The organism is Methyloversatilis sp. (genome assembly GCF_030698125.1).
Taxonomy (GTDB): Bacteria; Pseudomonadota; Gammaproteobacteria; order Burkholderiales; family Rhodocyclaceae; genus Methyloversatilis.
This window is the reverse complement of record NZ_JAUYNV010000038.1, coordinates 1-54999: the sequence shown is the minus strand read 5'-3', so window position 1 is coordinate 54999 and position 54999 is coordinate 1. Positions and strand designations below refer to the sequence as shown.

Here is a 54999-nt window from a genome sequence, read left to right as displayed (position 1 = left end):
CTGTTCCGCACCCATTTTGTCATGGCGATGACCGCCTACAGCCTGTTTACCCTGGCCGCGCTGCACGCGATGCTGATGTCGGCGGTCGAGCGCAGCCTGCACAAGGGCCGCCTGACCCGACTGCTCGACAACATGCCGCCGCTGCTGGTGATGGAAGGCCTGCTGTTCAGGCTCATTACCGTGGCCTTCGTATTGCTCAGTGCAACGCTGGTCAGCGGCATCGTGTTTTCGGAACAGGTATTCGGCAAGCCGCTCACCTTCAACCACAAGACCTTCTTCGCGATCCTGTCCTGGGTGCTGTTCGGCATCCTGCTGGCCGGGCGGCACTTCCGCGGCTGGCGCGGCCGGCTCGCGCTGCGCTGGACGCTGGGCGGCTTCTTCGTGCTGCTTCTCGCCTACATCGGTACACGCTTCGTGATCGAGGTCGTGCTCGGCCGTACCTGAGCGATGGATTCGATCCCCCTGTCCAGCCAGTTCGTGGCGCTGGCCGTGCTGCTGGTGCTGTCGGGTTTCTTCTCGATGGCCGAGACCGCCATGATGGCGTCCAACCGCTACCGGCTGAAGGCGGCAGCGCAAGGTGGTTCGCGTGGCGCACAACACGCGCTCGACCTGCTGGCACAGACCGACAAGCTGCTCGGCGTCATCCTGCTGTTCAACAATCTGGTCAATGCGGCCGCCGCCACGCTGACCGGCGTCATCGTGATAGGACTGTTCGGCGAGGGCGAACTGACACTCGCATTCGGCACGCTGCTGATCACTTTCCTCATCCTGGTGTTTTCCGAGATCACACCCAAGGTGGTCGGCGCGGGCTACGCCAACGCGATCGCCCCGGTGGTCGCGTTCGTGCTCAAACCGCTGTTGAAGGTGTTCTATCCGGTCATCTGGTCGGTCAACCTGCTTGTCTCGGGCATCCTTCGCATCACCCGCCTGAATCCGGGCAACCAGGAAGACGGCCATGCATTGTCTGCAGACGAGTTGCGCGCACTGATGACCGAGTCCGGCCACTTCATTCCCGCCGCGCACCGGCGTCTCCTCATCAACCTGTTCGAGCTGGAAGACGTCACGGTCGAAGACGTCATGACGCCGCGCAACCAGATCGAGGCGATCGACCTCGAACAGCCGCTGCCGGACATCCAGCACCAGATCGCCACCAGCCACCACGGTCGGGTACCGGTCTATGTCGGCGAGCTGGACCGGGTACTGGGCGTGTTGCCGCAGCGGCGGGTGGTCAGCGCGCTGTCGGCGGGCGAACTCGACAAGGACGAAATCCGTGCGCTGCTGACCAAGCCCTACTTCGTGCCGTCGGCGACACCGCTGTACAGCCAGCTGCAGTTCTTCCAGGAGAACCGGCAGCGCCTGGCGCTGGTGGTGAACGAATACGGCGAGGTCGAAGGACTGGTCACCCTGGAGGACATCATCGAGGAGATCGTGGGCAAATTCACCACCGGCCAGCCGGGCAGCACGCTCGCGCTCGCCTGGGCAGACAGCAGCGTCATCGTCGATGGCAGCCGCAGCCTGCGCGAACTGAATGGCAAGCTTGGGCTCAACCTCCCGCTTCAGGGGCCGAAAACACTGAACGGGCTGTTGCTTGACCATCTGCAGGACATCCCTGAATCCGGCCTTTCGGTGCGGATCGACAATGTGACGATGGAAATCCTGCATACCGAAGACCGAATGGTGCGCAGCGTGCGCCTGTTCAAACCGGTCGACGAAACGAAACGCTGAACCGGCGTTGAAGCACCAGAAACCGTTTACAGATCAAGCCTGAATCGTCATCATCAAAGGCGATTTATCAACTTTGGCAAACACGTCTCAGACTCCGATCATGGCCGCTACAGCAAAAAGCTCCCTGTCAGGTCTGGCGCGCGCGCTGGCCCAGCACGGCCGCCTGACCGAGACCGAGGCCAGCACGCTGACCCGTGAAGGAGATCAGTCAGGAGCGGGTTTCGTCGCGCAACTGGTGGCGAGCGGCAAGATGAGCGCGCGTGACGCCGCCGTTTTCGCATCGGAAACCTTCGGCTATCCGCTGCTCGACCTGACGCAGTACGACCCTGACCAGTTCGCGACCGACTCGATCGACAAGAAGCTGATGCGCACGCATCGCGTGCTGGCGTTGAAAAAGCGCGCCAATCGGCTGGCCGTGGCAATTGCCGATCCTTCCAATCTGCGCGCCATCGACGAAGTGCGTTTCCAGACCGGACTGGCGGTCGACCCGGTCGTGGTGGAAACCGACAAGCTGTTCGCGCTGGTCGACAAGTTGTCGGAATCGGTCGAGCGGACGCTCGAATCGCTGTCGTCAGCCGACTTCGACTTCGACGGCGAAATGGCGCCCGACGAGGACGCCGCCAGTAACGACACCGGCACGGTCGAGATCGACGACGCACCGGTGGTGCGCTTCATCCAGAAAATCCTGCTCGACGCGATCAATGAAGGCGCGTCCGACGTCCACTTCGAACCGTACGAAAAGTATTACCGGATCCGCTATCGAACCGACGGCGTGCTGCGAGAAATCACCCAGCCGCCGCTGGTACTGCGCGAGAAGATCGCGTCACGCATCAAGGTCATTTCCCGGCTCGACATTTCGGAAAAGCGCGTGCCGCAGGACGGCCGGATGAAATTCGTGCTGTCCAAGACGCGCGCCATCGACTTCCGGGTCAGCACGCTGCCGACGCTGCACGGCGAAAAGATCGTCATGCGGATTCTCGACCCGAGTTCGGCCATGCTGGGCATCGACGCGCTCGGTTACGAGCCGCCGCAACGCGCGGCGCTGATGCAAGCGATCGGGCGTCCGTACGGCATGATTCTGGTCACCGGCCCGACCGGTTCGGGCAAGACGGTGTCGCTCTACACCTGCCTCAATATCCTGAACCAGGCCGGCGTAAACATTTCGACCGCCGAAGATCCGGCCGAAATCAACCTGCCGGGCGTCAATCAGGTCAATGTGAATGACAAGGCCGGCCTGACCTTCGCTGCGGCGCTCAAATCCTTCCTGCGGCAGGATCCTGACGTGATCATGGTCGGCGAAATCCGCGACCTCGAAACGGCCGAAATATCGATCAAGGCTGCCCAGACCGGTCACCTCGTGCTGTCGACGCTGCACACCAACGACGCACCGACCACCCTCGACCGCATGCGCAACATGGGCATCGCCGCATTCAATATTGCATCGAGTGTCATATTGATCACTGCACAGCGTCTGGCACGGCGCCTATGCTCCTGCAAGCAACCCATGGACATTCCGGTCGAAGCGCTGCTCGAAGCCGGCTTCACCGAGGAAGAGCTCGACGGCAGCTGGCAACCCTACGGCCCGGTCGGCTGCGAGCGGTGCAAGGACAGCGGCTACAAGGGTCGGGTCGGCATCTACCAGGTGATGCCGATCTCGGATGAGATTGCGCATATCATCATGACCAATGGCAACTCGATCGACATTGCGCAGCAGGCCCGGCGTGACGGCGTGAGGGATTTGCGACAGTCGGGTCTGCTGAAGGTCAAGCAGGGTGTGACCTCGCTGGCGGAAGTGCTTGCCTGCACCAATGAATGAACGGTCGCGGCACCTCCGCCGCGCCAGCATGAGCGGTCATACCGCGCTAGGAGCTTGATTTGGCCACCGCAACCCGCCCCGCACGCAAGGACAGCGGTTCCAAGGACCAGGTATTCAACTGGGAAGGCAAGGACAAGAGTGGCAAGCAGGTGCGCGGAGAAATGCGCGCCGGCGGCGAAGCCATGGTCCAGGCCACACTCCGTCGTCAGGGCATTCTGGTCACCAAGGTCAAGAAGCGCAGCTTCGGTCGTGGCGGCAAGGTGACCGAGAAGGACATCACGCTATTTACCCGCCAGCTCGCCACGATGATGAAAGCAGGCGTGCCGCTGCTGCAGGCTTTCGACATCGTCGGCAAGGGCGCCGCGAATGGCGCCGTGTCGCGCCTGCTGGGCGACATCAAGCTCGAAGTGGAATCCGGCTCCAGCCTGAATCAGGCCTTCCGCAAATACCCGCAGCACTTCGATCCGCTGTTCTGCAATCTGGTGTCTGCCGGTGAGCAGGCCGGTATCCTCGATAGCCTGCTCGACCGGCTCGCGACCTATCGTGAAAAGATCCTGGCCATCAAGGGCAAGATCAAGTCGGCCATGTTCTATCCGGCATCGGTGCTCGGCATCGCAATCATCATCACCGCGGTGATCATGATTTTCGTCATTCCGGAGTTCAAGAAGGTGTTTTCGAGCTTCGGTGCCGACCTGCCGGCACCAACGCTCGTCGTCATTGCAATCTCGGATGCCTTCGTCGCCTATTCCTGGCTCATTGCGCTCGTCGCCGCCGGTGCCTTCATCAGCTTTGCATACATGCTCAAGCGATCGCTGCCGTTGCAGATTGCCGTAGACCGGCTGCTGCTCCGCTTGCCGGTGATGGGCGACATCGTGCGCAAGGCAACCATCGCGCGCTGGGCGCGCACGCTGTCGACGATGTTCGCGGCCGGCGTGCCGCTGGTCGAAGCGCTCGATTCGGTCGGCGGTGCTGCCGGCAATCACATCTATCGCATGGCGACCAAGCAGATCCAGTCCGAAGTGAGTACCGGTACCAGCCTCACGGTAGCGATGCAGAACACGAATGTGTTCCCGGTGATGGTGGTCCAGATGGCGTCGATCGGCGAGGAATCCGGTCAGCTCGACGCCATGCTGTCCAAGGTGGCCGACTTCTTCGAGCAGGAAGTGGATGACTCGGTAGAGGCGCTGTCCAGCCTGCTGGAGCCGATCATCATGGTGGTACTCGGTACGCTGATCGGCGGCCTGGTGGTGGCCATGTATCTGCCGATCTTCAAGGTCGCGCAGTCGGTCTGAGCACAGGCAGGTCACATCATGAACATCGACCTGCTGGCCCAGTCCGGGCCGCTGGCGCTGCTGTGCGGCCTGATCGGTCTGGCCGTCGGCAGCTTCCTCAACGTGGTGATCCATCGCCTGCCGCTGATGATGGAACGCGAATGGGCGGCCCAGTGTGCCGAACTGGCCGGCCAGACGCCTGTACCGGCTGATCCACTGACCCTCTCGGCACCGCGTTCCCGCTGCCCGTCCTGCGGCCATGCGATCAGCGCGCTGCAGAACATCCCGCTGCTTTCGTGGGCGCTGCTGCGAGGTCGCTGCAGCGCCTGCCGGGCCCCGATCAGCGTGCGCTATCCACTGGTCGAACTGTTGACCGGCCTGCTCAGCGCCGCCTGCGCCCTCAGTTTCGGCCCGACGCTGCTGCTGGCTGGCGCACTGGTGTTCGTGTGGGCACTGATCGCCCTGACCTTCATCGATCTCGACACGCAGCTTCTGCCCGACAGCATTACCCTGCCTCTGGTCTGGGCCGGACTGCTGCTCAACCTGGTGGGCGGTTTCACCGACCTTCCGTCCGCGGTGGCGGGCGCCATCGTCGGCTATCTGGTGTTGTGGTCGGTTTACTGGGCCTTCAAACTCATCACCGGCAAGGAAGGCATGGGTTACGGCGACTTCAAGCTGCTCGCCGCGATCGGCGCCTTCCTTGGCTGGCAGATGCTGCCGGTGGTCATCCTGCTGTCGTCGCTGGTCGGCGCGAGCGTCGGCATCGCGCTGATTGTCTTCCGCTCGCACGGCCGCAACGTGCCCATCCCGTTCGGCCCTTATCTGGCGGCAGCCGGTGTTCTGGCCCTGTTTTTCGGGCAGTCCATCAACCAGACCTATCTCGGTGCTTTCTGAGCAGGCGCCCGGGGCCTTGAATCCGGCGCCCCGACCCTCATCTGCTTCGCGCATGGACTGAAATGTGCATGTGCAACAATGCCTTAATTTATACTTCTGCGATTTCCGGAGCCTGACATGCCGATATACGGTTACCGCTGCTCGTCCTGCGGTCATGAAAAAGATGTAATGCAGAAGATCAGCGAGGCAAAACTGACGGTCTGCCCGGCCTGCGGCGCATCGACCTTCACCAAGCAGCTTTCCGCGGCCGGCTTCCAGCTCAAGGGCAGCGGCTGGTATGCGACCGATTTCAAGGGCGGTGGCGCAAAGCCGGCCAGTCCTGCAGCCGGCGCCGATGCGTCGAAGGAGGCGTCATCCGGATCCTCTGCCGAACCGGCGTCGACCGACAGCAGTCCGGCCGCGCCGAAGGCTTGTGGCGGCCCGTGCGCCTGCCATTGATGAAACGCTATTTCATCACCGGTTTGCTGATGTGGATTCCGCTCGCGATCACCCTCTGGGTGCTCGCGTGGATCCTCGGCACGCTTGATTCAACCATGCTGCTGGTGCCCTACCAGTGGCGGCCGGAGCAGCTTTTCGGGTTCGACATTCCCGGTCTGGGCGTCATCCTGACCGTGCTGATCATCCTGATCAGTGGCGTAGTCGGTCACAACATCATCGGCCAGCGCCTGCTGCGCTACTGGGAAGGCCTGCTGTCGCGCATTCCGGTGGTCAAGTCGATCTACAACGGCGTGAAGCAGGTGTCGGACACGCTGTTTTCCAGCTCGGGCGAGGCCTTCCGCAAGGCGATGCTGATCCAGTACCCGCGCCAGGGCAGCTGGACCATCGCCTTCATGACCGGCCAGCCGGGCGGCGACGTGGCCAACCATCTGACCGACCACATCAGCGTGTATGTGCCGACCACCCCCAACCCGACCTCAGGCTTCTTCCTGATGGTGCCGCGCAGCGAGACGATAGAACTCGACATGACGGTGGACGAAGCGTTGAAATACATCGTGTCGATGGGCGTTGTGCCGCCCGCCCGCAAACCCAGGGTGCACAAGACGGTCGCGCCCGCACTCGATAACTGAAACCGGGGCGCGGCAGCGCCCCTACTCTCTTCCGGAAACACACCATGCGTACGCAATACTGCGGCCTGCTCGATGCGGGCTATCTTGATCAGACCGTCACACTGTTCGGCTGGGCGCACCGCCGGCGTGATCACGGCGGCGTCATCTTCATCGACCTGCGCGACCGTGAAGGCCTGGTGCAGATCGTGTGCGACCCCGATCGCGCGCAAACCTTTGCCGTGGCCGAATCGGTCCGCAACGAGTTCTGCCTGAAGGTGACCGGCCGCGTGCGTCGCCGTCCGGAAGGCACCACCAACGCCAATCTGGTGTCGGGCCAGATCGAAGTGCTGGCGCACGAAGTCGAAGTGCTGAACCCGTCGGTCACCCCGCCCTTCCCGCTCGACGACGAGAACCTGTCGGAAACCGTGCGCCTGACGCACCGCGTGATCGACCTGCGTCGCCCGGCGATGCAGAAGAACATGATGCTGCGCTACAAGACGGCGATGGCCTTCCGTCGCTTCCTCGACGAGAAGGGCTTCATCGACATCGAAACGCCGATGCTCACCAAGAGCACGCCGGAAGGCGCGCGCGACTATCTGGTGCCCAGCCGCGTGCACGATGGGCATTTCTTCGCGCTGCCGCAGTCGCCGCAGCTGTTCAAGCAGTTGCTGATGGTGGCCGGCTACGACCGCTACTATCAGCTGACCAAGTGCTTCCGCGATGAAGACCTGCGCGCCGACCGTCAGCCGGAATTCACCCAGGTCGATATCGAAACCAGCTTCCTCGACGAGCACGAAATCACCGCGTTGATGGAGGAGATGATCCGCTACGTGTTCAGGGAGGCGCTCGCGGTCGAGCTGCCGTCGCCGTTCCCGCGCATGACCTACGCCGAAGCGATGGACCGCTTCGGTTCCGACAAGCCGGACCTGCGCGTCACGCTCGAACTGGTCGACGTCGCCGATGCGGTCAAGGACGTTGCGTTCAAGGTGTTTTCGGGCCCGGCCAACGACCAGGCGTGCCGCGTCACCGCGCTGCGCGTGCCGGGCGGCGCGTCGCTGTCGCGCGGCGAGATCGACAGCTACACCGAATTCGTCAAGATCTACGGCGCACGCGGTCTGGCCTACATCAAGGTCAACGACGTCACGAAACTGAACGAGGAAGGCCTGCAGTCGCCCATCGTCAAGAACCTGAGCCCTGAATCGCTGGCCGCCATCATGGCGCGCACCGGCGCGCAGAGCGGCGACGTGATTTTCTTCGGCGCCGACAAGAGCAAGGTGGTGTCGGACGCACTCGGCGCGTTGCGCCTGAAGATCGGCCACGAGAAGAAGTACGTCACCGGCGACGCCTGGCGTCCGCTGTGGGTGATCGACTTCCCGATGTTCGAATACGACGAGGACGAAAAGCGCTGGAACGCCTGCCACCATCCCTTCACCAGCCCGAAGGACGATCATATCGGCCTGCTGAAGACCGATCCTGGCAAGTGTCTGGCCAAGGCCTACGACCTCGCGCTCAACGGCTGGGAAATCGGTGGCGGCTCGGTGCGTATCCATCGCGCCGAGGTGCAGGAAACCGTTTTCGAGGCGCTCAACATCGGTCCAGAGGAACAACAGCTCAAGTTCGGCTTCCTGCTCGACGCGCTGAAGTACGGCGCGCCGCCGCATGGTGGCCTCGCCTTCGGCCTGGACCGCATCGTCACGATGATGACCGGCGCCGAATCGATCCGCGACGTGATCGCCTTCCCGAAGACCCAGCGCGCGCAGTGTCTGCTGACGCAGGCGCCGAGCCCGGTGGACGAACGCCAGTTGCGCGACCTGCACATCCGCCTGCGCAACACCGCGAAGGCGGACGCGGCGCAGTAGGCAGGCTCGATGACCTCGGGGCTGTTTCGCCGGACCGGCCGCAGCGCAGTGCTTGCACTGCTGTGGCTGCTGCTCAGTGGCTTCGCGCCGCCGGATGGCCTGCCCGAGGTCGAACTCGACCGACTACCGCCCGAGGCCGCACGCACGCTGGTGCTCATCCAGCAGGGCGGGCCGTTTCCTTACTCGCGTGACGGCGTGGTGTTCCAGAACCGCGAACGGCTGCTGCCTGCGCGCCAGCGCGGCTATTACCGCGAATACACGGTGCGCACACCCGGTTTGAACCACCGCGGCGCGCGGCGCATCGTCGCCGGCGAGGGCGCAGCACGCGACGTGCGCAGGTCGGGCGAGTATTACTACACCGGCGACCACTACCGCAGTTTCCGCCGCATCAAGGAGTAACCATGTCTTCCCTGCCCCAACCGACGTCGATGGAGGCGCGACTGCGCGATGCATCGCGCAGCGGCGTGTTTTTCGCGCAGCCCACCGCGGCCGCCCGCGCAGCACGCATGGCCGATCAGGCCGGGCTGCTGCTGATCGGCCTCGATCTCAAGGACGCGCGCGACCGCGCTGCACTGTTCCAGGCCTTCGCCGACACCTTCGGCTTTCCAGCCACCTTCGGCCACAACCTCGACGCGCTGGGCGACTGCCTCGGCGACCTGTCATGGGTGCCGGCCGGCGGATATCTGGTGCACCTGAGCGGCTGCGCGAAGCCGGTCGAACACTGCAAGGACGACTTCAACGCCATCGTCGCCGTACTCGACGAGGCTGCCGCCGAATGGCGGGCGCGCGGCACGCCTTTCTGGGTGCTGATCGACCAGCCGAATACGCTGGCGCGTCCTTTCATGGCCAGCGCATGAAGCGACCGCAGTCCGTCCTGGTGCTGATCCACAGTGCCTGTGGTGACATCCTGCTGATCGAACGGGCGAAGCACCCGGGGTTCTGGCAATCGGTCACTGGCAGCGTCGAAGCCGGCGAATCGCTGGTCGGGGCGGCGCAACGTGAAGTGGCTGAAGAAACCGGCATCGTTGCCCCGGCCGCGCTGTTCGAGCGCTGGCATCACAGCAGCCGCTTCGAAATCTTCCCGATGTGGCGCCAGCGCTACCCGCCCGGCGTCACTCACAATACCGAACACCTGTTCAGCCTGTGCGTGCCGCGCGACACCCCGATCACGCTGGCACCCGACGAGCACCGCGACTGGCGCTGGCTGCCCTGGCGCGAGGCGCTTGACACGGTGTTTTCATGGACCAATCGCGATGCGATACGGATGTTGACCCAGCGCAAGCGACTGAACGCCGGCAGGCCTTGAAATGGTTTTTCGCCACCCCTAATTTCAGGGCATGCGGGACAGTTCCCGCGTCAGACACGAAAGGATGAGCGATGAATCAAGTCACCCGTTGGGACCCGTTCGAAAACCTGTTCAAGGACTTCCGCGGCCTCGTGCTGCAGCCAGTCGACATGGCCGGCAACCCGGACGTCCCGGCGCTGAAGGTCGATGTGAAGGAAGACAAGGACGCTTACACCGTGCACGCCGATCTGCCGGGCGTGGCGAAGGACGACATCCACGTCAACATCGAAGGCGCGGTGGTGTCGATCAGCGCGGAAAAGAAGCGCACGGTCGAGAACAGGGAGGGCGAGCGCGTGCTGCGCTCGGAACGCCACTACGGCAAGGTGTCGCGCAGCTTCCAGCTTGGTCAGGACATCGATGAAGCGCACGCCCAGGCCCGCTTCAGCGACGGCGTACTGGAACTGACGCTGCCGAAAAAGGTGGTTGCTGCGTCGCGCAAGCTGACCATCCAGTAAGTCACATCTGCGACATGCGAGAAGCGGACACCCCGGGTGTCCGCTTTTTGTTTGTGCAGTGCACGGCTAGAATCCGGCACCATCATCTCCAGCTGCCGGACACCCGAAATGCCCCACTCTTCCGACCTGACTTCCGGACTGTCACCCCACGCCAAGGCTGCCGTGCTCTCGGAGGCGCTGCCCTATATCCGGCGCTTCCAGGACCGCACCATCGTCATCAAGTACGGCGGCAACGCGATGACGGACCCTGCGCTGAAGCTCGGTTTCGCGCGCGACGTGACGCTGCTCAAGCTGGTCGGCATGAATCCGGTGGTGGTGCATGGCGGCGGACCGCAGATCGACGACCTGCTGAAGCGGGTCGGCAAGCAGGGCACCTTCGTGCAGGGCATGCGCGTGACCGACGATGAAACGATGGACATCGTCGAAATGGTGCTCGGCGGCCACGTGAACAAGGACATCGTGAACCTGATCAACCAGGCCGGCGGCAAGGCGGTCGGACTGACCGGGCAGGATGCGTCCTTCATCCGCGCCACCAAGCTGATGATGCCGAACAAGGACAAGCCGGACGAAATGCTCGATATCGGACTGGTCGGCGACATCGTGTCGATCGACCCGACCATCATCAATTTCCTCGACAGCGGCGACTTCATCCCGGTGATCGCGCCGATCGGCGTCGGCCCGGACGGCGAAAGCTACAACATCAACGCCGACGTGGTGGCCGGCAAGCTGGCGGAAATCCTGAAGGCGGAAAAACTGGTGCTGCTGACCAATACGCCGGGCGTGCTGGACAAGGAAGGCAATCTGCTGACCGGCATCACGCCGCGTGACGTCGATGCCATGATCGCCGACGGCACGCTGTCCGGCGGCATGCTGCCCAAGATCGGTTCTGCGCTCGACGCGGCGCGCAGCGGCGTCAAGAGCGTGCACATCATCGATGGACGCGTGCCCAATGCGCTGCTGCTCGAAGTGCTGACCAATGACGGCGTCGGCACGCTGATCAAGAGCAAATGACGTCCCCCTGGGCCCGGCGCCGCCCGGCCCGTCCCCCGGAGGGGGTAAGACATCAGCCCTGACCCGATTCACGCGCGACGCCCGGACGCCGGCAGACGTCCGGTCTGGATCTTCGATCTGGACAACACACTGCACGACGCCAATCCGCACATTTTTCCGCATCTGAACCGGGCGATGACCGCCTGGCTGATGACGGAACTCAAGCTCGAACAGGCGGAAGCGGATCGGCTGCGCATGCATTACTGGCACCGCTACGGTGCCACGCTGCTCGGCCTGATGCGCCACCATGGCACGCGACCGGCGCACTTCCTGCGCGGCACGCACGACGTCGAGGCACTGCGACCCGGCGTGGTGTTCGACCGCGCGCTGCGCCACATGCTGACCCGACTGCCGGGCCGAAAGATCGTATTCACGAACGGACCGGCGCATTACGCCGAAGCGGTACTGGCGGTGATGGGCATGCGCCACCTGTTCGACGCGGTACATGCCATCGAACATTCGCGCTACGTGCCGAAGCCGCGGCTCGCCGGCTTCCTGCACCTGTTGCGCGACCAGCGCGTGACGGCGGCGGACTGCATCATGGTGGAGGACACTGCGGCCAATCTGCGCACCGCGAAACAGCTCGGCATGCGCACCGTGTGGATCAACCGCAGCGCGGGCCACCACAATTACGTCGACCTGCGGCTGACTTCGGTGCTGAAGCTGCCGCACGCCACACGACTGCTCAGCGTCAGGCGTCCCTGAGCCAGCGCGCCGCGTCCAGCGCGTAATAGGTCAGGATCCCGTCGGCGCCAGCGCGCTTGAAGGCGAGCAGCGCTTCCATCGCGGTGGCGCGCTCGTCCAGCCAGCCGTTGGCGACCGCGGCCTTCAACATCGCGTACTCGCCGCTGACCTGATAGGCATAGGTCGGCACACCCAGTTCCGATTTCACCCGGCGCACGATGTCCAGATATGGCATGCCGGGCTTCACCATGACCATGTCCGCGCCTTCGGCGATGTCGAGCGACACTTCGCGGATCGCCTCATCGCTGTTCGCCGGGTCCATCTGATACGTGTACTTGTTGCTCTTGCCGAGATTGCCGGCAGAACCCACCGCATCGCGGAACGGGCCATAGAAGGCCGATGCGTACTTGGCCGAATAGGCGAGGATGCGCGTGTGGATCATGCGGTGCGCGTCGAGTTCGAAGCGGATGCGGCCGATGCGCCCGTCCATCATGTCCGATGGCGCGACGACGTCGGCGCCGGCACGCGCATGGCACAGCGCCTGTCTGGCCAGCGCCTCCAGCGTTTCGTCGTTCATCACATAGCCGGTCGCGTCGATCAGGCCGTCCTGACCGTGGCTGGTGTAGGGATCGAGCGCAACGTCGGTGATCACGCCGAGTTCCGGAAAGCGCGCCTTGATCGCCTGTACCGTGCGCGGCACCAGCCCGTCCGGATTCCACGCTTCGGCCGCATCGTCGGTCTTCAGCGGGGCGTCGATCACCGGAAACAGCGCCAGCGCGGGCACGCCGAGCGACACCGCCTGTTCGGCCACCCCCATCAGCACATCGACGCTGACCCGGCTCACGCCGGGCATCGAAGCCACGGCCTCGCTGCGCGTCGGGCCATCGAGCACGAATACCGGATAGATCAGATCGTTGGTGGTGAGCGTGTTTTCGCGCATGAGCCGGCGCGAGAAATCATCGCGGCGCATGCGGCGCAGGCGGGTGGACGGGAAATGGCTGGCGGGAGGAAAGGACATCGCGGTGGCCCGGTTCGCAAAGCCGCGATGATAGTACGTGCGCCCCCGGCTCCGCGTGCCGGCACCGGCCACGGAGCGCTGCGGCGACGCAACAATTCCGGAACTCGCGCCGACGCGACCCGGTCAGAGCAGGCGACGGTGCGAGCCGTCACCCGCTTCACCTCCCTGAGCGGGTGCTTCTTCAAGAGGCGTTTCGAGCCCACGGCTTCCATCCCCTTTGGCCGTGGGCTTTTTTCTTTCCGGCTCCGGCGTTCTGTGCGCCGTGGGCCGCTTCGCTGCAGCAGGTCTCAGACCGGTGTCGACGATGCCTGTTCGGGCAGATGCGCGGCCAGCCAGGGCGAAACGGCCGCCTCGGCTTCTTCGACACCGGTCTTCTTCAGGCTGGAGAACAGTTGCACGCTGACCTGCTCGCCCATGCCCGACAACTGACGGCGTACGTCAGCCAGCGTCGCCGCCTGCGCGCTGCGCGTCAGCTTGTCGGCCTTGGTCAGCAGAACGTGCATCGGTTTCCCGCTGACCGAAAACCACTCGATCATGTTCCAGTCCAGAGGCGTGAGCGGGTGGCGCGCATCCATGATGAGCACAAGGCCGGCCAGGCTTTCGCGCTCCTTCAGGTATCGCTCGATCAGTCCCGCCCAGGCCTTGCGGACTTCGATCGGCACCTGGGCATAGCCGTAGCCGGGCAGGTCGACCAGAAAGCCGCCGCGCACCAGCGTGAAGTAGTTGATCAACTGGGTACGCCCTGGCGTCTTGCTGACGAAAGCCAGACGCGTGTGGCCGACCAGGGTGTTGATGGCACTCGATTTACCGGCATTGGAACGCCCGGCAAAGGCGATTTCCGGGCCGGCAGGCGCCGGCAGGCCGGACGGCTTGGCGACCGAAAGATGGAATGCAGCACCGCGGAACAGAGAGGACAAATCGATTACGCGCCACGCGCGCCCAGGAAAACACGGTAAAATGAGGAGTTTACCGTATCACCCTATTCAATCGACCACAGATCCATCCGGCCATCGACCGGATTCATCGTTCAAGGATAGTCATGCGCATGCTCAAGTGTTTCGGTTTTGCCCTGTCTCTGACCCTGGTTTCCGCCAGCGCGCTGGCGTCTGAAGAAAAAGCCGCCCCGAAAGCGGACATTGCGGCCGGCAAGACTGTCGCGACGCAGGTGTGTGCGGCCTGTCATGGTGCAGACGGCAACAGTGTCATCGCGGTCAACCCCAAACTGGCCGGCCAGCATCCGGAGTATCTGTACAAGCAATTGATGAATTTCCGCAGCAAGGACGGCCAGCCGCCCGAGCGCCCCAACGCCATCATGGGCGCACTGGCCTCCGGCCTGTCGGAAGCCGACATGCGCAATGTTTCGGCTTACTACGCGAGTCAGACCCAGACGCCGGAAAAGGCCAAGGGCAACCGCGAAAGCATCGAACTGGGCCAGCGCCTGTGGCGCGGCGGCGACCTCGAAAAGGGCCTGCCCGCCTGTGCCGGCTGTCACGGCCCGACCGGTGCCGGCATGCCCGCCCAGTACCCCAGAATTGCGGGCCAGCACGCCGATTACACCGAAACGCAGCTGAAGTATTTCCGCGTTGCCGAACGCGCGAATGACCCGGCCAAGATGATGCGCATGGTTGCGGTCAAGATGACCGACGCTGAAATCAAGGCGGTGTCCGACTACGTCGCCGGCCTTCGCTGAGCGCTCAGACCAGCGATCTCGCTGGCCGAAAAGCCCGCCGCCAGGCGGGCTTTTTCGTTGACCGGCGGCTGCAGACGCGGCGCATTGAAGGCGTTGAACAGCTGGAGGAAGGTGGCTTCGGGCGCCAGTCCGCGCTGCGCGCACACATGACGGAACCAGCGATCGCCGATCGCAACATGGGTGATTTCGTCACTCAGGATGAGGTCGAGAATGGCCAGCGCCGGCGCGTCGCCAATGTTGCGCAGCTTGTCCATGATGGGCGGTGTGGCATCCAGCCCGCGCGCTTCGAGCACGCGCGGTACCAGCGCCATTCGGGTCAGCGCGTCATCGGCGGTGCGCCGCGCCATGTCCCACAGGCCGGCGTGCGCCGGAAAGTCTCCGTAATCATGGCCCAGTGTCTGCAGGTGGGCGCGCAGCAACCCGAAGTGGCGTGCTTCGTCGGCCGCCACGCGTAACCAGTCGCCAAGGTAGGCGTCCGGCAGGTCGCGGAAGCGCCAGGCGGCGTCGAGTGCAAGATTGATGGCGGTGAATTCGATGTGACAGATCGCATGGATCATCGCCGCATGGCCTTCGCGCGTACCGACGCCGCGGGGGCGCAGCGCCGAAGGCTCGACCAGTTCGGGCCGCGCCGGGCGCCCGGGTTCGTTGATGCCGTGCGGGGGAGGCGCGGTGCGATCAAACCCGGTGCCGTCCTGCCAGTCAGCCCACAGGGCGGCCACCGCAGCGCATTTGATCTCGGGCACTTCGCACATCAACAGCGCCAGCAGTTCGGGAAAAATCTTTCGGTTCATCTGCCGTCATAGAAGTAAGGTCGCGTCGATGCGGCCGGTCAGCACTTGTCTGACACCCTGCAGCGTACACGAGGAACTTCACCATGCTGATCAAACGCCCGGCCGACATCGTGCCGTCCGACATCACGCCGCGCGCACTGTTCGATACCCGCCGGGATTTCATCCGCGCGGCCGGACTGGGTGCCGGTGCGGCGCTGCTCGGTGGCCTGCAGGGGATCGCCGGCGCACAGGGCAAGCGTGGCGAAAAGCTCGGGCCGCTGGCGAAAAGCCCCTTCTCGACCGACGAGAAGCTGAACGACTACGAGGACATCACCCGCTACTGCAATTTCTATGAATTCGGCACCGACAAGGGCGATCCCTCGAAGAACGCGCACCGCATGTCCACCCGGCCGTGGACGGTGAGCATCGAGGGTCTGGTGCAGAAGCCCAGGACGCTGGGCATCGAGGAGGTGCTGACGCTGGCGCCGCTGGAGGAACGCATCTACCGGCTGCGCTGCGTCGAAGCGTGGTCGATGGTCGTGCCCTGGGTCGGCGTTCCGCTGTCAGTGCTGCTCAGGCAGGTCGAGCCGCTGGGCAGCGCGAAGTACGTCGAATTCACCACGCTGGCCGATCCGAAAACAATGCCCGGCGTGCGCAGCGCAGTGCTCGAATGGCCATATGTCGAAGGCCTGCGGCTCGACGAAGCCATGCATCCGCTCACCATCATGGCCGTGGGGCTGTATGGCGAAGTGCTGCCGAACCAGAACGGCGCCCCGATGCGGCTGATCGTGCCATGGAAGTACGGTTTCAAGAGCGCGAAGTCGATCGTGAAGATCCGCTTCACCAACAAGGAGCCGCTGAGCGCCTGGTCGCGCGCCGCCGGTCGCGAGTACGGCTTCTATTCGAATGTGAATCCGGACGTCGACCACCCGCGCTGGAGTCAGGGGCGCGAACGGCGCATCGGCGAATTTTCGAAGCGCAAGACGCTCATGTTCAATGGATACGGCGATCAGGTTGCGTCGCTCTACACGGGCATGGACCTGAGGAAGTATTACTGAGGTGCAGGCACGTGCCTCGACCGCAGCGCCCCTGGGCCGCAACGCGCGCGCGTGGACACCGGGGCCCACCGTGTTCCGCTGGCTGTGGCGTACCGTCTGGCTCGCCTGTCTGGTGCCGCTGATATGGCTGGCATTCGGCGCGTATGCCGACCGGCTGGGCGCCAACCCGATCGAATACATCACGCGCGCCACCGGTGACTGGACGCTGCGCCTGCTGCTGGTGACGCTGGCCGTGACGCCGCTGCGCCAGATCACCGGCTGGCACTGGCTGGTACGCCTGCGCCGCATGCTCGGGCTGTACGCGTTCTTCTACGCCAGCCTGCACCTGCTCACCTATCTGTGGCTGGACCAGTTCTTCGACATCGGCGGCATCGTGAAGGACATCATCAAGCGGCCCTTCATCACGATCGGGTTCGGCGCCTTCCTGCTGCTGCTGCCGCTCGCCGTGACCTCGACCAACGGCATGGTGCGCCGGCTCGGCGGCCGGGCCTGGCAACGGCTGCACAAGCTCGTGTACGTCGTCGGCATCCTCGGCGTGGCGCACTACTGGTGGCTGGTGAAGAAGGACCTGACCGAACCCATCCTTTACGCCTGCATCCTCGCCACGCTGTTCGCCGTGCGCCTGTGGCACGCCCGCCGTCTGCGCGCGCACCTGGCGGCGCAGACGACATGAGGACGTCGCTCAGCGACGCGCGCGACGGGCGGCGCCCGCCACACCGATCAGACCCGCCAGCATCAGCGCCCAGCTTTCCGGTTCCGGCACCGCGGTGATGCTCACGTTGTCGATCGCCAGTGCGGTCGTGACACCGAAGTCGCCCACATCGACGACACCGAACGCCAGCCGCACCGCACCGCCGCGCGTGAATACGTACTCGAAGCTGCGGATGCCGGTGTCGGCCAGAAAATCGAGGATCGGTGCCGACGTGGCGTCGGCGACCGAAGCGATGCGCGTGATGTCGCCGTCGACCGACAGGAAGGCAAAGTCCGGCCGCGCTTCGGCGCCGACTTCGTTGGTGGCCAGCAGCCAGTCGAAACGCAGGATGTCGCCGACATTCACGTTCACGGTGCGCCAGATGGCAGAGCCTTCATAGGCGAAGTCGTCGCCGCGATCAAAGGCGCCGGGCTGCGCGCCGATCGCCGTTTCGAGCGCGAGGCCGGTTTCGACCGCTGCCACACCGCTCAGATTGAACGAGCCGGCCGGTAGCGGGAAGTCATCCTCGAACGTCAGCGATGCCGTTGTCAGGGCGATGTAGGTATCGCCCGAATTGTCCTGGGCGGACACGTCGCCGGCGGTCTGCCAGTTGGCGACGTAACCGCTGTTGAAGTCTTCGCTGAAGCTCACGTCGGCGTGCGCAGCGGTGGCGAACAGCGAGGCGATCAGCGCTGCTGCGGCAATGGGTTTGATCATCATGGTCATGGCTCCGGAAAGTCAGTGTTCAGTAGAGGAATGTCGCGCTGCCCAGTTGGGCCGGCAGCACATTGCGCAGGGTCACCAGCGGACGGGCTGCGGCGCGACCGGCAGACCCGTCGGCGTCGAACAGCACCATCGTGTTCGCACCGCTCTGACGGAAGCTGATGTGGCCGCTGGTCAGCGGGTCGCTGCCGGTCGTGACGCCGGCCAGCAGCTGGCGCACATCCAGCCTGTCCTGCTGCGGATCGAAGTCGGTGATGGTGTCGAGCGCGTCGCGCACACTTTGATAGACGAAGGTGTCCGCACCGCCACCACCGGTCAGCAGGTCTGCGCCTTCGCCGCCGGTGATGACGTCATCGCCCGGTGTGCCGGTCAGCGTGTCGCGACCGGCGCCGCCGTTGATCGTGCGCAGCAGGTTCAGGCCGATGATGACAGGATCATGGTCCGACGAGCGGAAGGCGGTCGGCGCGTACAGGTCCTGCGGCTTGAACTCGGTGTTGTAGTCGATCACGAACGGCTCGTCGGTATTGATGTGCCACTGCGTGATGCCACTTACCTTGCCGGCCAGCGCGGTGCTGGCCAGCGCATGGTCGAGCGCGCCACTTTCACCATCGAAGGTGTAGGTGTAGTTGAGCTCGATGCCGGCGGCCAGATCGGTCAGGCCGGCCGAGGTCAGCGCAAGGATGGGATCTTCCTTCGCATACGCGTTCAGGTCGCCGATGACCAGCACGTCGGCGGCGCCACCTTGACCGGGCAATTGCTGGATGAAGGTCTGCAGCGCTGCCGCCTGCTGCACGCGCAGCGGATTCCAGCAACCCTGACCGTCACCCTGATCGGCTTCGGCCCCGGCGGCGTCGCCGCAGCCCTTCGACTTGAAATGATTGACGACGACGGTGAAGCGCTCGCCGTTGGCCGCGGCGAAGGTCTGCGCCAGCGGCGGGCGGCTGTGGACCGTCGCCGTGTCGCTGATCGCGCTGCCGACCGGTGCGACCTTGGCCGCCTTGTAGATCATGGCCTGGCGGATGGCGTCGGTGCCGGTACCGCCGACCGGCAGACCGACCGCGGCATACACATTGACGCCGTAGGCTGCGTTCAGCGCGGCCACCAGATTGTTCACCGCGCCCTGACCGTTGTTCTCGATTTCGATCAAACCCACGACGTCGGCATCCATCGCCAGCAGCGCGGCGACGATCTTGTCGCGCTGACGGGTGAATTCGAGTGCGCTGTCGGCGCCACGGCAATCGCTGCGCGTGCCGGTGGGGAAGCACGACGCACCGGCCTGATCGATCGTGCTGAAGTAGTTCAGCACATTGAAGCTGGCCACCCGCACATTGCCGCCGACAGCCGCCGGCACTGCGGTGCGCGGATTGTCGCGGCTGAACTCCGGCATCACCACCGGGTGCAGCTTGTAGTCGCGCGGCCCGGTGCTCGACGCGGTGATCAGGCCATGGTCGATCACGCCGGTCAGGCCGGTCACCGTGTCGCCGGCACGCAGCGTGTTGTCGGCGCCGATGAAGGGGATCGGGTTCGGGTTCTGTGCGGTCGAGCCGTCGTCGAGCACGATACGACGACGTGCATTCTCGTCGCGCAGCGCCAGTGCTTCGGCAGTGCCCGCCGGGTGGCGGTTGGTCGGGATTTCCATGCGGCCTTCGGCCGACAGCGTCACCTGACCGTAGCGGCCCTGGAAGTAGTTCTGCGACGCCGTGAGCGGCGAAGTGATGCGCACCAGCATGCCTTCATAGCGCTCCAGCTCGCCTTCGAATGCTTCCGGCAGCACGATGTCGGTCGGCGTGATCGACACACCGCTGCCCAGCACCTGCACGGCGCTCGGCGACGTGAGCTGGGTCACCGTATTGAACTCGGTGACATTTGCGGTCAGACGCAGCCGCTGGCCGACTACGACCGTGTTGCCCGGGGCGAACACGAAAATACCATCCGACGTGCTCACGTCGCCATCGCCGGCGTCGTCCTGCAGGGTGTAGCCGTTCAGGCCGGGGAATACGGCGCTGACCACGCCTTCGGTGGTGACGACCTGACCGTTCAGCGGGCTGGCGTCACCGCTGCCCTGGATCGCCGGGATGGGCACGATGGCGGCCGGCGCAGCGACCGTGATATCGACACTGCACGTTCCTTCCTGTGCCTCGTTGTTCGTGAAGCGCAGACCGATGCTGTACTGGCCGGTCGCGGTGCCTGCCGCGACGCTGACCTGCGCAGACGCGCTGCCGCCGTCGGTCGTCGCCGGAGTGAAGCCGTCGACCGTCACACCAACCGGCAGCGTGCCGGTGAGCGAGTAGGCTTCGACCACGCTGTCGGCGTCGCTGGCCGCCACCGTCACGCTGCCGGCTTCGCCGGCCTGCAGCGCAAGCGCCGGGCAGGTGGTCACGATGGGTTGATTCACGGCACCGCTGCCGCCGCCCTGCACCGATATGTTGTCGATACCGACCCACTCGTCGTTGCCCGGCGCGTTGGTCGTGATCACGCGCAGCTGCAGCAGCGGCTGGTTGTCGGCGTCGGCCGGCAGCGTCACCTGCACCGGCGTCACCTTGCCAGCCAGCGACGGGCCTTCGGTCGCGTCGGCCACGTAGGCCTCCGGCACATTGATGAAGCTGCCGCTGGCGCCGACGCGGTACTGCAGCGCAACCTGCTGCTGCGCGTTGTCGGCCGAGCCGTCGAGATCGCGCAGGTCATAGCGCACGACGATGCCGCTGTGACCGGTGGTGTTCAGCGACAGCAGGATGAAGGGCGCATCGGCGGTGCCGGAGCCGGTCAGTGCGACGACCGGATCGGTCAGGTGGAACTCGGTGACGCCACCGGTGCTGAAGGTGTTCGGATTGGTCTGGTTGGCATTCACGTCGACCGGCGACGTGGTGCCATCCGCCGTGAGGGTCTGCGGATCGACGCCGGTCGCGCTGGTCAGCTCATCGCCGCGATAGCCGGTGATGCCGGGTACGCCGCTCCAGTTGTCATTGGCCGTGATCAGGCCGATGTTCGTCCAGTCCTGCGCGAACGGCAGGGTTTGCGGTGTGTTGTCGGCCTGCGCGGCCGAGGCGAACAGACCGACGATGGCCAGTGTCAGGGAAAGTCGGGGCGAAACGATGCGGTCGTTTGATGACATTTGAATTTCCAGCGAGACAGGCAGGGTAATCGAAGCGGCCCGCCGGCGATACCGGACGGGCCGCGAGGCTGAATCAGACAGCGACGGCGTTGCGGCGGCGGGCAAACACGCCGAGCAGGCCCAGACCGGCCAGCAACATGGCCCAGGTATCGGCTTCCGGCACCGGCGAGATCGCCAGGTCGACCAGGCGACCGGCCGGGTCGAGCGGATCGGCGACGCCGTAGCGGCTGGCACTGATGACGCCGCCCAGGCCACCTTCCGAGGTCGCGTCGGTGATGTATTCCTGCAGCGCCTGCTGGTAGGTGATGGAACTGACGGCATTCTCGAATTCGATGCCGGCAGCGGCGAACGGGTAGCCGTCACCACCGTTGGCGGTGAAGTCGATCGTAGTGAGCGAGAAGCTGCGCGCGCCATCCACCACTTCGCCGTCCTGCACCAGTACGGTACCGTCATCAAGCACGATGCTGACGATGCGGTCGCCCGAGGCGCGCGTCGTGTCATACACGACCCGCATGCCGGACACCTGGGCGAAGCGGCCGTCGGCATTGCCGCTGGCCGATGCGTTGGCAACCGAATGTTCCATGATGGTCTTCAGCTGTTCGGCATTCACGCTGGGTGCGACATCGACCAGGTTGGTGAAGGGCAGCACGTTGAAGGTGTCGCCCACGCTGACGTCGCCGGCATTGATCGAGACGCGGATGCCGCCGCCGTTCTGGATGGCGATGTCGGTACCGCCGGCATGACGCATGGCGTCGGCAACCAGATTGCCCAGATTGGTTTCCGCATTGCGCACACCTGCCTGGAAGCTGCCGGGCGTACCGGCGGCGCCGCGGTTGCCGTTCAGGAAGACCTCCGACTGACCGATCACGGTCGCATTCAGCACATTGATGTAGCTCTGGACCGGATCGACCACCGCGGTCTTCAGGAAGCTGTCGCCCGCCACCGTGTCGGTGTCGGCCAATGCGCCCGATACGCGGTACAGGTTGGCGCCGTTGATCGCCGTTACGGCACCGGTCGTGTCGTCCAGCGTCAGGTTCAGTTCTCCGACGTAACGGTTGCCAAAGCTCGAGGTGACCATGGCGACCCCTTTGCCGTCGGCATCCGTGACCGTCTGCGGCAGGCCGGTGATGGCACGCACATCGCCCGGTATCAGCGCATCGTCTGCGTCAGCCATCAGTTCGTGGCCTCCGCCGGACAGTACGACGTCGACGCCGCGCAGGCCGGGGATCAGCACGTCGCGCTCGTTGGCGGCATTCTGCAGATGGCTGATCACGATGACGCTGCCGGCACCCTGTGCGCGCGCGGCGTCGATCTGCTGCTGCACGAAGGGCACCAGCGCCTGCAGGTTCTGCGCTTCGGTGCTGCCCGCGTTCCAGCCCCCGGTCAGATTCACCGAGCCGGGCGAACTGATGCTCGACAGCAGCGGCGTGGTGACACCGACCACCGCCACCTTGTTGCCGCCATTCGTGCTCAGCAGCGTGTAGGGCGCGACCGTGCCGGTCGCAGCCAGCGACGCGAAGGCGGGCGTGGCACTGAAGTTGAGGTTGGACGACAGATATGTCGTGCCGGAAACCTGGGCGAAGCGCGCCGCGACGTCCGGGCCGAGGTCGAATTCATGATTGCCGAACACCGCGGCATCGAAGCCGATGTGGCGCATCGCGATGGCGTCGTAGAAATCCTGTCCGCCGTCGATGTAAGCCGAGCCCAGATTGACGAAGCTGGCGTTCAGGCGCGGGCCGGGCAGGAAGGCATCGCCGGCGTTGAGCTTGAACACCGTGTTGCCGGCCAGTGCGGCCGCCGATTCTGCGGCGGACATGACGCTGGCGAGGCGATCGACGCCGCCGTAGAAGGACACCGCCTGCGACGCGTTGTCGCGCAGGTTGCCCTGTGCCGACAACAGCCAGGACTCCTGGTCACCGATATGCAGCAGCGTGAGACCTTCGGCCAGCGCCGGGCCGGCGAACAGCGACGAAATCAGGATGGCAAGCGTGTGCCTGCGCACGACGAGGGTGGCTTTCATGGGACATCTCCGGAATCGTTGTCAGACGGCGGGCGCGCAGCGGCACCCGTCTGTGTGATCCGGAGGTTAGGGCGCGAAGATGACCGGACTGTGGCCGTGAAAACCCTGCTGCATGATCTGAACGGACTATGCCGCGCGGGCCGGACGACGCAGCGCCGACAGCGCCCACAGCAGGCAACCGACGCCCAGCGTGCCGCAGGCGAAGGTCCATGCCACAGGGGATGTGATGCCCCCGGTCATGTCCAGCACGCCGCCGAACACCAGCGGTGCGATGAAACCGGCGCCGAAGCCGCCAAGCGAATACAGCGCCATCGCCGCACCGCGCTGTGCCGCTGGCGCAGCATGCACGAGGCCGGCGGTCAGCGAGGCCGAATCGGCCATGACGGCCGTGTTGTACAGCGCCAGCACGCACAGCATGAGCCACCAGGGCAGCGCCGCCGAAGCACCGGCCAGCCAGCACAGCAGGCCGGAGGCGATCATCATGGCGACGATCCAGCGCCGTCGTCCGACACGTCCGGCCATTTCATTCCCCAGTATGCTGGCCGGGAGTCCGAGCAGATTGATCAGCGCCGCCGCTTCGGTCGGCGACAGCGCGGCCTGCGCCGACGACAGTCCGTAAGCGAAAGCGATGAAGGCCACCATCCACGACCGCAGGCCGAACAGCTCCCAGCAATGCACCGCGTAGCCGGTCACCAGCTGGCGCACCCGCGGGTGCGCCAGCACCGGTCCGAAACGCGGCAGCCAGTGCGCATCGGCAGCACCGGGCGGCGCATGCGGCGCGGTGCCCATGAAAACGATGACGGCCGCCAGGAGTGGGCCGGCAGCCATCAGCGCGATCGCGATCCGCCAGTCCATCAGATTGCCGAGGGCGCCGGCCAGCAGCAGCGACAGGCTGGTACCGATGCCGAAGCTCGCGGTGTAGAACGCGATCGGTCGATTGCTTCGGGCCGTCGACACGCGATCGGTCAGCACGCGCAGGCCGGGCATGTAGCAGCCGGCAAGTCCGGCGCCGCACAGCGCCTGAAAGAAGGCGCCGGTCCACATGCCCCGGGCGAACAGCGCGAAGCCCAGCGTTCCGCCTGCCATCAACACGCAGGACGCCACATAAACGATGCGCGCATCGACGCGGTCGGTGACGCCGGACAGAAAGGGCACGGCCACCATGTAGCCGAAGAAGAAGGCACCGCCGATCAGGCCGGCTTCGGCACCGCTGAGCTGCCACACCCCGGCCAGCAGCGGCAGGAAGGACGGATAGGCGGCGAATCCCGTCATGCCCAGGGCCTCGGCGGCACACATCAGCAGCGTGAGCCGGGCCGGCGGCAACATGGTCAGTCGCCGTCCGTCGATTTCAGCAGAGCGGATTTGAGCCGGGCGCGACTGGCCTTCTTGTCCTGCCGGGCGTGCTCGCCGCCCTTCTTCAGCAGCGCCGCCGTGGCCAGGGGGTTGCGTGGCTTCAGGCTGCGTCCCTTGGCGCTGACCCGCACGGCGTCCCTGCGCTTCATCGCCGGCGGCCGCGTTCGAACTGGATGATGGCGCGGCCGTCCTCGGTCTGGCGCGGCTCGCCGCGCCAGGCGTGGCCGTAGATGATTTCCATCGTCGCCGGCAGGCGGCCATCGTCGCGCAGCCGCAGCAGCGCATCATCGAGCCGCACACGGGCGCGCGGCGTCAGCAGTCCGCGCGGCCGCGCGGCCAGCGCGCAGTGACCACCGGTATCGGCCAGATCGCGGTACAGCGCGGCCGGCGTGTCGAAGGTCAGCGTGATGTGCTCCATGTCCATCACCGGTTCAGCGAAGCCCGATTCGACCAGCATGTCGCCGACATCGTGCATGTCGATGAAGCGATGTGCGCGCAACGGCAGTCCGGCTTCGGCCAGCGCGCCACGCAGTTCGCGCAGCGTGTCCGGGCCGAGCATGGAAAACATGAACAGCCCGCCGACGCGCACGCAGCGCTGCACTTCGCGCAGTGTCGCCGGCAGGTCCGCCTGCCAGTGCAGCGCCATGTTGGACCACACCATGTCGATGCTGCGCGGCGCAATCGGCAGCCGCGCGATATCGGCACGCACCAGCGCGGTCTGGCTGCCGCCCAGCACCCCGGGCAGCCAGCGCCGCCAGCGCGGCGTGCGGGCGGCTGCCCGCGCGAGCATGGCGGCCGAACGGTCGACGCCGATCATCTGCATGTCGGGGTAGCGTGCGCGCAGCGGCTGCAGATCGGCGCCGGTGCCGCAACCCAGATCGAGCAGGCGGGCCGGCTTCAGCATGACCATGTCAAGCCGCTCGGCCATGCGCCGCGCCACTTCTCGATGCAGCACCGCCGCGTCGTCGAAACGCGCGGCGGCACGCTCGAAGCCGCGCGCCACCGCGCGCGCATCGAGTGCGAGGTCGGGCGGAACCGCAGCGGCGATGGTCGTGCGCTCCGCGCTCAGACCGACTGGATGCCCAGCCGCTCCAGCAGCCGGCGGTCGTTGTCGGCCTGCGGATTGCCGGTGGTCAGCAGCTTGTCGCCATAGAAGATGGAATTGGCGCCGGCAAGAAAGCACAGCGCCTGCATCTGGTCGTTCATCGCTTCGCGCCCGGCCGACAGACGCACGTGGCTGTTCGGCATCGTGATGCGGGCGCAGGCGATGGTGCGCACGAATTCGAACGGATCGAGATCCGGCGTATCGGCCAGCGGCGTGCCTTCGACTTTCACCAGGTTGTTGATCGGCACCGATTCCGGCGGCGTGTCCATGCTGGCCAGCGTGGCGATCAGGCCGGCGCGGCCGCGGCGCGATTCGCCCATGCCGACGATGCCGCCGCAGCACACATTCATGCCGGCTTCGCGCACCGCTTCCAGCGTGTCGAAGCGGTCTTCCTGCGTGCGCGTACCGATGACGTCGCCGTAGAACTCCGGGGCGGTATCGATGTTGTGGTTGTAGTAATCCAGCCCCGCCTTCTTCAGCGTTTCGGCCTGGCCCTCGCGCAGCATGCCCAGCGTGGCGCAGGTTTCCAGACCCAGCCCCTTCACCGCCGAAATCATTTCGGCCACCGCCTCGACATCGCGGTCCTTCGGGCCGCGCCAGGCGGCGCCCATGCAGAAGCGCGTCGCACCGGCATCGCGCGCCGCGCGCGCGGCGGCCAGCACCTCTTCGACCGGCAGCAGGTCCTGGCTGGTGACGCCGGTATCGTGGCGCATCGACTGCGGGCAATAGCCGCAGTCTTCCGGGCAGCCACCGGTCTTGATCGACAGCAGGGTGGATCGTTGTATGGCATTGGGATCAAAATGCTCGCGGTGCACCTGCTGCGCGCGGAACATCAGATCGGCGAACGGCAGCGCAAACAGCGCCTCGACCTGTTCGGTGGTCCAGCGCTGGGGCACTTGGGAGCGGGAGGACGGCGGAAGATGGATGACTTGGGTATGCATGATGTGAAGTCTGGCGGGCGCATCGGCGCTGAAACGGCGAAGCCCGCATTTTCCGCGAAAACGGCCGGCACATGTTGCACCGCGTGATCGCCGCGGCGCGGGCCGCAAGCAGGCGATTGCTGACGCAGGACTGCCGGCTGTGCGGCCTGCCATCGGGCGATGCGCTGTTGTGCGCCGGTTGCCATGACGAGCTGCCGCGTTTGCCCGCGGCGCATTGCCCGGTCTGCGCGCTGCCGGTACCGACGGCCGACGTGTGCGGCCGCTGCCTGAAACATCCACCGGCCTTCGATGCGACGCTGGCTGTCTGGGCTTACGCGGAACCTGCTGACCACCTGATCCACGCCCTGAAGTTCCGCGCCCGCCTGCCACTGGCCAACTGGTTCGCGCACGAACTCCACGCGCTCGGCCTGCCGCCCTGTGATCTGCTGCTGGCCATGCCACTGCATCCGAACCGACTGCGCGAACGCGGCTTCAACCAGTCGGTCGAGATCGGCCGCACGCTCGGCCGGATCGGCCAGCTGAACTTCGATGCCTTCGGTCTGGAGCGCCTGCACGACACGCCGCCGCAGCGCGACCTCGCGTGGTCGCAGCGACGGCGCAATGTGCGCGGTGCCTTTGCGGTGCGTACGGAGGTAGCAGGCAGGCATGTCGCGGTGGTCGATGACGTGTTGACGACCGGCGCCAGCCTGCACGAGGTGGCGCGCATGCTGAAGGCGGCCGGCGCGCTGACGGTGACCAATCTGGTGCTGGCGCGCACGCCACGGCTGCGCGGGAAGTAGCTTCACCCGCCCCGCCGCGGCACAATCCCGCTCCCCGACCCGGCGCACGCCCATGTTCCACATCGTCCTGTATCAGCCAGAGATTCCGCCCAACACCGGCAACGTGATGCGGCTGTGCGCCAACGGCGGCTTCAGGCTGCATCTGGTGAAGCCGCTCGGCTTCGAAATCACCGACAAGCACCTCGCACGTGCCGGCATGGACTACCGCGACCTGGTGAATGTGACAGTGCATGAGGACTGGGCGGCGCTGTCGGACGCGCTGGCACTGCAGCCCGACGATTCGCGGCTGTATGCCCTGAGCACGCGCGGGCGCACTGCACATACGGCGCCGCAATACCGCGCCGGCGACATTTTCCTGTTCGGTCAGGAAACCGCCGGTCTGCCCGGTGCGCTGCTCGACACGGTGCCGGTCGCGCAACGCCTGCGCATTCCGATGCAGCCGGACAGCCGCAGCCTGAACCTGAGCAATTCGGTGGCCATCGTCGCCTATGAAGCGTGGCGCCAGCACGACTTCGCCGGCGCGGCGACGCCGTGAAACAGACTACAGCGGGACTACAGCGGCGGCGTTTCCGCTTTCGGATCACGCGACAGCAGGCTTTCCACTGCGTCGGCTGCGGCCAGCCGCCCGTCGAGCACCGCCGCCACCGCCTGCGTGATCGGCATGTCGACCTGCAGGCGCTCGGCCAGCGCGGCCGCCTCGCGTGCGGTCGGCACCCCTTCTGCCACATGGCCCAACGTGGTCAGTACCTCATCCAGCGAACGCCCTTCGGCCAGCAACAGGCCGACGCGCCGGTTGCGTGACAGGTCGCCGGTACAGGTCAGGATGAGGTCGCCCATGCCGGCCAGCCCCATGAAGGTCTGGCTGCGGCCGCCGAGCGCCACGCCCAGGCGGGCGATTTCGGCCAGACCGCGGGTGATCAGCGCAGCCCGCGCGTTCAGGCCGAAACCAAGCCCGTCGCATACGCCGGTGGCGATCGCCATGACGTTCTTCACCGCCCCGCCGACCTCGACGCCGATCAGATCGTCGTTGGCATAGAGGCGCAGCCGCGGACTGTGCAGTGACGCGACCAGCGCACTGACGAATTCGATGTCATCGCTCGCCACGGTGATGGCGGTCGGCAGGCCGCGTGCCACCTCGATCGCGAAACTGGGCCCACTGAATGCGCCGCGCGAAATCTGCGCGGGCAGGATGTCCAGCGCCACCTGATGCGGCAGCAGACCGCTGCCACTTTCGAAGCCCTTGCAGGCCCACAGCACGGCGGGCACTCCGCTGCGTGCAACCGCTTCGAGCGCCGCGCGCAGGCCGGCGATCGGCGTCGCAATCAGCGCCAGATCACAGCCGTTCAGCGCAGTCGCAGCGTCGGACGACACCGCAATGCCAGGCGGCAGCGCAATGCCGGGCAGATAGCGTTCGTTGGAATGCGAGCTGTGCAGCGATAGCGCATGGTCGGCATCGCGCGTCCACAGCGTCACGTCATGGTCCGCCGAATAGGCAACGGCCAGCGCCGTACCCCAGGCGCCGGCGCCCATCACGCACAGCTTCATTTCGGCGAAACCCGGCTCACAGCCCCCAGACCTGGGAGATGCGCACGAAACCGCTCTGGCCGTCGCGGTGCTTCACCTTCGCCCAGCCTGCCGGCGCGGCTTCGGTGAGCGGTTCGAGCAGTACGCGGCGTTCCGCTTCGAACACCAGCGGTGCGTCGTCTTCCGCACGGACCAGAATGCGCGCGCGCTCCGCGGTGACGATCACCATACGCACAGGCGCGAGCGAAGATGCCTCGACCCACGCAAGCATGCCGCCCGGCTCGCGCACCTTGACCCATCCTGTCTGGCTGCGCACCACCTCGACCGGCGTGTGGCGCGCAATGACAAACTGCTGGCGCGCCTGCCGGGACGGCGCGTCGTACATCACCGCAACGTCCGACAGCGACCGGTAGTCGACGCCCGCCGCCTGTACGGCGAGCGGACAGACGAAGGCCACCAGTGCCGCACATGCGGCCTGCTTCATCACTGCACCGTGGCGCCGTTCTGGCCTTCGGGCGGCTGCTGCGTGCGCTGCTGGTAGATCGATTCGAAATTGACCGGTGCCAGCACGACCGGCGGGAAGCCGGCGCGATTGACTGCGTCCGACACGCTTTCGCGGGCGTACGGGAACAGGATGGTCGGGCAGGCGATGCCGAGAATGGGCTGGATGTCTTCGGCCGGCACGTTGCGGATCTGGAAGATGCCGGCCTGACGGACTTCAACCAGGAACATCGTCTTCTCTTCGAGCTTGGCGGTGACGGTGACGGTCAGCGTCACGTTGAACACGCCTTCCTGCACGGCCTTGCCTTCGGTCTGCAGCTGGATCTGCACGGTCGGATTTTCGCGCGTCAGGAAGATTTCCGGCGCGTTCGGGACTTCGAGCGACAAGTCCTTCACGTAGATCTTCTCGATGGAAAAAACCGGGCCCGTGGGCTGTTGGGGTTGCACTGCTTCTTCGGCCATTTTTCGCTTCTCGGTTGGGGGTTAAGGCTGCAAAAACCGGCTCACGCCTGCAGCAGGGGGTCTAACTTGCCTTCGCGGTCGAGTGCCTGCAGATCATCGCACCCGCCCACGTGGTAATCGCCAATGTAGATCTGTGGCACGGTACGCCGGCCGGTTCGCTCCATCATTTCGGAACGGCGGTCAGGATCGATGTCGATGCGCACCTTCTCGATGTCGGTCACACCCTTGCTCGTCAGCAGGCGTTCGGCCTGCGAGCAATACGGACAAAAGCCGCTTGTATACATCAGCACGCGTGCCATGGCATCACTTCTTTGTCAGCGGCAGACTGGCCTGTTCCCAGGCACCGATCCCGCCGTCCAGCGCAAAAACCTTCTCGAATCCCGCCTTGCGCAGCGCCGAGCAGGCGCTCGCCGAGCGCTGGCCGCTGGCGCAGACCACGATCAGCGGCCGCTGTCTGAACTTTTCCAGCTCACCCAGCCGTTTCGGTATTTCGCCCGCCGGGATGTGCCGCGCGCCATTGATGTGGCCCTTGGACCATTCCGCCTGATCACGCACGTCGATCACCTGCGCGTCTTCGCGGTTGATCAACTGGGTGGCCTGTGCCGGCGACAGACGCGGGCCCGACACCTTCTGGCGAATGGTCAGGAAGATGAGCCCGGCACCACTCATGAAAGCGGTGATGGCCCAGATGTAGTTGGTCGTTACGAAGTCCATGGAGTCTGAGGGCAGCCAGTGTAGGGGTCGGGATGAAGTCGCGTGCCCGGGTGAGCGGGCCGTCGTACGGAAGCATCCGACCATTTGATGCGCATCGAAACGCGCAGGTATGTCGATTTTTTACCGGACCGCGAAATGCTTTTTCTGGGAAAATGCTGATTTTAGCCCAAGCGCGCGCGGCTCACCTACCGACCACGAATCAGTAGCGCAACTCTCCGCCGCAGGATGCCGCGCCCGACCCGATCCCACCCTACAGATCCCACCTCATGTACAAGCTCGTTCTGTTGCGCCATGGCGAATCCGTCTGGAACAAGGAAAACCGTTTTACCGGCTGGACCGACGTCGGTCTGACCGAAAAGGGCGAAATCGAGGCGCGCGAAGCCGGCCGCCTGCTCGCCCGCGAATCCTACCGCTTTGATATGGCGTTTACGTCGGTGCTCAAGCGCGCCAACAAGACGCTGTATGTTGCGCTCGAACAGATGAACCTGATGTGGATTCCGATCCGCCCGACCTGGCGCCTGAACGAGCGCCACTACGGCGCCCTTCAGGGTCTGGACAAGGCGCAGACGGCGCAGCGCTTCGGTGAGGAACAGGTGCTGGCATGGCGCCGCTCCTACGACACGCCGCCGCCGGCGCTGGAAGAGGACGACCCGCGGCTCGACCGCAAGAACCCCCGCTACGCCGACGTGCCGAACGAATGCTTCCCGCGCACCGAATGCCTGAAGGACACCGTGGCGCGCGTGCTGCCGTTCTGGAGCGCGGAAATCGTGCCGCAGATCAAGGCCGGCAAGAACGTGCTCATCGTGGCCCACGGCAACAGTCTGCGTGCGCTGATCAAGTACCTCGACAACGTGTCCGAGCGGGACATCCTCGGCCTGAACATCCCGACCGCACAGCCGCTGGTCTATGAGCTGGATGATGACCTGAAGCCGATCCGCCATTACTACCTGGGCGACCAGGAGGCGATCAAGGCCGCCATCGACGCCGTGGCCAATCAGAGCCGAGCCGTTCCGCAGCGCCAGCGGCCACCGATTCCGGACACCGACGAGGCGCCGACCGAACAACGCCCGCCGTGGATGGAGTGACCGTCCGGTTCCTCCTCGCCCTGCTGTGTGCGCTGCCGCTGACCGCGCAGGCTGAACGCGCGGTCCAGTCCAGTCCGGAACAGCTCAAGGCGCTGCAGCAGCGCATGGAAGCGCTGCGCGATGAGCTTAACCAGTCGGAAAGCGCACACCGCGAGGCGCGCGACGAACTGCGCGGTTCCGAAAAATCCATCTCGGATGCCACCCGCGCATTGCGCGACATCAGCCGTCAGCGCAAGGAGGTCGAGACGGCGCTCGCCCGCACGCGCGCCGACATCGCCGCCGGCGAAACAACGCTGCAGCGCCAGCAGGCACAGCTTGCACAACTGCTGCGCGGCCACCAGCGCGCCGGCGAAGCCGATGCGCTGCGCCACCTGCTGTCCGGCACCGACCCGAACCAGAGCGCGCGCGACCTGCACTACCTGCGCAGCCTTTCGCGCAGCCAGCTCGCGCTGATGGACACCCATCGCGCCGCGCTGACGCAGCAGCGCGCGTTGCTGGCACAGCAGGACAGCCAGCTCGAACAAATGCGCACACTGGAGGCGGAACGCGAACGCGAGCGCGAACGACTGGCTGCCGAAAACAATGTGCGCCGCAAGGTACTCGAACGACTGGCCACCCAGTTGCGCACCGAACGGCGTGAGCTGGCCACGCTCAAGCGCGACGAGGCGAGGCTCAGCCGGCTGATCGAAGCCCTGTCGAAGAAAAGTGCGCGCACCGTGCCACGTCCGGCGCCCGGCGCAGCGCCGCCCGGTGACGACCCGGAACCCGCCCGCAACAAGGCGGACACCGGTCCGGTCGTCAAGTCTCTGCCGGTCGATCATGGTGGCCAGCCGTTCGTGAAGTTGCGCGGCAAACTGCCCTGGCCGGCCAGCGGCGAACTTGCGCGCCGCTTCGGTGCCCAAAGTGCCGATGGCGGCACACCGTTGCGCGGCATTTTCATCCGCGCCGGCGCCGGCGACGTGAAAGCGGTGGCGGCAGGGACCGTGGTGTTCGCCGACTGGTTGCGCGGCTTCGGCAACCTGATCATCGTCGACCACGGCGACCATTACCTGAGCGTCTATGGCAACAACGAAGCCCTGCTCAAAGGGGTGGGCGCGCGCGTCGGCAGCGGCGAGAACATCGCCTCGATCGGCAGCAGCGGTGGGGCTCTGGAATCGGGTTTATACTTTGAATTGCGGCATCAGGGACAGGCGCTGGATCCCTTGAAATGGGTTTCCCGCTAGATTTCCGGCCGATACATACGCGGAGTGCTTTCGATGCAAAAGAAGCTGCAGCAAACCGGCCTGATCATGATCGGGCTTTGTGCAGGCGTGCTGCTCAGTCTCAATTTCTCCGCCAATGCGAACAAGACACCCGGCAGCAGCCTGCCGGTTGAAGAACTCCGCCAGTTTGCCGACGTGCTCAATGCAGTCAAGGCCAGCTACGTCGAACCGGTCGATGACAAGAAGCTGATCACCCAGGCCATCAGCGGCATGCTGTCCGGCCTCGACCCGCACTCCGCCTACCTTGACCAGGATGCGTTCAAGGACCTGCAGGCCGGCACCCAGGGCGAATTCGGCGGCCTCGGCATCGAAGTCGGCATGGAAGACGGTTTCGTCAAGGTGGTGTCGCCGATCGAGGACACGCCAGCGTTTCGCGCCGGCATCAAGTCGGGCGACCTGATCATCAAGCTGGACGACACGTCGACCAAGGGACTGAACCTCGGCGACGCGGTCAAGCGCATGCGTGGCAAGCCGAACACCAGCATCCGCCTGACCATCGCGCGCAAGGGCGAAACCAAGCCGATCGAAGTGACGTTGATGCGCGAAGTCATCAAGGTGCAGAGCGTGAAATCCAAGCTGGTCGAGCCGGGCTACGGCTACCTGCGGCTGACCCAGTTCCAGGAGCAGAGCGCGGAAGATCTGGTCAAGCACATTGGCAAACTCTACAAGGACGGCGAGCTGAAAGGTCTGGTGCTCGACCTGCGCAACGATCCGGGCGGCCTGCTGCACGGCGCGGTCGGCGTGTCGGCGGCTTTCCTGCAGCCGAAGGCGCTGGTGGTGTCGACCGATGGCCGCACCGATGACGCGAAGCGCCGCTTCATCGCATCGCCGGAAGACTACCTGCGCGGCAGTCGCGACGACTTCCTGCAGAGCCTGCCGGCGGGTGCCAAGTCAGTGCCGCTGGTGGTGCTGGTGAATTCGGGTTCGGCCTCGGCTTCGGAAATCGTCGCCGGCGCGCTGCAGGACCACAAGCGCGCAGTCATCATGGGCACCCAGACCTTCGGCAAGGGCTCGGTGCAGACCATCATGCCGCTGACCAACAATACGGCGATCAAGCTGACCACGGCGCGCTACTACACGCCGAACGGCCGCTCGATCCAGGCCAAGGGCATCGTGCCGGACATCGTCGTCGAGGAAAGTGCCAACGGCAGCAGCGGGTTGCGTCTGCGCGAAGCCGACCTTGACCGTCATCTGAACAACGACAAGGACGTGGAAATTCCCGCCATGCCAGTCGATGCGGGCGCCAAGGGCAAGGCAGCGCCGGCGAAGGAAGAAGAGGACGACAAGCAGGCCGCGCCATTCGAATTTGCGACCAGGACCGATTACCAGTTCACGCAGGCGCTGAATTTGCTGAAGGGCCTGCAGATCATGCAGAAGAACTGAGCTGCGACCGCGTCTGCGCGGTCCGGCCCGCGTGTCCGGCGTCCGCATGCGAACCGTCGGACCTACCGGATTGAGGAGCTCAATGATGGCCGCTCATGCAAGCAAGCGTCGTTTTGGTCGCGAACACCGCGCCCCGCGCAAGCCGGGTTACGGCCCTCAGGCCGGCCTGATGAAGCACCGCGAACTGCGCTTCAGCCTGCGCAGCTACGAGCGGATCGATGAAGCAAGCCGCTTTCTGACCGAACAGGGCAACATCACCGTCACCGGTCGCCGGGGTCGCGCACTGGCCATCGAGTACAGTCTGGCCGAGCACAGCTTTCGCAGCATCGAACGGCTGCTTGATCAGCACGGCTTCCACACCGACACCGGGCTGGTCATGCGCATCCTGCGCGCGCTGCTGCACTTCTGCGAAGACACCCAGCTGCGCAACCTGCGGCAGCCGGAACGGCTGATCAAGAAATCGAACGAAATCTATGTCAAGGCCTGGCAGCACCATCCGCACGGCGACCATGACGACACGCCGACCGAACTGCGCGATTACCGCTGACACCGCACGGCCGCAACCTTTTCTGCAATGAACGACGAACAACTGCTGCGCTACAGCCGGCACATCCTGCTGGACCCGATAGGTATCGAAGGACAGGACAGGCTGCTCGCCTCGCGTGCCCTGATCGTCGGCGCCGGTGGCCTGGGCTGCCCGGCGGCGCTCTACATGGCGGCTGCCGGTGTCGGCACGCTGGTGATCGCCGACGATGACGAGGTCGATCTGACCAATCTGCAGCGGCAGGTGCTGCACCGGCAGCATTCGGTCGGGCGTGCCAAGGTCGAGTCGGCGCGAGAAGCGCTGCACGACATCAACCCGTGCATCGAGGTCATCGCGCTCAAGACACGGCTGGCCGGCGACGCTTTGCGCGAACAGGTCGAGGCGGCCGACGTCGTGCTCGACTGCAGCGACAATTTCGCCACGCGCCATGCCATCAACCGCGCCTGCGTGGCGGCGCGCACGCCGCTGGTGTCCGGTGCGGCGATCCGTTTCGACGGTCAGGTGTCGGTGTTCGACAGCCGCGACGCCGGGGCACCCTGCTACCACTGCCTGTTTCCGGAAGGCGGCGACGCCGACGAGGTGCGCTGCGCGGTGATGGGCGTGTTCGCGCCGCTGACCGGCATCATCGGCACGATGCAGGCCGCTGAAGCGCTGAAGCTGCTGGCGCACACCGGCCAGTCGCTGGCCGGCCGGCTGCTGCTGCTCGACGCACTGGGCATGGAGTGGCGCAGCATCACGCTGCCACGCGACCCCGCGTGCGAAGTCTGCGGCCAGCGGACCTGATCGCCCGGTTCCTGCCCACTCGCCGCCGCAGCGACGCCGTCGGGCAGACCAACCTCGGCACATCGCCCGAACCAGGCACCGGCCCCCTGGCCCCTTAAATTCTGCCTCTGCCTCAATGCAGCTTGACGTGCGGCTCCGTGCTGCGCTTGATGATGCGCGCCAGCGCGTCGATCGAACTTTTGATCCAGCCGTGCAGCGCGATCTGGTGCATCTGGTACAGCGAGCGGTACATCACGCGTGCCACCAGGCCTTCGATGAACATACTGCCGCCGATGATGCCGCCCATCAGGTTGCCGGTTGCGCCGGTCTTGCCCAGTGATACCAGCGAGCCGAAATCCTTGTACCTGAACGGGCCCGGATCGCCCTTGCCGAACAGGCGCATGTCGAAAATCTTCACCAGATAGCTGGCCTGCTGGTGTGCCGCCTGGGCACGCGGCGGAATCGTGCCTTCGCCGTCCAGCCAGACGCAGGCCGCACAGTCACCGAAGGCGAACACGTCCGGGTCACGCGTGCTGGTCAGGTGATCATCCACCACCAGCTGATTGATGCGGTTCGATTCCAGCCCGCCGAAACCGGCAAGCATGTTCGGCGCCTTGATGCCTGCGGCCCACACCATCAGGTCGGCACGGATGAACTGGCCGCTGGCCGTGGCCAGACCGTCCTTGCTCACTTCGCTGACCCGCTCGGACTTCAGCACATCGATGCCCATCTTCTTGAGCAGGCCTTCGACCGAGGCCGAAATGCGCAGCGGCAGCGCCGGCAGCACGCGTTCGGCCGCCTCGATCAACGTGATCCGGACGTCCTGCCGCGGGTCCATGCTGTGCACTCCGAAAGCCCGCAACACCTTGCTGGTGTGCCGCAGCTCGGCCGACAGTTCGACGCCGGTTGCACCGGCACCGATGATGGCGATCGACACCTGGTGCGGCTCACCGCGCTCGGCGCGCGCATCGGCACGCATGCAGGCGGCCACCAGCTTCTGCCGGAATCGTTCGGCGTCGTGTGTCGAGTCGAGCGCCATCGTGAATTCGTCGGCGCCCGGGATGCCAAAGGTATTCACCGTGCTGCCGATGGCAATCACCAGGTAGTCGTAATGGAGTTCGCGCTCCGGCAGCATGGGGTCACCGTCGAAGTCCGGCACCGCCTCGATGTGGATGGTCTTGCGTTCGCGGTCGATCGCCGTCATGCGGCCAAGCTGGAACTCGAAACTGTGCCAGCGCGCCTGGGCGACGTATTCGAGCCGGTGCATGTGCATGTCCATGCGTCCGGCGGCGACTTCGTGCAGGTGCGGCTTCCAGATGTGGATCGGCGAGGCGTCGACAAGCACCACGTCGGCCAGACCCTTTTCGCCATAGCGGTCGCCGAGACTGGTCGCCAGTTCGAGGCCGCCCGCGCCGCCGCCCACCACCACGATGACGGGTTTTTTCTGATGATTCATAGTGTCCGGAAGCAGAAAGATTGATGCACGCGGATTGTGCATCAGCAACCGTCGCTTGTGCTCGACACCCGTCCGGATGCTGCACAAATGGAACAGCCGGTGCGGCTGCTCAGTGCCGGCGCCACGAAAGCAGCACGGCGATCACCGTCAGTGCCACCAGCCAAGCAAGCGACCACTCCGGAATGTCGAGCCCGAAGATCGGCGGCAGCTTGGCGCCGCAAGCGCCGTCGGCGAAGAACAGCTGGGGCAGCCACTGCGCGGGCGGCAGGCTGTTGACGAAGTCCTCGACCGGATCGAGACCGCAGCTGACCGACGGGTGGTACAGCACATAGACATGCCGACCGGCAATCGCCGCGCCCGCGCCGGCGACCAGCGCCGCCAGCCACAACCCGCTGCGCGACAGCGCGCCGCCGAACAACGCGCTAAGCAACAGGAACAGTCCGGCACCGGCAAAGGCGTAGCGCTGCAGGATGCACAGCGGGCACGGCGCCAAGCGTTCGACATGCTGCAGGTAGAGCGCGTAGGCAACAAGGCCGAAACAGAGGTAGGACAGGACGAACAGCAGGCGGGTACGGGCGATCGGGGTCATCGGACGCTCAGGTAGACGGACAGGCGGACCTTCAGGCAGAAGCTCGGGAAGACGGAAAGAGCGGCACGCACCGGTGTGCGCTCAAAGAACATAGCGCGCAAGGTCTTCGCTCTGCGACAGTTCGCCCAGGCGAACGTCGACATAGGCGGCATCGACGGTCAGTGCGCTGTCGTGCCGGCCGGCGTCGAAGGACACGTCTTCCAGCAGCTTTTCCATCACCGTGTGCAGGCGGCGCGCGCCGATGTTTTCGGTGCGCTCATTCACCGACCAGGCGACTTCGGCCAGCCGGCGGATCCCGTCGGCGGTGAACTCCAGCGTGACGCCGTCGGTGCCCAGCAGCGCAATGTACTGGCGCGTCAGGCAGGCGTCGGTGGCGGTCAGGATGCGTTCGAAATCTTCCACCGACAATGATTCGAGTTCGACCCGGATCGGGAATCGGCCCTGCATTTCCGGGATCAGGTCGCTCGGGCGCGACAGGTGGAAGGCGCCACTGGCGATGAACAGGATGTGGTCGGTCTTCACCATGCCGTACTTGGTGCTGATGGTCGTGCCTTCGACCAGCGGCAGCAGGTCACGCTGCACGCCCTGGCGCGACACGTCGGCGCCGCCGTGCTCAGAACGGGTGGCGATCTTGTCGATCTCGTCGAGGAACACGATGCCATGCTGCTCGACCGCGACGCGCGCCTGCTGCTTCACCTCGTCCTCGTTCACCAGCAGGGCGGCCTCTTCGTCGGTCAGCACGCGCATCGCTTCGGCGATGGTCATGCGGCGCCGGCTGCGGCGCGGGTTGCCCATGTTCTGGAACATCGACTGCAGCTGCCCGGACAGTTCCTCCATGCCGGGCGGCGTCAGTATTTCCATCGACTGCGAAGACTGCGCGACTTCGATGTCGATCTCCTTGTCGTCCAGTTCGCCCTCGCGCAGCTTCTTGCGGAATTTCTGCCGCGTGCCGGATTCTTCCGCCGGCGGCACGTCGGTGCCAAAACCCGTCGGGCGGGCCGGCGGCAGCAGCACGTCCAGGATGCGGTCTTCCGCGGCGTCCTCGGCGCGCGTGCGCGACGCCTTCATCGCGCGCTCGCGCAGATCCTTGATCGCGATCTCCATCAGGTCGCGGATGATGCTGTCGACGTCGCGCCCGACATAGCCCACTTCGGTGAACTTGGTCGCCTCGACCTTGATGAAGGGCGCGTTGGCCAGGCGTGCCAGCCGGCGCGCGATCTCGGTCTTGCCGACCCCGGTCGGCCCGATCATCAGAATGTTCTTCGGCGTGATTTCGGTACGCAGTGGCTCGGCCACCTGGGCGCGGCGCCAGCGGTTGCGCAGCGCCACGGCGACGGCGCGCTTGGCACGCGTCTGTCCGACGATGTGCTTGTCCAGTTCGGACACGATTTCGGAGGGCGTCATGGTGTGACTGGAAGCGGCTGTATTCATCACCATTCGATCACTTCGATGGTGTGGCTCTGGTTGGTGTAGATGCACAGATCGCCGGCAATGCCGAGCGACTTCGAAATCACGTCACTCGCGGACAGCTCGGTGTTTTCGACCAGTGCGCGGGCGGCTGCCTGGGCGTATGCGCCGCCCGACCCTATGGCAACGATGCCGCCTTCCGGTTCAAGCACATCGCCGTTGCCGGTGATGATCAGCGACGACTCGCGATCGGCCACGGCGAGCATGGCTTCGAGCCGGCGCAGCATGCGATCGGTGCGCCAGTCCTTGGCCAGTTCGACCGCACTGCGCAACAGATGCCCCTGATGCTTTTCCAGTTTGGATTCGAAGCGCTCGAACAGCGTGAAGGCGTCGGCGGTGCCGCCGGCGAATCCGGCCAGAATGCGGCCCTGGTACAGGCGGCGCACCTTGCGTGCCGTAGACTTGACGACGATGTTGCCGAGCGTGACCTGACCGTCGCCGCCGAGCGCAACCTGCCCCGGACGGCGCACCGAAAGGATGGTCGTGCCGTGAAATTGTTCCATGCCTGATCCTGATGAAGCGGAGAGGTCGCGTACTTTACCCTTGCGGGCAGCGACCCAGTTGGGTCGATTCAGAAATGCCGCTGCTGGATTTCCGCCACCGCGGCGACGCCGATCAGCACGAACAGCGCTGCAATCATCGGACGCACCTCGACGAAACGCGGTTGGCGACCGGTGGCCTGCACCGCAGTGATCACGTTGAACAGCAGGCCCGCGCTGATGAAATCCATGCGCTTCAGATCGCAACACTCGACCTTGAGCACACCCGGCGGATGATCACCGGCCGTCAGTACGGCGAAGGCATCCTGCCTGGCGCCGGTGATTTCGCCCTGCAATGCCACTGCCGGCTTGCCATTCGGTTTGACCGGCTCGGGCGCCGCCGGCAGCAGCGTGGCCGACACCCAGCGCGCATCCCATGACGGCGGCGACTGTTCGAACGTCACCGCATACTGGATGGCAAATTCCTCGAATGCCGCTTCGTCGCCCAGTTGTTGCAGCGTTTCCAGATAGAGCAGCCATTGTTCCGGCAGCGCCGCCGTGCCCGGAATGACGCGCGGTGCCAGCAGATCCCGCAGATGAGTGACATTGATCATCGCCACCCGATGGCCGCTGCGCCTGACCTTCACCAGCGCCTCGGTCAACATTTTCGCGCCGTCTTCGTCCACGTCCTGCACGCGTGCGGTGTCGAGCCTGAGCAGCGGGGTTTTGCAAGCGAGGCGGTCGAACTGGTCAATCATCGCGCGGCTGGCTTCGCACAGCTTTCCGGACAGCGTCAAGGTTGGGGGGCCATTTGCCGCGCCTCGGGACGGGCTGGCCGGCCAGGTCGGCGCAGAGCGCTCGAAACGTTCGGCGTAGGCCAGTGCGTGCGCCTCGAAGGCGTCGCAGCGACCGAGCGCGTGACACAGATCGAACAGCATCGACCACACCTGCTCGGCGGAACTGCCCAGATCGTCGAAGGTGGCGCGCTCGAGCGCACTCAGTGCGGCTTCATCGTCACCGTTGGCAAACAGCATCGCCGCCTCTTCGACCACCGGGTGCAGTCCGCTGGCAACGTCCTGCACTTCCAGCTCGCCCTTGCCCATGCGACGCGCGCCCTCGAGCGGATCGCGCGAGATGAAGTCGAGCGATATCAGGCCACCCGATGGCGACACGCTCGGCGCAACACTGCGCGGCCCGCTCTGGGGCGGCGTGCTCTGGGGCGGACGCGAAGCCGTGCCGCCGCGGGCGGGCTGCACGGGTTTGCGCGTCTCGACCTGCGGCGCAGGTGATTTCTTGAAGAATGAAAAGGCCACGGGAGGAAAGATATCGGGTCAACCCGAAGGGTTAACGGCACTGCCTGGACAAAATCGATACAGATCTTTACTTTACCCCGCAAACCCTCCGCGCTGCGCGCCGATCCGGTAAGCAGACGTGACAGGCGCCCGCCCACCAGGTCGTTGCGCTCAGAAATTCATCCGCAGGCCGGCCATCACGCTGCGCCCGGGCAGCGGTGCAATCGTCTTCAGGAAAGACACGTGGTTGCGCGCTTCGGTATCAAACAGGTTGTTGCCGCGCAGCCAGGCTTCCCAGCCCATGCCGCCCGCCGAGAAGCCGTAGCTGGCAAATGCGTTGACCAGCGTGTAGCCCGCGGTCGGAGTACCGCCGTCGTCTACCCGGTCCTGCCGGCGCACGCCCTGCGCCTCAAGGCGCATTTGCAGCCGGTCGCGGTGCCAGTTCAACGCGGCCAGCGCTCGCATCGGCGCAATGCGCGGCAGCGGCTCGCCGGTGTCACGATTGCTGGCACGCACCATGTCGGCCTGCAGGTCGAGGTGCAGTTCGCCGGCGCAGCGGCACAAAAGCAGGTGCGCCTGCGCCTCGACACCGGTGAATCTGGCCGGCACCGCGTTGTAGGTGAATTCAGGCAATTCACCTGCAGGGTCGATCAGGCCGTCTTCTTCGCGGTTGCGCCCGCTGCCCGACAGCGCGATGTAGTTGTTGAAGCGGCTGTGGAATACGCCGACGCTGCCGCTGTGCTCACCGCTCTTGACCCGAAGCTGCAGGTCGATCGAGTTCGATTTCTCGGTATCGAGCGCGGTGTTGCCCAGTTCGTAATTGCCGGTGGCGGCATGCGGGCCATTGGCGAACAGCTCGTAAAAGGTCGGTGCACGCTCGGTGTGCGCCAGCTGGCTGGCCACCGAAAACACGTCGTTCAACGGGTAGATGGCACCGAAGGCTGCGCTGCGCGCCGTGAAGCGGCGCTCCTGCGACGGGTCGAAGCGCGGCGTGCCGGGGTTGTTCGCGTCATCCGGGCCACCGCCGTCGGTGCCGACCTTGGCCCGCTCGATGCGCCCGCCGAAGGTGAGCTTGAGGTCGCCGATCTTCGTTTCCTCGAACACGAACAGTGCGCGCGTATCGGTGCTGGTGGACGGCACGAAGGCCTCTGCGCCGAGCGCCGAAAAGTCGCTGCTGTCGAGCTGCACGCCGAATACGCCGCGGAAGGCACCGATCGGCGCGTGGCTGGCCTCGACGCGGAAGTCGGTGCCCTTGTTGAAGAAACGCGTCTCGGGCGCGCCATCATCCAGTTCGACATGCTTGTAGTCGGTGTGACCGGCACGGAATTTCAGGCCGGTGATGAAACCGCCCAGATCGCGCGCCTCGCCGGCCAGGTCCCAGCGCTCGCTGCGCATGTCGATGGTGATGGTCGGTTCGGCGACGGTGCCGTACAGCGTGTCGTACTGGCCGTAGGACGCGCCGACATAACCCTTGTCGCCCGCCAGCGAAAAGCCGATGCCGCCGCCCTCGCTCTCCGCCGCCGAATTGCGCAGCCGCGACGCCCCCGTGCTGCGTGGAATACGCAGGTCGCTGGTGCGGCGACTGAAGCCATCCACGTGCAGATTGAAGCCGTTGGCACCGAATTCCGCCCGGCCGGCAACCGCGCGTGTCGAATCCGCACCGCCGACCACGCCGTCAAGGCGGCCACTGGCACCGGACAGCGCGCCCTGGGGAATACGGTTGTCCAGCGTATTGACCACGCCGCCCACCGCGTTGCCGCCATACATGAGCGCCGCCGGGCCGCGCACCACCTCGACCCGTTCGATCACCAGCGGATCGGTCGTGACCGCGTGGTCGAAGGACAGCGACGACGCATCGACGGTCGCGCCGCCGTTGCTCAGGATGCGCACCCGGTCGCCATCCAGGCCCCGGATGACCGGGCGACTCGAATTCGGCCCGAACCAGGTGCTGCTGACGCCGGGCAGCGTGCCCACCGTTTCGCCCAGCGTGCTGGCGCCGCGCAGCGTCAGGTCATTGCCGTCCATGACCGATACCGGGCTGACGAGATCCGACAGGTCGCTGCCGAGTGGATTGCCGGTCACGACGACGGTAGGCAGATCCTTGATGGTTTGCGCCGCGGCCGGCATGGCCATGGCTGCGATCGAAGCGGCCATCACGGCGCTTCGCATTGAATGCGAGTGGTACATGAATGCTCCCCTGGCCCGATAGGGCATGGCCGCGCGCGCTGCGCAGCCGGTCTTTCACTGGATGGATCGCGCCCTCACGGGGGCGCGCTGTGTCAGATCAGGGAGAGGGAAGGCGGGCCGTGCGAGCGCTGCTCCGGCAATTGACAGGCCGCTGACGGCACCGACGCAGCGCTGCTGAACACATGGCCGAGGCTGGCGTGGCGCAGCCCGGGCAGCGTGCCCGGAACCGCCGCGTTCAGCGCATGACCGGCGACGCAGTCTGCGCACGACACCGCGTGCAGACCCGAGCCGTGTTCCGATCCGGGGCCCGGATGATGTTCGTATGCGTGCGCCAACGCCACATGCTGTGCCCCGAGCAGGCACAGCAAAAGCAGGATGCGTCGCAATACGAACAGGGGATTCATGAGAACAACGCTGTTTCAGTCGCCGTACAGCTTCTGCAGCCGCTCGCGCCGTTCCTGCGCTTCGATGGTCAGCGTCGCGGTCGGACGGGCAAGCAGGCGGCCGATGCCGATCGGCTCGCCGGTTTCGTCGCAATAGCCGTACTCGCCTGCGTCGATGCGGTCGATCGCCTGTTCGATCTTCTTCAGCAACTTGCGCTCGCGGTCGCGGGCGCGCAGCTCCAGCGTGTGTTCCTCTTCGACCGTCGCGCGGTCGGCCGGGTCGGACACGTTGTCGACTTCCCGCATGTGCTCGACCGTTTCATCGGCCTTGCGCAGGATGTCGTCACGCATGCGCGCGAGCAGACCGCGGAAAAACGCGAGCTGCGCCTCGTTCATGTAGTCCTTTTCCGGCATCTTCAGCATGTCGGCTTCGGTCAGCGGCTTGTCTGCCTTGCCGGCGTTCTTGGTGGCCATCCGCGGGGACTCCCAAGTTGGAAAGAGCGGGAGGATACCAATGTTTGCAGTAAAACAAGAGCCGCGTTGTCACGCCACGCGGATGAGCAGCCCTTTCAGGTACTCGCCTTCCGGAAAAGCCAGCCCGACCGGGTGATCCACCCCGGCCGAAAGCCGGCGTAAAACGCGCGCGCCGACGCCGGCATCGGCCGCTGCGTCGCCGACGATGCCCTGGAACATTGCCGGGTCGATGCCGGCCGAACAGGAGTACGTCATCAGCAGTCCGCCCGGCGCCAGCAGGCGCAGTCCGAGCAGGTTGATGTCCTTGTAGGCGCGCGCAGCCGACTTGGCGTGCGACGCCGATGGCGCGAACTTCGGCGGATCGAGCACCACCAGATCGAATTTGCGGCCTTCGGCACGCAGCGTGCGCAGGTGCTGGAACACGTCGGCTTCGAGCCAGGTGGCGCGGCCGGCGTCCAGGCCCGGGTTGTGCGCCATGTTGGCGCGGGCCATTTCGAGCGCCGGGCCGGATGAATCGATCGACAGCACCTCGCTCGCCCCGCCGGCCAGCGCGTGCAGCGAAAAGCCGCCGGTGTAGCAGAAACAGTTCAGTACCCGCCGGCCCTGCGCGAGTTCGCCGCACAACCGGCGGCTGTCACGCTGATCGAGGTAGAAGCCGGTCTTGTGTCCGCCGGCCACGTCCACTTCTATATTGATGCGGCCGCTCGCGGCACGTTCGGCAATGACCGGTCGCGGCGCCCCGCCCTCGCTCCCCACCTCGCCGGTCAGCCAGCCGGTGCGCACGGCCAGCCCTTCGAGGGCGCGTACGTCCGGGTCGGACCGCTCGTAGATGCGGGCGATGCCGGTGGCCCGGGTCAGCGCGTCGGCGATGGCATCGCGCCACTTTTCGCCTCCGGCGCTGGTGATCTGCAGCACGATCACGTCACCGTAGCGGTCGGCCACCACGCCGGGCAGGCCGTCGGATTCGCCGTGGAGCAGCCGCACACCGCCGGATGCGTCGAATTCAGCCGCCAGTTCGGGCAGATCGCGCCGCTGCTCAACCGCGCGTGCCACGGTGCGGCGGAAGAACGCGTCGTCAATGCTTTCGTCGACGAAGGTCCACATGCGGGCGCGTATCTGCGACTCGGGCGACAGCGCTGCACGCCCCAGCGCACGGCCGTTGCTCGCCTGGACCACGACGGTGTCGCCCGGCCGGGCGCGACCGTCGATGCGATCGACCGCGCCGGCGAATATCCACGGGTGGCGCCGCAGCACCGAGCGTTCACGGCCCGGCGCGAGGATCAGGGTGGCGGTCACACCGCGCCGTCCGAACGGGTCGGCTGTGCAAAGCCGACCCCTTGCGAACGAAGTAAGCGTGGGGGCACCACCCCTCAGCCCAACTCGCGGATCAGCGACGCACCAAGCAGTTCGCCAATCCGTTCGAGGTAGAGCGTGCCCATGTCGGACACGAAACGGTCGGCATCGTCGGAACCCAGCGCCAGCAAACCAACGATGCGTGATTCGCGGCGCAGCGGAATAAGTGCAATCGACTGCACCGACGGCGCCGCGTCGCCGAACCACGCCACCACGCCCAGATCGTTCACCGGCCCGCAATAGGGATGCTTCGCGTCGTTGGCGAACACGCGGATGCGCTCCTCGACCGGCGCGAACACGTCGCTGTCGCGCGTCAGCACGCTGTTCCACAGACGCAGCGCCAGCTGCGGCACGGCGAAGGCGTCGGCCAGCTGTTCGCGCAGCACGTTCATCAGCGCGTCGAAGCTTCCAGCGGTCAGCAGCGCGACCGACAGCGCATGCACGCGCGTGGAAATGAGGTCGTTGTCTTCGCCGAAGCGCAGTAGCTCGGCCAGCTTCAGTTCCAGCGCCTTGGCCTTTTCGCGCAGCGTCAGGATCTGCCTTTCGGTGATCGAAATGGTGCGGCCGCCGTGCGGGTGCGGGACATAAAGCTGCGCCAGCAGGTCGTGATAATCCTCGAAGAACTGCGGGTGGTCCTGCAGGTAACGCGCGATGTCGTCGGCTCTCATGCCTCGGTCACTCCAGATGAATGTCTGCTTCAAAAACGGTCACGGCCGGGCCGGTCATGTAGACCGGCTCACCTTCGCCGGCCCAGCGGATATTCAGTTCGCCGCCGCGCGTGGTCACGCGCACCGGGCTGTCGAGCAGATTCCTGACCACGCCGGCCACCACGGCGGCGCAGGCGCCGGTGCCGCAGGCCAGCGTTTCGCCGGCCCCGCGCTCATACACGCGCAACCGGATGTGATGCGCATCGACCACCTGCATGAAACCGGCGTTCACCCGCGCCGGAAAGCGCATGTGCGATTCGATCAGCGGCCCCTGCAGCGCGACCGGCGCGGCATCGACGGCGGCCACCACCTGCACGGCATGCGGGTTGCCCATCGACACGGCGGTGATCGGCAACGTCAAACCGTCCACGTCGAGCGGCTGCACGAAGGCATCGGAGGCGGAATCGAACGGGATGCGCGCCGGTTCGAACACCGGCACGCCCATGTCTACAGTGACTTCATCGTCGTCTTCCGCGGTCAGCGTAATCACGCCGGACATCGTTTCGACACGGATCTGACGCTTGTCGGTCAGCCCCTGATCGAGCACGAAGCGCACGAAACAGCGCGCGCCATTGCCGCATTGCTCGACCTCGCCGCCGTCGGCGTTGAAGATGCGGTAACGGAAATCGACGCCCGGCTGTTGCGCGCGCTCGACCAGCAGCAACTGGTCACAGCCGACACCGAAGTGGCGGTCGGCCAGAAAGCGCACGCGCGCGGGTGTCAGGTCGACCTGCTGGCGGATCGCATCGATGACGACGAAATCGTTGCCGAGGCCGTGCATCTTGGAAAAACGCAGCTTCATGCGCGTCCCTTCATGTGCGCCTTCATTCAGTCGCCAGCGGCACCCAGTCGCGCCACACGCAGCGGTTCATCACGACGGTGAGCCCGGCGTCCTTCGCACGCTGCGCGGCGGCTTCGTCGATCACGCCGTCCTGCAGCCAGATCGCCGGCAGGCCGAGCGCGATGGCGCGATCGACCACGGGGCCGACGCGTTGCGGCGCCAGAAAGACATCGACCAGGTCGATGCCGCGCCGCAGCGCGTCGGGAATGTCATCGAGCGACGCGTAGGCCGTTTCGCCCAGCACTTCGGTCACGGCCGGTCGCACCGGCACGATGCGCCAGCCGAAGCCCTGCATGGCGCGCGCGACACGATGACTCGGGCGGTTTTCATTCGGGGACAGGCCGACGACGGCCACGGTGCGCGCGCGCCGCAACAGCGCGCCGATGGCCTGCGGCGAAGGATTTTCGAACATGCGCGCATTCTACAGCGCGGGCCGCTGCACGCCGGGCGGGCACTTGTAGCGCTTGTAACCCCAGATGTACTGGTCGGGATAGCGGCGCACCAGTGCTTCGACGCTGCGGTTGATCGCCTCGACGCGCGCCCGCGTGTCGCCGGTGACCGGCACCTCGGGCGGCAGGAAGTGCAGATGGAAGCCCGGCCCGTCCGGCAGCCGCTCGGCGAACACCATCAGCGGACCTTCGGCATGCTCGGTCAGGCGCGCCGCCAGCGTCATCGTGTAGGCCGGGCGGCCGAAGAAATCGGCCCAAACCCCTTCGCCGTTGGCCGGCACCTGATCGGGCAGGATGCCGACCAGCCCGCCGTCACGCAGCGTACGCAGCAACCGGCGCACGCCGCCGCCGTCAGCCGCGGCCAGCGACACCCCGCCGCCGTCTCGCCCGCGTGCCATCAGCGGGCCGAGCCAGGCCTGGCGGGGCTCGCGGTACAGCACGGTGATCGGCAGACGTGAGCCGATCAGTTGCGCCGCTACCTCGAAAGCGCCCATGTGCGGCGTCAGCAGCACCACGCCGCGTCCCTTCGCGTGCAGCGCCGCGACATGTTCCCAGCCGGTGACGCCGGTCACCCGGGCCAGCACCTCGGCGCGTGGTCGCATCCACACCCAGGGCAGTTCGAACACGACACGCCCTGCGCTGGCGGCTGCGGCGTCGATCAGCGACGCATCGGCATCCGGCACGGCGCGTTTCAGATTGGCATCGAATTCGCGGCGGAACTTGCCCGACCAGGCATGCATGCGACGCCCGGCGAACGCGCCCACCGTCTGCAGGACGCGCAGCGGACAGCGTGACAACACGCCGAAGACAGCGCCGGCAATCCGGCTTGCCAAGGTGTGAACAACTGCAGACATCGAGAAATGCGTGGCGCACGGGAACGACAGGACGCGGTAGACTAATGCTTCCGCCGAGTTAAACGAGACAACTTGCAGGGCGGATTAAAAATACTGCTAAAGCGTCGCCTGCTCGCTTCCCGGGGCTGGTTCGACGAACCAGCACAGGGATGATCAAAAGGAGCAGGCGCATGTCAGAGTATCTATTCACGTCGGAATCGGTTTCAGAAGGTCACCCGGACAAGGTGTCCGACCAGGTGTCGGATGCCATCCTCGACGCCATCCTCGCGCAGGACCCGACCGCCCGTGTCGCCGCGGAAACGCTGTGCAACACCGGCCTCGTCGTGCTCGCGGGCGAAATCACGACGACCGCCAACGTCGACTACATCCACGTCACGCGCGACACGCTCAAGCGCATCGGCTACGACAACACCGAATACGGCATCGACTACAAGGGCTGCGCCGTGCTGGTGGCCTACGACAAGCAGAGCCCGGACATCGCGCAGGGCGTCGATCGCGCCAGCGACGACTACCTGAACCAGGGCGCCGGCGACCAGGGCCTGATGTTCGGCTACGCCTGCGACGAAACGCCGGTGCTGATGCCGCTGGCCATCCACCTTTCGCACCGTCTGGTCGAGCGCCAGGCCCATCTGCGCAAGGACGGCCGCCTGCCCTGGCTGCGCCCGGACGCCAAGAGCCAGGTGACCATCCGCTACGTCGATGGCAAGCCCGAGCGCATCGATACGGTGGTGCTGTCGACCCAGCACGCGCCCGACATGTCGCTCGAAGCCATCCGCGAGGCGGTGATCGAAGACGTGATCAAACCGGTGCTGCCGCCGGAACTGGTCAAGGGCGAAATCAAGTATCTGGTGAATCCGACCGGCCGCTTCGTCGTCGGCGGCCCGCAGGGCGACTGCGGTCTGACCGGTCGCAAGATCATCGTCGACACCTACGGCGGTGCCGCACCGCACGGCGGCGGCGCATTCTCCGGCAAGGACCCGTCCAAGGTCGACCGTTCGGCCGCCTACGCCGCGCGTTACGTGGCGAAGAACATCGTCGCCGCCGGCCTCGCCTCCAGGGCGCTGGTGCAGGTGAGCTACGCCATCGGCGTCGCCCAGCCGACCTCGATCATGGTCGACACCTTCGGTACCGGCAAAATCTCGAACGAAAAGCTGACCGAACTGGTGAGCCGGCATTTCGACCTGCGCCCGAAGGGCATCGTGCAGATGCTCGACCTGCTGCGCCCGATCTACCAGAAGACCGCCGCCTACGGCCACTTCGGCCGCGACGAGCCGGAATTCAGCTGGGAGGCGATCGACCGCGCCGCCGCCTTGCGGGCAGACGCAGGACTGTAAGCGCCGCACGCACTGTTGCCACACGACAAGGGCCGCTTCAGCGGCCCTTGTCTTTTCCGGTGTGGCCGACCATTCGTCCGAAAGATTGCAGCTCACGGGTCCGTTACAACGGATGACCACTACAGCCGTCCGGAAATCACTAAACGTCACTAGTTGACACTTAACTTCACTAGTGATCGAATTGAAGCCGTCTGTTCCAAACCAAGGAGATTCCGATGCGCCAGTTCGAGGTCGACGATGATGTGGTTGAAATGGTGTGGCTACTGGCCAGACCAAAGCCCTTTGAGAGCCTCACGTTTAACGATGCTTTACGCCGGATGCTCGCGATCGAGAGTACGGATACAACTGAGCCTGCACCTGAGCAAGTGAAAGCTGAGCTTTTGGCCCGGATCGAACGGATTAAGAGCGAAGTCGCTTCGTCGAAGCGAGCAGCCTCGCCGAACCCCTCGCAGTGGGCAGCATCGGTTCCGGAGCTATCAGCGGAGCGTCAAATCTGGAAAGGATGGCGAGACATCTGTGACCACCTTGGCATTGATCCGGCAGGTGACTCCGCACGTCGAAAACTGAAGACTTGGGTGGCACTGCATCGTCCCGCATGGCCACCCGTGCCCGAAACCGATTCGCGAAGCGCAGACGAACGTCGATGATGTCGTCAATCTATTGTCCGGTGGGCCATTCACCCGATAAAATGACTACATAAAGTCATTTTATCGGGTGAGCTATGGACAGCATTCAGATTCGCGACGCCAAGGCAAAGTTTTCTGCACTGGTCGATGCGGCCGAACACGGGCGGCCCACAACGATCACCCGTCACGGCAAACCGGCGGCTGTACTCGTACCGATCGAGGACGCACATCGACTGTATCCCGCTGACAGGGCCTCGTTTGCCGATCTTCTGCTGTCATTCCCGGGTGAGGTCGAGTTCGAGCGCGACACTGCGCCGCTCCGTGAGGTCATTCTTTGAACGGCTATCTGCTCGATACCTCGGTACTGTCCTTGTTGGCGCCGGGCAAGCGGTTACCCGGCCAGGCGCTTGCCGCCTGGATGCAGGCCCACAGCGCGACTTTGTATCTTTCCGCAGTAACGGTCGCCGAAATCGAGCAAGGCATCTGCAAACTCAGGCGGGCCGGCGGGGTTGAACGCGCCGCCCAACTCACCCGCTGGCTGGACGGACTGATCGCCCAAGGCGAAGAGCGCATCGTGCCGTTTGATGCGCATGTCGGGCGCATAGCCGGCGCTCTGTCCGAAAGGGCAACGGCGTCCGGACGTCACCCGGGCTTTGCGGACGTGGCCATCGCCGCCACAGCGCTGGCACGCGGATGGGTCGTGCTGACGTGCAATGGGAAGCACTTCGAACCCCTGGGTGTGAATTACGTCGATCCGACGGAGGGGTTACCCGACTGAGTGTCAGTCGCCTCGCGTGACGCTTCGCTTACCCGCTACTTAACCGGATGCCGACCAGCGAACGCATCGACCGAATTTTCCGAAATCCGCGTCCACAGGTGCTGTTCTGAGCGGAAGCGGTTCCACGGTTCGAACACCTTGCGGAAGCCGGGACTGGACGCCGCAAGTTCGCGGTACAGCGCGAACGACTCCTTCTGGCAGGCGAGCAGGATGTCGCGCGAGAACATGCGCAACCGGGCGCCGCCCTCGATCAACTTCTTCATCGCGGCCGGATTGCGCGCGTCGTAGCGCGCCTGCATGCCAACGTGTGCGGCCGCGCAGGCGGCTTCGAGAATGTGGCGGTAGTCGGCCGGCAGCGCGTCATGCGCCGCGCGGTTCACGTAGATCGACAGCTGCGGCCCGGCTTCGGCCCAGCCCGGGTAGTAGTAATAGGGCGCGACCTTGTAGAAGCCGAGCTTCAGGTCGTCGTACGGCCCGACCCATTCGGCGGCGTCGATGGCGCCCTTTTCCAGCGCCGGATAGACGTCGGAGCCCGGAATCTGCTGCGGCACCACGCCCAGACGGGTCACCACCTGCCCGGCCAGACCGCCGACGCGCATCTTCAGGCCCTTCAGATCGGCCACGGTGCGGATTTCGCGCCGGAACCAGCCGCCCATCTGCGCGCCGGTGTTGCCGCACGGAAAATTGACGATGTTGTAGCCGGCGAACAGCTCGCGCATCAGCGCCATGCCCCCGCCGTCGATCAGCCACGCGCTCTGCTGGCGACTGTTCAGGCCAAAGGGCATCGCACAGTCAAAGGCGAAGGTCGGGTCCTTGCCGATGTAGTAGTAGGACGCGGAATGACCGCACTCGACCGTGCCTTCGCGTACTGCGTCGAGCACACCGAACGGCGGTACCAGTTCGTTGGCGGAGAACACCTGGATCTGGAAGCGGCCGCCGGTCGCCGCACTCACCTGCTGCGCCACCTGCTCGGCGGCGGGAAACAGCGCATCCAGCCCCTTCGGAAAGCTCGACGCCAGCCGCCAGCGGATCGCCGGCTGCGCTCCCACCACGGCCGGCGCGGCCAGCAGCGCGGCGGGCGCCGCCTGCAGGAAGGTGCGCCGCCCGCGCGCGCTCACGCGCCGGCTATCCTCATGCGGTCGATCAGGATCGAGCCGCACTGTTTCGAACCGCGCACCAGCGTGTCGGCGCCGACTTCCTTGATGCCCATGTACATGTCGCGCAGATTGCCGGCGATGGTGATTTCCTGCACCGGCCAGGCGATCTGGCCATTTTCGATCCAGTAGCCGGCGGCGCCGCGCGAATAGTCGCCGGTCACGTAATTGACGCCGTGACCGAGCAATTCGGTCACCAGCAGGCCGCGCTTGATCGAGCCGATCATGTCCACCAGGCTGCGCGTACCCGGCTTCACGATCAGATTGTGCGAGCCGCCGGCATTGCCGGTGGTCTGCATGCCCAGCTTGCGCGCCGAATAGGTGCTCAGGAAGTAGCCGTTGAGTACGCCGTCCCGCACGACATCGCGGTCGCGCGTGGCCACGCCGTCGTCGTCGAACATGCCGGAACCCATGGCGCGCGGCAGATGCGGCCGTTCGGAAATACTGATCAGCGGCGAGAAGATCTGCTTGCCCAGGCTGTCGAGCAGGAAGGACGACTTGCGGTACAGCGAACCACCGCTGGCCGCCTGCACGAAATGACCGATCAGGCCGATGGCCAGCGGCGCCTCGAACAGCACCGGCACCCGCGTGGTCTTGACGCGCCGCGCGCCCAGCCGCGCCAGCGCGCGCTCGGCGGCATAGCGGCCGATGGCTTCGGGTGACGGCAGATCGGCTGCCGAACGCTGGCTGGCGTACCAGTCTTCGCGCTGCATGGCGTCGCCCTCGCCGGCGATGACCGAACAGCTGATGTACTGGCGCGAACTCGAATAACCCGCCATGAAGCCCAGGCTGTTGGCCGAAATGAATTGCGACTGCTGGGCCGACACCGAACCGCCTTCCGAATTGCGGATATCCGGCGAGGTGGCGAAGGCGGCGTCTTCGCAGCGCTTGGCGATTTCGATCGCCTGCTCGACCGGCGGCTCCCACGGGTGGTACAGGTCGAGGTCGCGGAATTCGGTCGCCAGCAGCGACTTGTCCGGCAGGCCGGCGCAGTCGTCTTCGGCGGTGAAGCGGGCGATCGACAGCGCCGCGTCGACCGAGGCGCGCAGCGCGTCGCGCGAAAAGTCGCTCGAACTGGCGTAACCCTTGCGCTGGCCGACATAGACGGTGACGCCGATGCCCTTGTCGCGGTTGTATTCGATCGTTTCGACCTCGCCACGGCGCACCGTGACCGACTGGCCGAAGCCTTCGGACACGTCGACCTCGGCCGCGGTGGCGCCGCCGGCGCGCGCGTGGTCCAGCAGATCCTGCGCAATGTCGCGCAGGCTGTCATCGGTATAGCTGAAACCCTGTCGGGACATGGGGGCCTATCTCGCAGTGAAATCCGGTGGGGAATCCGCAGCCGGCGCGCCACGCATGGCGTTGCACGAGCGGGCTGCGGCAAAGCTGCAATAATAGCCGCTTGCCAAGCTTCGCCCCGCCCCATGCGCCCGAAATCCATATCGACCCACGACGACCCCGATGACGAGCCGCAGTACGACGGCCCGAGCAAGAGCCAGAAGAAGCGCGACTCGCATGCGCTGCAGGACATCGGCGAACAACTGGTCGCGCTGTCCGACACCCAGCTCAAGCGCATCGACCTGCCGGACAACCTGCGCCGCGCGATCGAGGAAACGCGTCGCACCCGCAGCCGTGAAGGCCTGCGCCGGCAGATGCAGTATGTCGGCAAGGTGATGCGAACCATCGATACCGCACCGCTGGTCGAGGCGCTGGACGCGATACGCGGCGTGTCCGCCCGCGCCGTCGCACGCGAACAGATGCTGGAACGCATGCGCGAGCGGCTGATCGCCGACGAACAGGTGCTGGGCGACATCGCCGCGCAGTGGCCGGATGCCGATCTGACCCAGCTGCGCACGCTGCGCCGCAATGCGCTGCGCGAAACCGAACTGGACAAGCCGCCGCGCGCGTTCCGCGAAATCTTCCGCGTGCTGCGCCAGCTCGACCGTGCCGGCACGCCGGACGCCACCGAAACCGCAGAGGATGAACACGACGATGAACAAGGATGACGATCTGCTGACCGTGGGTCTGGTGTCAGTGTCCGACCGCGCCTCGTCCGGCGTCTATCAGGACCAGGGCATTCCGGCGCTGCAGGACTGGCTGTCGGCAGCGCTGAAGACACCGGTCGCCTTTGAAACACGGCTGATTCCGGACGAACAGCCGGTGATCGAGGCGACGCTGATCGAACTGTGCGACAGCGCCGGCTGCGATCTCGTGCTGACCACCGGCGGCACCGGCCCGGCGCCGCGCGACGTGACACCGGATGCCACCGCGGCGGTGGCGCACAAGCTGATGCCCGGCTTCGGCGAACAGATGCGCCAGATCAGCCTGCGCTTCGTGCCGACCGCCATCCTGTCGCGCCAGACTGGCGCCATCCGCGGCAAGACGCTGATCCTGAACCTGCCGGGGCAGCCGAAATCGATCCGGGAAACGCTGGAAGGCGTGAAGGGTGCGGACGGCACCCAGATCGTGCCCGGCATCTTCGCCGCCGTGCCCTACTGCATCGATCTGATCGGCGGGCCGTACATCGAAACCGACGAAGCCGTGGTGAAAGCCTTCCGCCCGAAATCCGCGATCCGGCCGCCCAGGACCTGAGCAGGCGTCGCCCGCACAGCGGACTGACCGCAGACGACCGCTACGAAAACCGCGACGGTGCCTGCCCTTCTCATAGCGGACCCTGTCAGCGATACACGCGTTGTTCATGCGCTGTCGCGTGCTTTGAGACCGGATCGCCTGCAGGGCAGGCTCCTACGAAAACCGCGACGGTGTTGCCTTTCGTAGGAGCGGACCCTGTCCGCGATCCGCACGCTGATCAAGCGCTGTCGCGTGTCCGAAGTCCGCATCGCCTGCAGGGGCGGAGCGGGGGTTTCGGCGAGCACGGCTCGCCGCCCGTGGAGCCGGTCGGCCATGCAGGGCCGACCGTGGGACGGCTCCTGC

60 protein-coding genes (1 of these 60 only partly in view) are annotated in these 54999 nt (G+C 65.5%); 30 read left to right on the top strand and 30 right to left on the bottom strand.

Annotated elements, in window-relative coordinates; all coding sequences use genetic code 11:
* The 14 genes from Q8Q80_RS14470 to Q8Q80_RS14405 form a co-directional block, all read left to right on the top strand.
* Positions 1 to 444 carry the 3' portion of an inner membrane protein YpjD gene (locus tag Q8Q80_RS14470; RefSeq protein ID WP_305633583.1) on the top strand. Its footprint begins 369 nt before the window's first position, so 444 of the gene's 813 nt are visible here — the last part of the coding sequence; its start codon lies off the left edge, out of view; its stop codon occupies positions 442 to 444.
* Positions 445 to 447: 3 nt separating this feature from the next.
* Entirely contained in the window at positions 448 to 1725 is a 1278-nt protein-coding gene (locus Q8Q80_RS14465; RefSeq protein WP_305633582.1) for an HlyC/CorC family transporter, read from the top strand.
* A gap of 100 nt (positions 1726 to 1825) precedes the next feature.
* On the top strand, positions 1826 to 3541 hold the full coding sequence (gene pilB, locus Q8Q80_RS14460; RefSeq protein ID WP_305633581.1) for a type IV-A pilus assembly ATPase PilB: 1716 nt from the start codon (positions 1826 to 1828) through the stop codon (positions 3539 to 3541).
* A 59-nt stretch (positions 3542 to 3600) separates the two neighbouring features.
* Positions 3601 to 4833: a type II secretion system F family protein gene (locus Q8Q80_RS14455; protein WP_257081937.1), complete on the top strand. Its 1233-nt coding sequence runs from the start codon at positions 3601 to 3603 to the stop codon at positions 4831 to 4833.
* A gap of 18 nt (positions 4834 to 4851) precedes the next feature.
* Entirely contained in the window at positions 4852 to 5706 is an 855-nt protein-coding gene (locus Q8Q80_RS14450) for an A24 family peptidase (protein WP_371132771.1), read from the top strand.
* 117 nt (positions 5707 to 5823) lie between these two features.
* Entirely contained in the window at positions 5824 to 6144 is a 321-nt protein-coding gene (locus Q8Q80_RS14445) for an FmdB family zinc ribbon protein (protein ID WP_305633580.1), read from the top strand.
* A complete protein-coding gene (locus Q8Q80_RS14440) occupies positions 6144 to 6773 on the top strand; it encodes a DUF502 domain-containing protein (RefSeq protein ID WP_305633579.1) in 630 nt (209 codons plus the stop codon). Before Q8Q80_RS14445 ends, Q8Q80_RS14440 begins: the two co-directional genes overlap by 1 nt.
* A gap of 44 nt (positions 6774 to 6817) precedes the next feature.
* Entirely contained in the window at positions 6818 to 8611 is a 1794-nt protein-coding gene (gene aspS, locus Q8Q80_RS14435; RefSeq protein WP_305633578.1) for an aspartate--tRNA ligase, read from the top strand.
* A gap of 9 nt (positions 8612 to 8620) precedes the next feature.
* Positions 8621 to 9010, top strand: coding sequence for a ribonuclease domain-containing protein (locus Q8Q80_RS14430; RefSeq protein ID WP_305633577.1), 390 nt, complete (start codon positions 8621 to 8623; stop codon positions 9008 to 9010).
* Positions 9011 to 9012: 2 nt separating this feature from the next.
* On the top strand, positions 9013 to 9468 hold the full coding sequence (locus Q8Q80_RS14425; RefSeq protein WP_305633576.1) for a barstar family protein: 456 nt from the start codon (positions 9013 to 9015) through the stop codon (positions 9466 to 9468).
* Entirely contained in the window at positions 9465 to 9917 is a 453-nt protein-coding gene (gene nudB, locus Q8Q80_RS14420; RefSeq protein WP_305633575.1) for a dihydroneopterin triphosphate diphosphatase, read from the top strand. Before Q8Q80_RS14425 ends, nudB begins: the two co-directional genes overlap by 4 nt.
* Positions 9918 to 9988: 71 nt before the next feature.
* Complete coding sequence (locus Q8Q80_RS14415) at positions 9989 to 10411, top strand: Hsp20/alpha crystallin family protein (protein ID WP_305633574.1); 423 nt, start codon at positions 9989 to 9991, stop codon at positions 10409 to 10411.
* Positions 10412 to 10519: 108 nt separating this feature from the next.
* Positions 10520 to 11422, top strand: coding sequence for an acetylglutamate kinase (gene argB, locus Q8Q80_RS14410; RefSeq protein WP_069038525.1), 903 nt, complete (start codon positions 10520 to 10522; stop codon positions 11420 to 11422).
* A 150-nt stretch (positions 11423 to 11572) separates the two neighbouring features.
* Positions 11573 to 12166: an HAD-IA family hydrolase gene (locus tag Q8Q80_RS14405; protein WP_305633597.1), complete on the top strand. Its 594-nt coding sequence runs from the start codon at positions 11573 to 11575 to the stop codon at positions 12164 to 12166.
* Here the strand turns inward: Q8Q80_RS14405 and hemB are convergent.
* Complete coding sequence (gene hemB, locus Q8Q80_RS14400) at positions 12153 to 13163, bottom strand: porphobilinogen synthase (RefSeq protein WP_305633573.1); 1011 nt, start codon at positions 13161 to 13163, stop codon at positions 12153 to 12155. The genes Q8Q80_RS14405 and hemB overlap by 14 nt on opposite strands.
* A 287-nt stretch (positions 13164 to 13450) precedes the next feature.
* Positions 13451 to 14080, bottom strand: a complete 630-nt coding sequence (yihA, locus tag Q8Q80_RS14395) for a ribosome biogenesis GTP-binding protein YihA/YsxC (protein ID WP_305633572.1) — start codon at positions 14078 to 14080, stop codon at positions 13451 to 13453.
* Positions 14081 to 14202: 122 nt separating this feature from the next.
* Here yihA and Q8Q80_RS14390 point away from each other — a divergent pair, with 122 nt between their 5' ends.
* Positions 14203 to 14853, top strand: coding sequence for a c-type cytochrome (locus Q8Q80_RS14390; RefSeq protein WP_305633571.1), 651 nt, complete (start codon positions 14203 to 14205; stop codon positions 14851 to 14853).
* Here the strand turns inward: Q8Q80_RS14390 and Q8Q80_RS14385 are convergent.
* Positions 14832 to 15644, bottom strand: coding sequence for a ferritin-like domain-containing protein (locus Q8Q80_RS14385; protein ID WP_305633570.1), 813 nt, complete (start codon positions 15642 to 15644; stop codon positions 14832 to 14834). The two genes, Q8Q80_RS14390 and Q8Q80_RS14385, sit on opposite strands and share 22 nt — an antisense overlap.
* Positions 15645 to 15727: 83 nt before the next feature.
* On the opposite strand from Q8Q80_RS14385, the gene msrP reads away from it, so the two are divergent.
* Positions 15728 to 16681 carry a protein-methionine-sulfoxide reductase catalytic subunit MsrP gene (msrP, locus tag Q8Q80_RS14380; protein ID WP_305633569.1) on the top strand — a complete coding sequence of 318 codons (954 nt, stop codon included), beginning with the start codon at positions 15728 to 15730 and terminating at the stop codon, positions 16679 to 16681.
* 70 nt (positions 16682 to 16751) lie between these two features.
* Positions 16752 to 17354, top strand: coding sequence for a sulfite oxidase heme-binding subunit YedZ (locus Q8Q80_RS14375; RefSeq protein ID WP_305633596.1), 603 nt, complete (start codon positions 16752 to 16754; stop codon positions 17352 to 17354).
* A 9-nt stretch (positions 17355 to 17363) separates the two neighbouring features.
* Here the strand turns inward: Q8Q80_RS14375 and Q8Q80_RS14370 are convergent, their stop codons facing one another.
* From Q8Q80_RS14370 to bioB, 7 genes are all read right to left on the bottom strand, one after another.
* Positions 17364 to 18092 carry a PEP-CTERM sorting domain-containing protein gene (locus Q8Q80_RS14370; RefSeq protein WP_305633568.1) on the bottom strand — a complete coding sequence of 243 codons (729 nt, stop codon included), beginning with the start codon at positions 18090 to 18092 and terminating at the stop codon, positions 17364 to 17366.
* Positions 18093 to 18117: 25 nt separating this feature from the next.
* Positions 18118 to 21207, bottom strand: coding sequence for an ExeM/NucH family extracellular endonuclease (locus Q8Q80_RS14365; RefSeq protein ID WP_305633567.1), 3090 nt, complete (start codon positions 21205 to 21207; stop codon positions 18118 to 18120).
* 73 nt (positions 21208 to 21280) lie between these two features.
* The gene (locus Q8Q80_RS14360) at positions 21281 to 23227 is read right to left on the bottom strand and encodes a 5'-nucleotidase C-terminal domain-containing protein (protein ID WP_305633566.1); all 1947 of its coding nucleotides are present in this window, start codon (positions 23225 to 23227) and stop codon (positions 21281 to 21283) included.
* A 126-nt stretch (positions 23228 to 23353) separates the two neighbouring features.
* On the bottom strand, positions 23354 to 24553 hold the full coding sequence (locus Q8Q80_RS14355) for a nitrate/nitrite transporter (RefSeq protein WP_305633565.1): 1200 nt from the start codon (positions 24551 to 24553) through the stop codon (positions 23354 to 23356).
* A gap of 2 nt (positions 24554 to 24555) precedes the next feature.
* Positions 24556 to 24729 (bottom strand): hypothetical protein, encoded by a 174-nt coding sequence (locus tag Q8Q80_RS14350; RefSeq protein WP_305633564.1) that lies wholly within the window; start codon positions 24727 to 24729, stop codon positions 24556 to 24558.
* Positions 24726 to 25583, bottom strand: a complete 858-nt coding sequence (locus tag Q8Q80_RS14345; RefSeq protein WP_305633563.1) for a methyltransferase domain-containing protein — start codon at positions 25581 to 25583, stop codon at positions 24726 to 24728. Before Q8Q80_RS14345 ends, Q8Q80_RS14350 begins: the two co-directional genes overlap by 4 nt.
* 62 nt (positions 25584 to 25645) lie before the next feature.
* Positions 25646 to 26626, bottom strand: a complete 981-nt coding sequence (gene bioB, locus Q8Q80_RS14340) for a biotin synthase BioB (protein ID WP_305633562.1) — start codon at positions 26624 to 26626, stop codon at positions 25646 to 25648.
* Positions 26627 to 26697: 71 nt separating this feature from the next.
* Between bioB and Q8Q80_RS14335 the strand changes: the two genes are divergently transcribed.
* A complete protein-coding gene (locus tag Q8Q80_RS14335) occupies positions 26698 to 27405 on the top strand; it encodes a ComF family protein (protein WP_305633561.1) in 708 nt (235 codons plus the stop codon).
* A gap of 52 nt (positions 27406 to 27457) precedes the next feature.
* On the top strand, positions 27458 to 27940 hold the full coding sequence (locus Q8Q80_RS14330) for a tRNA (cytidine(34)-2'-O)-methyltransferase (RefSeq protein WP_305633560.1): 483 nt from the start codon (positions 27458 to 27460) through the stop codon (positions 27938 to 27940).
* A 17-nt stretch (positions 27941 to 27957) separates the two neighbouring features.
* On the opposite strand, the gene Q8Q80_RS14325 is transcribed toward Q8Q80_RS14330, so the two are convergent.
* Genes Q8Q80_RS14325 through Q8Q80_RS14305 form a run of 5 tightly spaced genes read right to left on the bottom strand, consistent with a single transcriptional unit; the run spans position 27958 to position 30606 of the window.
* Positions 27958 to 28950, bottom strand: coding sequence for an NAD(P)H-dependent glycerol-3-phosphate dehydrogenase (locus Q8Q80_RS14325; RefSeq protein ID WP_305633559.1), 993 nt, complete (start codon positions 28948 to 28950; stop codon positions 27958 to 27960).
* Positions 28951 to 28966: 16 nt separating this feature from the next.
* Entirely contained in the window at positions 28967 to 29413 is a 447-nt protein-coding gene (locus Q8Q80_RS14320) for an SH3 domain-containing protein (protein ID WP_305633558.1), read from the bottom strand.
* Positions 29413 to 29892, bottom strand: coding sequence for a protein-export chaperone SecB (gene secB / locus Q8Q80_RS14315; protein ID WP_069038541.1), 480 nt, complete (start codon positions 29890 to 29892; stop codon positions 29413 to 29415). Before secB ends, Q8Q80_RS14320 begins: the two co-directional genes overlap by 1 nt.
* A gap of 41 nt (positions 29893 to 29933) precedes the next feature.
* The gene (grxC, locus tag Q8Q80_RS14310; protein WP_305633557.1) at positions 29934 to 30191 is read right to left on the bottom strand and encodes a glutaredoxin 3; all 258 of its coding nucleotides are present in this window, start codon (positions 30189 to 30191) and stop codon (positions 29934 to 29936) included.
* A 4-nt stretch (positions 30192 to 30195) separates the two neighbouring features.
* Positions 30196 to 30606 carry a rhodanese-like domain-containing protein gene (locus Q8Q80_RS14305; RefSeq protein WP_305633556.1) on the bottom strand — a complete coding sequence of 137 codons (411 nt, stop codon included), beginning with the start codon at positions 30604 to 30606 and terminating at the stop codon, positions 30196 to 30198.
* Between the two features lie 266 nt (positions 30607 to 30872).
* Here Q8Q80_RS14305 and gpmA point away from each other — a divergent pair, with 266 nt between their 5' ends.
* The 5 genes from gpmA to Q8Q80_RS14280 all read left to right on the top strand — a co-directional run bounded on the left by gpmA (position 30873) and on the right by Q8Q80_RS14280 (position 35663).
* Entirely contained in the window at positions 30873 to 31691 is an 819-nt protein-coding gene (gene gpmA / locus Q8Q80_RS14300) for a 2,3-diphosphoglycerate-dependent phosphoglycerate mutase (RefSeq protein WP_305633555.1), read from the top strand.
* The gene (locus Q8Q80_RS14295) at positions 31688 to 32914 is read left to right on the top strand and encodes a murein hydrolase activator EnvC (RefSeq protein WP_305633554.1); all 1227 of its coding nucleotides are present in this window, start codon (positions 31688 to 31690) and stop codon (positions 32912 to 32914) included. Before gpmA ends, Q8Q80_RS14295 begins: the two co-directional genes overlap by 4 nt.
* A 33-nt stretch (positions 32915 to 32947) precedes the next feature.
* A complete protein-coding gene (locus Q8Q80_RS14290) occupies positions 32948 to 34336 on the top strand; it encodes a S41 family peptidase (RefSeq protein WP_305633553.1) in 1389 nt (462 codons plus the stop codon).
* An 85-nt stretch (positions 34337 to 34421) separates the two neighbouring features.
* On the top strand, positions 34422 to 34883 hold the full coding sequence (locus tag Q8Q80_RS14285) for a hypothetical protein (RefSeq protein WP_305633552.1): 462 nt from the start codon (positions 34422 to 34424) through the stop codon (positions 34881 to 34883).
* A 27-nt stretch (positions 34884 to 34910) separates the two neighbouring features.
* Positions 34911 to 35663, top strand: a complete 753-nt coding sequence (locus Q8Q80_RS14280; protein WP_305633551.1) for a molybdopterin-synthase adenylyltransferase MoeB — start codon at positions 34911 to 34913, stop codon at positions 35661 to 35663.
* A 112-nt stretch (positions 35664 to 35775) separates the two neighbouring features.
* Here Q8Q80_RS14280 and Q8Q80_RS14275 read toward each other — a convergent pair whose 3' ends face one another.
* The 13 genes from Q8Q80_RS14275 to Q8Q80_RS14215 form a co-directional block, all read right to left on the bottom strand.
* Positions 35776 to 37098 (bottom strand): NAD(P)/FAD-dependent oxidoreductase, encoded by a 1323-nt coding sequence (locus Q8Q80_RS14275; RefSeq protein ID WP_305633550.1) that lies wholly within the window; start codon positions 37096 to 37098, stop codon positions 35776 to 35778.
* A gap of 109 nt (positions 37099 to 37207) precedes the next feature.
* Positions 37208 to 37687: a disulfide bond formation protein B gene (locus tag Q8Q80_RS14270; RefSeq protein ID WP_305633549.1), complete on the bottom strand. Its 480-nt coding sequence runs from the start codon at positions 37685 to 37687 to the stop codon at positions 37208 to 37210.
* 81 nt (positions 37688 to 37768) lie between these two features.
* Positions 37769 to 39091, bottom strand: a complete 1323-nt coding sequence (gene hslU, locus Q8Q80_RS14265; protein ID WP_305633548.1) for an ATP-dependent protease ATPase subunit HslU — start codon at positions 39089 to 39091, stop codon at positions 37769 to 37771.
* 26 nt (positions 39092 to 39117) lie between these two features.
* On the bottom strand, positions 39118 to 39657 hold the full coding sequence (hslV, locus tag Q8Q80_RS14260; protein WP_305633547.1) for an ATP-dependent protease subunit HslV: 540 nt from the start codon (positions 39655 to 39657) through the stop codon (positions 39118 to 39120).
* A gap of 68 nt (positions 39658 to 39725) precedes the next feature.
* Positions 39726 to 40946: an anti-sigma-factor gene (locus Q8Q80_RS14255; RefSeq protein WP_305633546.1), complete on the bottom strand. Its 1221-nt coding sequence runs from the start codon at positions 40944 to 40946 to the stop codon at positions 39726 to 39728.
* Between the two features lie 150 nt (positions 40947 to 41096).
* On the bottom strand, positions 41097 to 43079 hold the full coding sequence (locus Q8Q80_RS14250) for a TonB-dependent receptor (RefSeq protein ID WP_305633545.1): 1983 nt from the start codon (positions 43077 to 43079) through the stop codon (positions 41097 to 41099).
* A gap of 125 nt (positions 43080 to 43204) precedes the next feature.
* Positions 43205 to 43516: a hypothetical protein gene (locus Q8Q80_RS14245; RefSeq protein ID WP_305633544.1), complete on the bottom strand. Its 312-nt coding sequence runs from the start codon at positions 43514 to 43516 to the stop codon at positions 43205 to 43207.
* Between the two features lie 15 nt (positions 43517 to 43531).
* Positions 43532 to 43969, bottom strand: coding sequence for an RNA polymerase-binding protein DksA (gene dksA / locus Q8Q80_RS14240; protein WP_069038554.1), 438 nt, complete (start codon positions 43967 to 43969; stop codon positions 43532 to 43534).
* Between the two features lie 69 nt (positions 43970 to 44038).
* Entirely contained in the window at positions 44039 to 45265 is a 1227-nt protein-coding gene (locus Q8Q80_RS14235; protein WP_305633543.1) for a class I SAM-dependent rRNA methyltransferase, read from the bottom strand.
* A 74-nt stretch (positions 45266 to 45339) separates the two neighbouring features.
* Complete coding sequence (locus Q8Q80_RS14230; protein ID WP_305633542.1) at positions 45340 to 45990, bottom strand: DUF484 family protein; 651 nt, start codon at positions 45988 to 45990, stop codon at positions 45340 to 45342.
* Positions 45991 to 45997: 7 nt separating this feature from the next.
* Positions 45998 to 46831 (bottom strand): diaminopimelate epimerase, encoded by an 834-nt coding sequence (gene dapF / locus Q8Q80_RS14225; protein ID WP_305633541.1) that lies wholly within the window; start codon positions 46829 to 46831, stop codon positions 45998 to 46000.
* Positions 46832 to 46853: 22 nt separating this feature from the next.
* The gene (locus tag Q8Q80_RS14220) at positions 46854 to 47282 is read right to left on the bottom strand and encodes a CoA-binding protein (protein ID WP_305633540.1); all 429 of its coding nucleotides are present in this window, start codon (positions 47280 to 47282) and stop codon (positions 46854 to 46856) included.
* Between the two features lie 9 nt (positions 47283 to 47291).
* Complete coding sequence (locus tag Q8Q80_RS14215) at positions 47292 to 48173, bottom strand: lysophospholipid acyltransferase family protein (protein ID WP_305633539.1); 882 nt, start codon at positions 48171 to 48173, stop codon at positions 47292 to 47294.
* Positions 48174 to 48343: 170 nt separating this feature from the next.
* Here Q8Q80_RS14215 and metK point away from each other — a divergent pair, with 170 nt between their 5' ends.
* The 4 genes from metK to Q8Q80_RS14195 all read left to right on the top strand — a co-directional run bounded on the left by metK (position 48344) and on the right by Q8Q80_RS14195 (position 50911).
* On the top strand, positions 48344 to 49507 hold the full coding sequence (gene metK, locus Q8Q80_RS14210; protein ID WP_305633538.1) for a methionine adenosyltransferase: 1164 nt from the start codon (positions 48344 to 48346) through the stop codon (positions 49505 to 49507).
* A gap of 215 nt (positions 49508 to 49722) precedes the next feature.
* Positions 49723 to 50154: a hypothetical protein gene (locus Q8Q80_RS14205; protein ID WP_305633537.1), complete on the top strand. Its 432-nt coding sequence runs from the start codon at positions 49723 to 49725 to the stop codon at positions 50152 to 50154.
* A 74-nt stretch (positions 50155 to 50228) separates the two neighbouring features.
* The gene (locus tag Q8Q80_RS14200; RefSeq protein ID WP_305633536.1) at positions 50229 to 50471 is read left to right on the top strand and encodes a type II toxin-antitoxin system Phd/YefM family antitoxin; all 243 of its coding nucleotides are present in this window, start codon (positions 50229 to 50231) and stop codon (positions 50469 to 50471) included.
* On the top strand, positions 50468 to 50911 hold the full coding sequence (locus tag Q8Q80_RS14195; RefSeq protein ID WP_305633535.1) for a type II toxin-antitoxin system VapC family toxin: 444 nt from the start codon (positions 50468 to 50470) through the stop codon (positions 50909 to 50911). The genes Q8Q80_RS14200 and Q8Q80_RS14195 overlap by 4 nt, the downstream gene beginning before the upstream one ends.
* A 35-nt stretch (positions 50912 to 50946) precedes the next feature.
* Here the strand turns inward: Q8Q80_RS14195 and Q8Q80_RS14190 are convergent, their stop codons facing one another.
* Together Q8Q80_RS14190 and pmbA are read right to left on the bottom strand one after the other, a co-directional pair.
* Positions 50947 to 52029, bottom strand: a complete 1083-nt coding sequence (locus Q8Q80_RS14190; RefSeq protein WP_305633534.1) for a TRAP transporter substrate-binding protein — start codon at positions 52027 to 52029, stop codon at positions 50947 to 50949.
* Positions 52026 to 53366: a metalloprotease PmbA gene (gene pmbA / locus Q8Q80_RS14185; protein WP_305633533.1), complete on the bottom strand. Its 1341-nt coding sequence runs from the start codon at positions 53364 to 53366 to the stop codon at positions 52026 to 52028. The genes Q8Q80_RS14190 and pmbA overlap by 4 nt, the downstream gene beginning before the upstream one ends.
* A gap of 123 nt (positions 53367 to 53489) precedes the next feature.
* On the opposite strand from pmbA, the gene yjgA reads away from it, so the two are divergent.
* On the top strand, positions 53490 to 54071 hold the full coding sequence (yjgA, locus tag Q8Q80_RS14180) for a ribosome biogenesis factor YjgA (RefSeq protein ID WP_257094386.1): 582 nt from the start codon (positions 53490 to 53492) through the stop codon (positions 54069 to 54071).
* The gene (mog, locus tag Q8Q80_RS14175) at positions 54058 to 54657 is read left to right on the top strand and encodes a molybdopterin adenylyltransferase (RefSeq protein WP_305633532.1); all 600 of its coding nucleotides are present in this window, start codon (positions 54058 to 54060) and stop codon (positions 54655 to 54657) included. The genes yjgA and mog overlap by 14 nt, the downstream gene beginning before the upstream one ends.
* Positions 54658 to 54999: the final 342 nt, after the last annotated feature.

Bases quoted from the DNA above. Each gene is read 5' to 3' on its own strand.
- Q8Q80_RS14320 (WP_305633558.1), bottom strand. From the start codon at position 29,413: ATGAAGCAGGCCGCATGTGCGGCACTGGTGGCCTTCGTCTGTCCGCTC.
- Q8Q80_RS14445 (WP_305633580.1), top strand. From the start codon at position 5,824: ATGCCGATATACGGTTACCGCTGCTCGTCCTGCGGTCATGAAAAAGAT.
- Q8Q80_RS14465 (WP_305633582.1), top strand. From the start codon at position 448: ATGGATTCGATCCCCCTGTCCAGCCAGTTCGTGGCGCTGGCCGTGCTG.
- Q8Q80_RS14440 (WP_305633579.1), top strand. From the start codon at position 6,144: ATGAAACGCTATTTCATCACCGGTTTGCTGATGTGGATTCCGCTCGCG.
- Q8Q80_RS14215 (WP_305633539.1), bottom strand. From the start codon at position 48,173: ATGTCTGCAGTTGTTCACACCTTGGCAAGCCGGATTGCCGGCGCTGTC.
- Q8Q80_RS14205 (WP_305633537.1), top strand. From the start codon at position 49,723: ATGCGCCAGTTCGAGGTCGACGATGATGTGGTTGAAATGGTGTGGCTA.
- Q8Q80_RS14385 (WP_305633570.1), bottom strand. From the start codon at position 15,644: ATGAACCGAAAGATTTTTCCCGAACTGCTGGCGCTGTTGATGTGCGAA.
- msrP (WP_305633569.1), top strand. From the start codon at position 15,728: ATGCTGATCAAACGCCCGGCCGACATCGTGCCGTCCGACATCACGCCG.
- Q8Q80_RS14220 (WP_305633540.1), bottom strand. From the start codon at position 47,282: ATGTTCGAAAATCCTTCGCCGCAGGCCATCGGCGCGCTGTTGCGGCGC.
- Q8Q80_RS14290 (WP_305633553.1), top strand. From the start codon at position 32,948: ATGCAAAAGAAGCTGCAGCAAACCGGCCTGATCATGATCGGGCTTTGT.
- Q8Q80_RS14430 (WP_305633577.1), top strand. From the start codon at position 8,621: ATGACCTCGGGGCTGTTTCGCCGGACCGGCCGCAGCGCAGTGCTTGCA.
- Q8Q80_RS14280 (WP_305633551.1), top strand. From the start codon at position 34,911: ATGAACGACGAACAACTGCTGCGCTACAGCCGGCACATCCTGCTGGAC.
- argB (WP_069038525.1), top strand. From the start codon at position 10,520: ATGCCCCACTCTTCCGACCTGACTTCCGGACTGTCACCCCACGCCAAG.
- Q8Q80_RS14360 (WP_305633566.1), bottom strand. From the start codon at position 23,227: ATGAAAGCCACCCTCGTCGTGCGCAGGCACACGCTTGCCATCCTGATT.
- aspS (WP_305633578.1), top strand. From the start codon at position 6,818: ATGCGTACGCAATACTGCGGCCTGCTCGATGCGGGCTATCTTGATCAG.
- Q8Q80_RS14200 (WP_305633536.1), top strand. From the start codon at position 50,229: ATGGACAGCATTCAGATTCGCGACGCCAAGGCAAAGTTTTCTGCACTG.
- hslV (WP_305633547.1), bottom strand. From the start codon at position 39,657: ATGGAACAATTTCACGGCACGACCATCCTTTCGGTGCGCCGTCCGGGG.
- Q8Q80_RS14270 (WP_305633549.1), bottom strand. From the start codon at position 37,687: ATGACCCCGATCGCCCGTACCCGCCTGCTGTTCGTCCTGTCCTACCTC.
- Q8Q80_RS14415 (WP_305633574.1), top strand. From the start codon at position 9,989: ATGAATCAAGTCACCCGTTGGGACCCGTTCGAAAACCTGTTCAAGGAC.
- Q8Q80_RS14330 (WP_305633560.1), top strand. From the start codon at position 27,458: ATGTTCCACATCGTCCTGTATCAGCCAGAGATTCCGCCCAACACCGGC.
- Q8Q80_RS14230 (WP_305633542.1), bottom strand. From the start codon at position 45,990: ATGAGAGCCGACGACATCGCGCGTTACCTGCAGGACCACCCGCAGTTC.
- dapF (WP_305633541.1), bottom strand. From the start codon at position 46,831: ATGAAGCTGCGTTTTTCCAAGATGCACGGCCTCGGCAACGATTTCGTC.
- Q8Q80_RS14325 (WP_305633559.1), bottom strand. From the start codon at position 28,950: ATGAAGCTGTGCGTGATGGGCGCCGGCGCCTGGGGTACGGCGCTGGCC.
- pmbA (WP_305633533.1), bottom strand. From the start codon at position 53,366: ATGTCCCGACAGGGTTTCAGCTATACCGATGACAGCCTGCGCGACATT.
- yjgA (WP_257094386.1), top strand. From the start codon at position 53,490: ATGCGCCCGAAATCCATATCGACCCACGACGACCCCGATGACGAGCCG.
- metK (WP_305633538.1), top strand. From the start codon at position 48,344: ATGTCAGAGTATCTATTCACGTCGGAATCGGTTTCAGAAGGTCACCCG.
- hemB (WP_305633573.1), bottom strand. From the start codon at position 13,163: ATGTCCTTTCCTCCCGCCAGCCATTTCCCGTCCACCCGCCTGCGCCGC.
- Q8Q80_RS14390 (WP_305633571.1), top strand. From the start codon at position 14,203: ATGCGCATGCTCAAGTGTTTCGGTTTTGCCCTGTCTCTGACCCTGGTT.
- Q8Q80_RS14275 (WP_305633550.1), bottom strand. From the start codon at position 37,098: ATGAATCATCAGAAAAAACCCGTCATCGTGGTGGTGGGCGGCGGCGCG.
- bioB (WP_305633562.1), bottom strand. From the start codon at position 26,626: ATGCATACCCAAGTCATCCATCTTCCGCCGTCCTCCCGCTCCCAAGTG.
- hslU (WP_305633548.1), bottom strand. From the start codon at position 39,091: ATGACGCCCTCCGAAATCGTGTCCGAACTGGACAAGCACATCGTCGGA.
- Q8Q80_RS14355 (WP_305633565.1), bottom strand. From the start codon at position 24,553: ATGTTGCCGCCGGCCCGGCTCACGCTGCTGATGTGTGCCGCCGAGGCC.
- Q8Q80_RS14350 (WP_305633564.1), bottom strand. From the start codon at position 24,729: ATGAAGCGCAGGGACGCCGTGCGGGTCAGCGCCAAGGGACGCAGCCTG.
- pilB (WP_305633581.1), top strand. From the start codon at position 1,826: ATGGCCGCTACAGCAAAAAGCTCCCTGTCAGGTCTGGCGCGCGCGCTG.
- nudB (WP_305633575.1), top strand. From the start codon at position 9,465: ATGAAGCGACCGCAGTCCGTCCTGGTGCTGATCCACAGTGCCTGTGGT.
- Q8Q80_RS14305 (WP_305633556.1), bottom strand. From the start codon at position 30,606: ATGGACTTCGTAACGACCAACTACATCTGGGCCATCACCGCTTTCATG.
- grxC (WP_305633557.1), bottom strand. From the start codon at position 30,191: ATGGCACGCGTGCTGATGTATACAAGCGGCTTTTGTCCGTATTGCTCG.
- gpmA (WP_305633555.1), top strand. From the start codon at position 30,873: ATGTACAAGCTCGTTCTGTTGCGCCATGGCGAATCCGTCTGGAACAAG.
- Q8Q80_RS14285 (WP_305633552.1), top strand. From the start codon at position 34,422: ATGGCCGCTCATGCAAGCAAGCGTCGTTTTGGTCGCGAACACCGCGCC.
- secB (WP_069038541.1), bottom strand. From the start codon at position 29,892: ATGGCCGAAGAAGCAGTGCAACCCCAACAGCCCACGGGCCCGGTTTTT.
- Q8Q80_RS14425 (WP_305633576.1), top strand. From the start codon at position 9,013: ATGTCTTCCCTGCCCCAACCGACGTCGATGGAGGCGCGACTGCGCGAT.
- Q8Q80_RS14370 (WP_305633568.1), bottom strand. From the start codon at position 18,092: ATGATGATCAAACCCATTGCCGCAGCAGCGCTGATCGCCTCGCTGTTC.
- Q8Q80_RS14365 (WP_305633567.1), bottom strand. From the start codon at position 21,207: ATGTCATCAAACGACCGCATCGTTTCGCCCCGACTTTCCCTGACACTG.
- dksA (WP_069038554.1), bottom strand. From the start codon at position 43,969: ATGGCCACCAAGAACGCCGGCAAGGCAGACAAGCCGCTGACCGAAGCC.
- Q8Q80_RS14450 (WP_371132771.1), top strand. From the start codon at position 4,852: ATGAACATCGACCTGCTGGCCCAGTCCGGGCCGCTGGCGCTGCTGTGC.
- mog (WP_305633532.1), top strand. From the start codon at position 54,058: ATGAACAAGGATGACGATCTGCTGACCGTGGGTCTGGTGTCAGTGTCC.
- Q8Q80_RS14250 (WP_305633545.1), bottom strand. From the start codon at position 43,079: ATGGCCGCTTCGATCGCAGCCATGGCCATGCCGGCCGCGGCGCAAACC.
- Q8Q80_RS14335 (WP_305633561.1), top strand. From the start codon at position 26,698: ATGTTGCACCGCGTGATCGCCGCGGCGCGGGCCGCAAGCAGGCGATTG.
- Q8Q80_RS14245 (WP_305633544.1), bottom strand. From the start codon at position 43,516: ATGAATCCCCTGTTCGTATTGCGACGCATCCTGCTTTTGCTGTGCCTG.